This is a genomic window from Allobosea sp. GW821-FHT03A12, assembly GCF_058986765.1.
Genome location: NZ_JBYSVZ010000004.1, coordinates 771271 through 825977, shown reverse-complemented (window position 1 = coordinate 825977; position 54707 = coordinate 771271). Strand labels below are relative to the sequence as shown.

General features: G+C 67.3%; 56 protein-coding genes (2 of these 56 only partly in view). 39 read left to right on the top strand and 17 right to left on the bottom strand.

Translation table 11 applies throughout. The features are described from left to right. On the bottom strand, nucleotides 1-60 hold the beginning of the coding sequence (gene rnr, locus AC3WLC_RS18160; protein ID WP_493685294.1) for a ribonuclease R. 2295 nt of this gene lie to the left of the window's left edge; 60 of the gene's 2355 nt are visible here — the first part of the coding sequence; it begins with the start codon at nucleotides 58-60; its stop codon lies off the left edge, out of view. Between the two features lie 823 nt (nucleotides 61-883). On the opposite strand from rnr, the gene urtA reads away from it, so the two are divergent. From urtA to urtE, 5 genes are all read left to right on the top strand, one after another. Further along, the gene (urtA, locus tag AC3WLC_RS18155; RefSeq protein ID WP_493685407.1) at nucleotides 884-2146 is read left to right on the top strand and encodes an urea ABC transporter substrate-binding protein; all 1263 of its coding nucleotides are present in this window, start codon (nucleotides 884-886) and stop codon (nucleotides 2144-2146) included. A gap of 119 nt (nucleotides 2147-2265) precedes the next feature. After that, nucleotides 2266-3867: an urea ABC transporter permease subunit UrtB gene (gene urtB, locus AC3WLC_RS18150; protein ID WP_493685293.1), complete on the top strand. Its 1602-nt coding sequence runs from the start codon at nucleotides 2266-2268 to the stop codon at nucleotides 3865-3867. Then, entirely contained in the window at nucleotides 3864-5003 is a 1140-nt protein-coding gene (urtC, locus tag AC3WLC_RS18145) for an urea ABC transporter permease subunit UrtC (RefSeq protein ID WP_493685292.1), read from the top strand. Before urtB ends, urtC begins: the two co-directional genes overlap by 4 nt. A 5-nt stretch (nucleotides 5004-5008) precedes the next feature. Further along, the gene (gene urtD, locus AC3WLC_RS18140; protein WP_493685291.1) at nucleotides 5009-5773 is read left to right on the top strand and encodes an urea ABC transporter ATP-binding protein UrtD; all 765 of its coding nucleotides are present in this window, start codon (nucleotides 5009-5011) and stop codon (nucleotides 5771-5773) included. 60 nt (nucleotides 5774-5833) lie between these two features. After that, nucleotides 5834-6529, top strand: a complete 696-nt coding sequence (gene urtE / locus AC3WLC_RS18135; RefSeq protein WP_346359124.1) for an urea ABC transporter ATP-binding subunit UrtE — start codon at nucleotides 5834-5836, stop codon at nucleotides 6527-6529. Between the two features lie 172 nt (nucleotides 6530-6701). On the opposite strand, the gene AC3WLC_RS18130 is transcribed toward urtE, so the two are convergent. The 3 genes from AC3WLC_RS18130 to AC3WLC_RS18120 all read right to left on the bottom strand — a co-directional run bounded on the left by AC3WLC_RS18130 (nucleotide 6702) and on the right by AC3WLC_RS18120 (nucleotide 8034). Then, nucleotides 6702-7106 (bottom strand): carboxymuconolactone decarboxylase family protein, encoded by a 405-nt coding sequence (locus AC3WLC_RS18130; protein WP_493685290.1) that lies wholly within the window; start codon nucleotides 7104-7106, stop codon nucleotides 6702-6704. Next, nucleotides 7042-7470 carry a MerR family transcriptional regulator gene (locus AC3WLC_RS18125; protein ID WP_493685289.1) on the bottom strand — a complete coding sequence of 143 codons (429 nt, stop codon included), beginning with the start codon at nucleotides 7468-7470 and terminating at the stop codon, nucleotides 7042-7044. Before AC3WLC_RS18125 ends, AC3WLC_RS18130 begins: the two co-directional genes overlap by 65 nt. 99 nt (nucleotides 7471-7569) lie before the next feature. Continuing rightward, nucleotides 7570-8034 (bottom strand): Lrp/AsnC family transcriptional regulator, encoded by a 465-nt coding sequence (locus tag AC3WLC_RS18120; protein WP_493685288.1) that lies wholly within the window; start codon nucleotides 8032-8034, stop codon nucleotides 7570-7572. A 156-nt stretch (nucleotides 8035-8190) separates the two neighbouring features. Between AC3WLC_RS18120 and AC3WLC_RS18115 the strand changes: the two genes are divergently transcribed. Together AC3WLC_RS18115 and AC3WLC_RS18110 are read left to right on the top strand one after the other, a co-directional pair. Beyond that, nucleotides 8191-9201 carry a 1-aminocyclopropane-1-carboxylate deaminase gene (locus AC3WLC_RS18115; protein ID WP_493685287.1) on the top strand — a complete coding sequence of 337 codons (1011 nt, stop codon included), beginning with the start codon at nucleotides 8191-8193 and terminating at the stop codon, nucleotides 9199-9201. 5 nt (nucleotides 9202-9206) lie between these two features. Beyond that, the gene (locus AC3WLC_RS18110) at nucleotides 9207-9497 is read left to right on the top strand and encodes a hypothetical protein (protein WP_493685286.1); all 291 of its coding nucleotides are present in this window, start codon (nucleotides 9207-9209) and stop codon (nucleotides 9495-9497) included. A 19-nt stretch (nucleotides 9498-9516) separates the two neighbouring features. Here AC3WLC_RS18110 and AC3WLC_RS18105 read toward each other — a convergent pair whose 3' ends face one another. Beyond that, nucleotides 9517-11328, bottom strand: a complete 1812-nt coding sequence (locus AC3WLC_RS18105; RefSeq protein ID WP_493685285.1) for a monovalent cation:proton antiporter-2 (CPA2) family protein — start codon at nucleotides 11326-11328, stop codon at nucleotides 9517-9519. 212 nt (nucleotides 11329-11540) lie between these two features. Between AC3WLC_RS18105 and gnd the strand changes: the two genes are divergently transcribed. Both gnd and AC3WLC_RS18095 read left to right on the top strand, forming a co-directional pair. Continuing rightward, nucleotides 11541-12527 carry a phosphogluconate dehydrogenase (NAD(+)-dependent, decarboxylating) gene (gene gnd / locus AC3WLC_RS18100; protein ID WP_493685284.1) on the top strand — a complete coding sequence of 329 codons (987 nt, stop codon included), beginning with the start codon at nucleotides 11541-11543 and terminating at the stop codon, nucleotides 12525-12527. 5 nt (nucleotides 12528-12532) lie between these two features. Further along, the gene (locus AC3WLC_RS18095) at nucleotides 12533-13060 is read left to right on the top strand and encodes a gluconokinase (RefSeq protein WP_493685283.1); all 528 of its coding nucleotides are present in this window, start codon (nucleotides 12533-12535) and stop codon (nucleotides 13058-13060) included. Between the two features lie 16 nt (nucleotides 13061-13076). Here the strand turns inward: AC3WLC_RS18095 and AC3WLC_RS18090 are convergent, their stop codons facing one another. Then, nucleotides 13077-13736 (bottom strand): Fe2+-dependent dioxygenase, encoded by a 660-nt coding sequence (locus tag AC3WLC_RS18090; RefSeq protein ID WP_493685282.1) that lies wholly within the window; start codon nucleotides 13734-13736, stop codon nucleotides 13077-13079. Between the two features lie 223 nt (nucleotides 13737-13959). On the opposite strand from AC3WLC_RS18090, the gene AC3WLC_RS18085 reads away from it, so the two are divergent. The 3 genes from AC3WLC_RS18085 to AC3WLC_RS18075 all read left to right on the top strand — a co-directional run bounded on the left by AC3WLC_RS18085 (nucleotide 13960) and on the right by AC3WLC_RS18075 (nucleotide 17846). Beyond that, on the top strand, nucleotides 13960-14829 hold the full coding sequence (locus AC3WLC_RS18085) for a 4-helix bundle domain-containing protein (protein WP_493685281.1): 870 nt from the start codon (nucleotides 13960-13962) through the stop codon (nucleotides 14827-14829). 11 nt (nucleotides 14830-14840) lie between these two features. Further along, a complete protein-coding gene (locus tag AC3WLC_RS18080) occupies nucleotides 14841-16196 on the top strand; it encodes a cytochrome c peroxidase (protein WP_493685280.1) in 1356 nt (451 codons plus the stop codon). Between the two features lie 120 nt (nucleotides 16197-16316). Continuing rightward, entirely contained in the window at nucleotides 16317-17846 is a 1530-nt protein-coding gene (locus AC3WLC_RS18075; RefSeq protein WP_493685279.1) for a UxaA family hydrolase, read from the top strand. A 36-nt stretch (nucleotides 17847-17882) separates the two neighbouring features. Here the strand turns inward: AC3WLC_RS18075 and AC3WLC_RS18070 are convergent, their stop codons facing one another. Then, entirely contained in the window at nucleotides 17883-18494 is a 612-nt protein-coding gene (locus tag AC3WLC_RS18070) for a TetR/AcrR family transcriptional regulator (protein ID WP_493685278.1), read from the bottom strand. A 150-nt stretch (nucleotides 18495-18644) separates the two neighbouring features. Here AC3WLC_RS18070 and AC3WLC_RS18065 point away from each other — a divergent pair, with 150 nt between their 5' ends. Continuing rightward, nucleotides 18645-19406 carry an SDR family NAD(P)-dependent oxidoreductase gene (locus AC3WLC_RS18065; RefSeq protein WP_493685277.1) on the top strand — a complete coding sequence of 254 codons (762 nt, stop codon included), beginning with the start codon at nucleotides 18645-18647 and terminating at the stop codon, nucleotides 19404-19406. A 33-nt stretch (nucleotides 19407-19439) separates the two neighbouring features. Here the strand turns inward: AC3WLC_RS18065 and AC3WLC_RS18060 are convergent, their stop codons facing one another. Together AC3WLC_RS18060 and AC3WLC_RS18055 are read right to left on the bottom strand one after the other, a co-directional pair. Beyond that, nucleotides 19440-20414 (bottom strand): VOC family protein, encoded by a 975-nt coding sequence (locus tag AC3WLC_RS18060; RefSeq protein WP_493685276.1) that lies wholly within the window; start codon nucleotides 20412-20414, stop codon nucleotides 19440-19442. Nucleotides 20415-20538: 124 nt separating this feature from the next. Beyond that, nucleotides 20539-21048 (bottom strand): MarR family winged helix-turn-helix transcriptional regulator, encoded by a 510-nt coding sequence (locus tag AC3WLC_RS18055; protein ID WP_493685275.1) that lies wholly within the window; start codon nucleotides 21046-21048, stop codon nucleotides 20539-20541. Nucleotides 21049-21135: 87 nt separating this feature from the next. Here AC3WLC_RS18055 and AC3WLC_RS18050 point away from each other — a divergent pair, with 87 nt between their 5' ends. Then, nucleotides 21136-22074 carry an alpha/beta fold hydrolase gene (locus AC3WLC_RS18050; protein WP_493685274.1) on the top strand — a complete coding sequence of 313 codons (939 nt, stop codon included), beginning with the start codon at nucleotides 21136-21138 and terminating at the stop codon, nucleotides 22072-22074. Nucleotides 22075-22121: 47 nt separating this feature from the next. After that, on the top strand, nucleotides 22122-23324 hold the full coding sequence (locus AC3WLC_RS18045) for an ABC transporter substrate-binding protein (protein WP_493685273.1): 1203 nt from the start codon (nucleotides 22122-22124) through the stop codon (nucleotides 23322-23324). 164 nt (nucleotides 23325-23488) lie between these two features. On the opposite strand, the gene AC3WLC_RS18040 is transcribed toward AC3WLC_RS18045, so the two are convergent. Continuing rightward, nucleotides 23489-24673 carry an aminotransferase gene (locus tag AC3WLC_RS18040; RefSeq protein WP_493685272.1) on the bottom strand — a complete coding sequence of 395 codons (1185 nt, stop codon included), beginning with the start codon at nucleotides 24671-24673 and terminating at the stop codon, nucleotides 23489-23491. 110 nt (nucleotides 24674-24783) lie between these two features. On the opposite strand from AC3WLC_RS18040, the gene AC3WLC_RS18035 reads away from it, so the two are divergent. Next, complete coding sequence (locus AC3WLC_RS18035) at nucleotides 24784-25539, top strand: SIR2 family NAD-dependent protein deacylase (RefSeq protein ID WP_493685271.1); 756 nt, start codon at nucleotides 24784-24786, stop codon at nucleotides 25537-25539. On the opposite strand, the gene AC3WLC_RS18030 is transcribed toward AC3WLC_RS18035, so the two are convergent. Both AC3WLC_RS18030 and AC3WLC_RS18025 read right to left on the bottom strand, forming a co-directional pair. After that, nucleotides 25540-26172, bottom strand: coding sequence for a LysE family translocator (locus AC3WLC_RS18030; RefSeq protein ID WP_493685270.1), 633 nt, complete (start codon nucleotides 26170-26172; stop codon nucleotides 25540-25542). It lies immediately after the preceding gene. Between the two features lie 11 nt (nucleotides 26173-26183). Next, complete coding sequence (locus AC3WLC_RS18025) at nucleotides 26184-27302, bottom strand: mandelate racemase/muconate lactonizing enzyme family protein (protein ID WP_493685269.1); 1119 nt, start codon at nucleotides 27300-27302, stop codon at nucleotides 26184-26186. Nucleotides 27303-27494: 192 nt separating this feature from the next. On the opposite strand from AC3WLC_RS18025, the gene AC3WLC_RS18020 reads away from it, so the two are divergent. From AC3WLC_RS18020 to AC3WLC_RS18005, 4 genes are all read left to right on the top strand, one after another. Beyond that, on the top strand, nucleotides 27495-28106 hold the full coding sequence (locus tag AC3WLC_RS18020; protein ID WP_493685268.1) for a cold-shock protein: 612 nt from the start codon (nucleotides 27495-27497) through the stop codon (nucleotides 28104-28106). A gap of 217 nt (nucleotides 28107-28323) precedes the next feature. Continuing rightward, a complete protein-coding gene (locus tag AC3WLC_RS18015) occupies nucleotides 28324-29001 on the top strand; it encodes an HPP family protein (protein WP_493685267.1) in 678 nt (225 codons plus the stop codon). Between the two features lie 95 nt (nucleotides 29002-29096). Then, the gene (locus tag AC3WLC_RS18010) at nucleotides 29097-30143 is read left to right on the top strand and encodes an HD-GYP domain-containing protein (protein WP_493685266.1); all 1047 of its coding nucleotides are present in this window, start codon (nucleotides 29097-29099) and stop codon (nucleotides 30141-30143) included. Between the two features lie 159 nt (nucleotides 30144-30302). Beyond that, on the top strand, nucleotides 30303-31892 hold the full coding sequence (locus AC3WLC_RS18005; protein ID WP_493685265.1) for an ABC-F family ATP-binding cassette domain-containing protein: 1590 nt from the start codon (nucleotides 30303-30305) through the stop codon (nucleotides 31890-31892). Nucleotides 31893-31956: 64 nt separating this feature from the next. Here AC3WLC_RS18005 and erpA read toward each other — a convergent pair whose 3' ends face one another. Further along, nucleotides 31957-32307 carry an iron-sulfur cluster insertion protein ErpA gene (gene erpA, locus AC3WLC_RS18000; protein WP_493685264.1) on the bottom strand — a complete coding sequence of 117 codons (351 nt, stop codon included), beginning with the start codon at nucleotides 32305-32307 and terminating at the stop codon, nucleotides 31957-31959. Nucleotides 32308-32393: 86 nt separating this feature from the next. Here erpA and AC3WLC_RS17995 point away from each other — a divergent pair, with 86 nt between their 5' ends. From AC3WLC_RS17995 to AC3WLC_RS17930, 14 genes are all read left to right on the top strand, one after another. Continuing rightward, nucleotides 32394-33635 carry a deoxyguanosinetriphosphate triphosphohydrolase gene (locus AC3WLC_RS17995; RefSeq protein WP_493685263.1) on the top strand — a complete coding sequence of 414 codons (1242 nt, stop codon included), beginning with the start codon at nucleotides 32394-32396 and terminating at the stop codon, nucleotides 33633-33635. 33 nt (nucleotides 33636-33668) lie between these two features. Beyond that, a complete protein-coding gene (gene argS, locus AC3WLC_RS17990) occupies nucleotides 33669-35435 on the top strand; it encodes an arginine--tRNA ligase (protein ID WP_493685262.1) in 1767 nt (588 codons plus the stop codon). A 188-nt stretch (nucleotides 35436-35623) separates the two neighbouring features. Further along, nucleotides 35624-37255: an SPOR domain-containing protein gene (locus AC3WLC_RS17985; RefSeq protein WP_493685261.1), complete on the top strand. Its 1632-nt coding sequence runs from the start codon at nucleotides 35624-35626 to the stop codon at nucleotides 37253-37255. A gap of 137 nt (nucleotides 37256-37392) precedes the next feature. Then, nucleotides 37393-38331, top strand: a complete 939-nt coding sequence (locus AC3WLC_RS17980; RefSeq protein WP_493685260.1) for an arginase family protein — start codon at nucleotides 37393-37395, stop codon at nucleotides 38329-38331. Nucleotides 38332-38463: 132 nt separating this feature from the next. Further along, a complete protein-coding gene (locus tag AC3WLC_RS17975) occupies nucleotides 38464-39555 on the top strand; it encodes a TRAP transporter substrate-binding protein (protein ID WP_493685259.1) in 1092 nt (363 codons plus the stop codon). A gap of 149 nt (nucleotides 39556-39704) precedes the next feature. After that, a complete protein-coding gene (nagZ, locus tag AC3WLC_RS17970; protein WP_493685258.1) occupies nucleotides 39705-40718 on the top strand; it encodes a beta-N-acetylhexosaminidase in 1014 nt (337 codons plus the stop codon). 68 nt (nucleotides 40719-40786) lie between these two features. Further along, entirely contained in the window at nucleotides 40787-41605 is an 819-nt protein-coding gene (locus tag AC3WLC_RS17965) for a segregation and condensation protein A (protein WP_493685257.1), read from the top strand. 7 nt (nucleotides 41606-41612) lie between these two features. Continuing rightward, complete coding sequence (scpB, locus tag AC3WLC_RS17960) at nucleotides 41613-42299, top strand: SMC-Scp complex subunit ScpB (RefSeq protein WP_493685256.1); 687 nt, start codon at nucleotides 41613-41615, stop codon at nucleotides 42297-42299. A 44-nt stretch (nucleotides 42300-42343) separates the two neighbouring features. After that, a complete protein-coding gene (locus tag AC3WLC_RS17955) occupies nucleotides 42344-43456 on the top strand; it encodes an ABC transporter ATP-binding protein (RefSeq protein WP_493685255.1) in 1113 nt (370 codons plus the stop codon). 69 nt (nucleotides 43457-43525) lie between these two features. Next, a complete protein-coding gene (locus tag AC3WLC_RS17950) occupies nucleotides 43526-43768 on the top strand; it encodes a twin-arginine translocase TatA/TatE family subunit (RefSeq protein ID WP_346359160.1) in 243 nt (80 codons plus the stop codon). Between the two features lie 98 nt (nucleotides 43769-43866). Further along, entirely contained in the window at nucleotides 43867-44418 is a 552-nt protein-coding gene (gene tatB / locus AC3WLC_RS17945; protein ID WP_493685254.1) for a Sec-independent protein translocase protein TatB, read from the top strand. Next, a complete protein-coding gene (gene tatC / locus AC3WLC_RS17940) occupies nucleotides 44415-45242 on the top strand; it encodes a twin-arginine translocase subunit TatC (protein ID WP_493685253.1) in 828 nt (275 codons plus the stop codon). The genes tatB and tatC overlap by 4 nt, the downstream gene beginning before the upstream one ends. Before the next feature lie 258 nt (nucleotides 45243-45500). Beyond that, nucleotides 45501-46685: an OpgC family protein gene (locus AC3WLC_RS17935; protein WP_493685252.1), complete on the top strand. Its 1185-nt coding sequence runs from the start codon at nucleotides 45501-45503 to the stop codon at nucleotides 46683-46685. Between the two features lie 65 nt (nucleotides 46686-46750). Next, the gene (locus AC3WLC_RS17930) at nucleotides 46751-47452 is read left to right on the top strand and encodes an SGNH/GDSL hydrolase family protein (RefSeq protein WP_493685251.1); all 702 of its coding nucleotides are present in this window, start codon (nucleotides 46751-46753) and stop codon (nucleotides 47450-47452) included. 107 nt (nucleotides 47453-47559) lie between these two features. On the opposite strand, the gene AC3WLC_RS17925 is transcribed toward AC3WLC_RS17930, so the two are convergent. After that, nucleotides 47560-48495 (bottom strand): RgsD C-terminal domain-containing protein, encoded by a 936-nt coding sequence (locus tag AC3WLC_RS17925; protein WP_493685250.1) that lies wholly within the window; start codon nucleotides 48493-48495, stop codon nucleotides 47560-47562. 116 nt (nucleotides 48496-48611) lie between these two features. Between AC3WLC_RS17925 and AC3WLC_RS17920 the strand changes: the two genes are divergently transcribed. Genes AC3WLC_RS17920 through AC3WLC_RS17910 form a run of 3 tightly spaced genes read left to right on the top strand, consistent with a single transcriptional unit; the run spans nucleotide 48612 to nucleotide 49983 of the window. Then, complete coding sequence (locus AC3WLC_RS17920; RefSeq protein WP_493685249.1) at nucleotides 48612-49181, top strand: nitroreductase family protein; 570 nt, start codon at nucleotides 48612-48614, stop codon at nucleotides 49179-49181. Nucleotides 49182-49186: 5 nt separating this feature from the next. Next, on the top strand, nucleotides 49187-49792 hold the full coding sequence (locus AC3WLC_RS17915) for a flavin reductase family protein (protein WP_493685248.1): 606 nt from the start codon (nucleotides 49187-49189) through the stop codon (nucleotides 49790-49792). A gap of 5 nt (nucleotides 49793-49797) precedes the next feature. Further along, nucleotides 49798-49983, top strand: coding sequence for a hypothetical protein (locus AC3WLC_RS17910; RefSeq protein WP_493685247.1), 186 nt, complete (start codon nucleotides 49798-49800; stop codon nucleotides 49981-49983). A gap of 83 nt (nucleotides 49984-50066) precedes the next feature. Here AC3WLC_RS17910 and AC3WLC_RS17905 read toward each other — a convergent pair whose 3' ends face one another. Further along, complete coding sequence (locus tag AC3WLC_RS17905; protein ID WP_493685246.1) at nucleotides 50067-50975, bottom strand: LysR family transcriptional regulator; 909 nt, start codon at nucleotides 50973-50975, stop codon at nucleotides 50067-50069. A 129-nt stretch (nucleotides 50976-51104) separates the two neighbouring features. Here AC3WLC_RS17905 and AC3WLC_RS17900 point away from each other — a divergent pair, with 129 nt between their 5' ends. Beyond that, nucleotides 51105-52664 (top strand): MFS transporter, encoded by a 1560-nt coding sequence (locus AC3WLC_RS17900; RefSeq protein WP_493685245.1) that lies wholly within the window; start codon nucleotides 51105-51107, stop codon nucleotides 52662-52664. Nucleotides 52665-52672: 8 nt separating this feature from the next. Here the strand turns inward: AC3WLC_RS17900 and AC3WLC_RS17895 are convergent, their stop codons facing one another. Further along, entirely contained in the window at nucleotides 52673-53548 is an 876-nt protein-coding gene (locus AC3WLC_RS17895) for an HpcH/HpaI aldolase/citrate lyase family protein (RefSeq protein WP_493685244.1), read from the bottom strand. Next, the gene (locus tag AC3WLC_RS17890; protein WP_493685243.1) at nucleotides 53548-54039 is read right to left on the bottom strand and encodes a MaoC family dehydratase; all 492 of its coding nucleotides are present in this window, start codon (nucleotides 54037-54039) and stop codon (nucleotides 53548-53550) included. The genes AC3WLC_RS17895 and AC3WLC_RS17890 overlap by 1 nt, the downstream gene beginning before the upstream one ends. 137 nt (nucleotides 54040-54176) lie before the next feature. Between AC3WLC_RS17890 and AC3WLC_RS17885 the strand changes: the two genes are divergently transcribed. Continuing rightward, nucleotides 54177-54707: the 5' portion of a transglycosylase SLT domain-containing protein gene (locus AC3WLC_RS17885; RefSeq protein WP_493685242.1), read on the top strand. Its footprint extends 609 nt past the window's final position; 531 of the gene's 1140 nt are visible here — the first part of the coding sequence; the start codon lies at nucleotides 54177-54179; its stop codon lies off the right edge, out of view.

The window sequence follows — 54707 nt, the reverse complement described above, 5'->3', positions numbered from 1 at the left end:
CAAAGGCTCGGGCCTCGTCAGCAGCGGCTGGGCGCAAAGGACATGCGACGGTTCTGGCATGGCGCGGCCAAGCGCGCCAGAACGGCCTGTGCAGAACTGTTCCGCGAAACGCTAAGGCCGATCGCCAGGGCTGCTCCCTTCCCCCTTGTGGGGAAGGGATGGGGGTGGTGCCACTTGGCGATCCGTTGAAGAAAGAGCTCGGCAGCCGCGGCAGCGCCATGAGCCCCCATCGATCGCTCCGGCTTTACGACCCCCACCCCTGCCCCCTCCCCACAAGGGGGAGGGGTTCGTGTTGAGCCTTTTGCGAGGGGGCCGAAACGGAGAAGGGCTGCCCTTGCGGGCAGCCCTTCCATTGCCGAACCGCAGCCCCGGTAACAGGGCTAAGCGTCACGGAAACTCACGCGCAACCGAACCCCTCATGGGACGAGTCCAGGCCATGCGCCCCCCGCGACAGCGGTTGATGACAATGAGACACTGGATCACCTCCTTTCAGTTGTTACCGACAAGAGGAGGCTAGGGTGATTCCGTCGCCGGCGTAAACGGTAAAGATTCGGCGGATCACAGCTCACGAGACTGCAATAAAATCGGGCATTGCGTGGGCTCGTGATCTCTCTGCCTATTTTCTGGGCTACCGGTCTGCCTAATGCGTGGCCATGTCCGGCCTCGCTGCATCTTCATTGCGTCGAATTGCGGCCCGCCCGCAGGAAATCGCTCCGAAAGCTGCCCTGAGCACGCCTTGTTGCGGTGCCGAGATGGCCTTTCGCCGGGTTGGCACGTCGCTTGCGATCCCTCTGCCAGCCGACAAGGCAACTGCGCCCGGGAGGGGCGCGGTCAACAGGGACCCTCGGGGGACATCGCAGTGAAACTCACTCGTCGCGTGGTCATGGGCGCCGCCTTCGCAGGCGCCACGGTTCTCTCCTCGCTGCTGCCGGCGGCGGCGCAAGAGACCATCAAGGTCGGCATCCTGCACTCGCTCTCCGGCACCATGGCGATCTCGGAGACGACGCTGAAGGACGTCATGCTCATGCTCATCGAGGAGCAGAACAAGAAGGGCGGCGTCCTCGGCAAGAAGCTCGAGGCGGTGGTCGTCGACCCGGCCTCGAACTGGCCGCTCTTCGCCGAGAAGGCACGCGAGCTGATCGTCAAGGACAAGGTCGCGGCCGTGTTCGGCTGCTGGACCTCCGTGTCGCGCAAGTCGGTGCTCCCGGTGTTCAAGGAGCTGAACTCGATCCTGTTCTACCCCGTCCAGTACGAGGGCGAGGAGAGCGAGCGCAACGTCTTCTATACCGGCGCCGCGCCGAACCAGCAGGCGATCCCCGCCGTCGACTATCTCGCCAAGGAAGAGAAGGTTGAGCGCTGGGTGCTCGCCGGCACCGACTATGTCTATCCGCGCACGACCAACAAGATCCTCGAGGCGTACCTGAAGTCCAAGGGCGTGAAGTCCGAGGACATCCTGATCAACTACACGCCGTTCGGCCATTCCGACTGGCAGACCATCGTCTCCGACATCAAGAAGTTCGGCACCGCCGGCAAGAAGACCGCCGTGGTCTCGACCATTAACGGCGACGCCAACGTTCCCTTCTACAAGGAGCTGGGCAACCAGGGCATCAAGGCGACCGACATCCCGGTCGTCGCCTTCTCGGTCGGCGAGGAAGAGCTTGCCGGCATCGACACCAAGCCGCTGGTCGGGCACCTGGCCGCCTGGAACTACTTCCAGTCGGTCAAGACGCCGGAGAATGAGGCCTTCATCAAGCAGTGGAAGGCCTACAAGAAGAACGACAAGGCCGTCACCAATGACCCGATGGAGGCCCATGTCGTCGGCTTCAACATGTGGGTGAAGGCGGTCGAGAAGGCCAAGTCCACCGATCCGGACAAGGTCATCGACGCGCTGCCCGGCATCGAGGCCCCGAACCTGACCGGCGGTGTCTCGAAGATGCTGCCGAACCACCACATCACCAAGCCGGTGCTGATCGGCGAGATCAAGGCCGACGGCCAGTTCGACGTGGTCTCGAAGACCGGCCTCGTCGCTGGCGACGCCTGGTCGAAGGAGCTCGACGGCTCCAAGGACCTAATCGGCGACTGGGTCGAGAAGAAGTGCGGCAACTTCAACGTCAAGACCGGCAAGTGCGCCGGCAGCGGCACCTGAGCTGAAGAGGGGGAAGGGCGGCACGGTCGGAAAGCCCGGCCGCCCTTCGAATTGCCTGAGCCTGCCGCCGGATCGGCCGGCGGCAGGCTCGACAGCCGACCAGCCAATCGAAGCGAGACATGCGGATCCTTCCCAGCCTCCTGCGCATGCTTGCGCTCGCGATGACGCTCGCCTTCGCGCCGGCCGTCGCATTCGCGCAGAGCGCCGACGACGCCTTCGCCCGCCTCAACGCCGACAGCTTCTCGGACACGGTGCGCGCGATCGACATCCTCGTCCAGAGCGCCCATCCGAATGCGGCCGTGATCATCGAGGCGCTAGCCGATGGCCGGCTGCTCGCCGGCGGCGGCGCGGTCGCGGTGAAGACGAAGGAGGGCGGCTATCTCGATGCGAAGACCGGGCAGGTGCTCGCAGCCGCGCCGACCGGGCTGAGCCCCGTCAGGCTCAACAATAATGTGCGGCGGGTAATCCAGGGCGCGCTCGGCGGGCTCGGACTGATCAATCCCGATCCGGCCAGGCGCGTTGCGGCGGCCGAGGCGGTGTTCCGGGCCCGCGACGTCTCGGTGCTGCCGGTGCTCGAAGCCGCCATCGCCAAGGAAACCAACGACAGGGCGCGCCGGGCCTTGCGCGAGGCGCAGGCCGCAATCCTGATCGTCAAGACCGACGCGCCGCCCTTCGACCGCATCGCCGCCGTCGATGTGCTGCGCGAGCGCGGCGACCAGGATGCGCTGGCGACATTGCGCGCCCTGCCGGGCGATGCGACGCCGGGCCTGAAGGAGGCCCAGGCGCGCGCCATTTCCGACATCGAGGGCAAGCTCGCTCTGTGGCGGGCCGGGCAGAACCTCTGGTACGGGCTGTCGCTCGGCTCGGTGCTGCTGCTCGCCGCGATCGGCCTCGCCATCACCTTCGGCGTGATGGGCGTGATCAACATGGCCCATGGCGAGATGGTGATGCTCGGCGCCTACACCACCTTCGTGGTGCAGGAGCTGATCCGGGCGCATGCGCCCTATCTGTTCGACTGGTCGCTGGCGATCGCGCTGCCGGCCGCCTTCATCGTCGCCGGCGCCGTCGGCATCGCGATCGAGCGCGGGGTCATCCGCTTCCTCTATGGCCGGCCGCTGGAGACGCTGCTGGCGACCTGGGGCATCAGCCTGATCCTGCAGCAGGCGGTGCGCACCGCCTTCGGTCCGACCAATCGCGAGGTCGGCGCGCCCAGCTTCATGTCCGGCGCCTTCGAGCTGGGGGGCCTCGCCATCACCTGGAACCGGCTCTGGATCATCGTCTTCGCCGCGCTGGTCTTCCTGACGCTGCTCGCCATCCTGAAGCTGACGCCGATGGGCCTGCAGATGCGCGCCGTCACCCAGAACCGGCGCATGGCCTCGGCGATGGGCATCCGCACCGGCCGGATCGATGCGCTGACCTTCGGGCTCGGCTCGGGCGTTGCGGGCCTTGCCGGCGTCGCGCTCTCGCAGATCGACAATGTCAGCCCCAATCTCGGCCAGAGCTACATCATCGACAGCTTCATGGTCGTGGTCTTCGGCGGCGTCGGCAATCTCTGGGGCACGCTGATCAGCGCGATGAGCCTCGGCGTCGCCAACAAGCTATTGGAGCCTTACGCAGGCGCCGTGCTCGGCAAGATCGCGCTGCTGGTCTTCATCATCCTGTTCATCCAGAAGCGCCCGCGCGGCCTGTTCGCGCTGAAGGGCAGGGCGGTGGAAGCATGATCACCCGCTTCCTCCTCTCGAACATGGACAGGCGGGGCTACGCCTTCCTCGCCATCGTCGCGGCGATCGGCCTGCTGGTGCCGCTGGCGAACCTCTTGATGCCGGCCGGCTCGCCCTTCCATGTCTCGACCGCGACCATGTCGCTCTGGGGCAAATATCTCTGCTACGCGCTGCTGGCGATCTCGCTCGATCTGGTCTGGGGCTATTGCGGCATCCTCTCGCTCGGCCATGGCGCCTTCTTCGCTCTGGGCGGCTATGCGATGGGCATGTACCTGATGCGCCAGATCGGCTCGCGCGGGGTCTACGGCAATCCGGTGCTGCCCGATTTCATGGTCTTCCTGAACTGGGGGGAATTGCCCTGGTACTGGTGGGGCTTCTCGTCCTTCCCCTTCGCCATGCTGATGGTGCTGCTGGTCCCTGGCCTGCTCGCCTTCGTCTTCGGCTGGTTCGCCTTCCGCAGCCGGGTCACCGGCGTCTATCTCTCGATCATCACGCAGGCGCTGACCTATGCGCTGCTGCTCGCCTTCTTCCGCAACGACATGGGCTTCGGCGGCAATAACGGCCTCACCGACTTCAAGGACATCCTCGGCTTCAACGTGCAGGCGCAGGGCACGCGCGCGGCGTTGTTCGCGATGACCTGCACGATGCTGATCTCGGGCTTCCTGATCGCGCGCGGCATCGTCACCTCCAAGCTCGGCAAGGTGGTGATCGCGATCCGCGACGCGGAATCGCGCACGCGCTTCCTCGGTTACCGGGTCGATCGCTTCAAGCTCTTCGTTTTCACCGTCTCGGCCTGCATGGCCGGTGTCGCCGGAGCGCTTTACGTGCCGCAGGTCGGCATCATCAATCCCAGCGAATTCGCACCGGCCAACTCGATCGAGACCGTGATCTGGGTCGCGGTCGGCGGGCGCGGCTCGCTGGTTGGCGCGGCGCTCGGCGCCGTCGTCGTCAACTGGGCCAAGACGGTGTTCACCTCCGGCTTCATGGCGCCGTACTGGCTGTTCGCGCTCGGCGCGCTCTTCGTCTTCGTCACGCTGTTCATGCCCAAGGGCATTCTGGGCACCGTGCAGGGCTGGTGGGAACAGCGCCGCAAGCCTGAAGCGTTGCCAGCAGCCGAACCGGCGCCGGCGGAGTAGCTGATATGAACGCTCCCACACCCGGCGCGCTGACCTCTTCCTTGCTCTATCTCGACGGCGTCAGCGTCTCCTTCGACGGCTTCAAGGCGATCCGCGGCCTGTCGCTGACCATCGAGCCTGGCGAGATGCGCGCCATCATCGGCCCGAACGGTGCCGGCAAGACGACGATGATGGACATCATCACCGGCAAGACCCGGCCGGATGAGGGTACGGTGATGTTCGCCGGCTCGGTCGATCTGACCCGGCTCGACGAGGCGGCGATCGCCAACCTCGGCATCGGCCGCAAGTTCCAGAAGCCGACGGTGTTCGACTTCCACACGATCGAGGACAACATCCTGCTGGCGTTGAAATCGAAGCGCACGGTGCTGAAGACGCTGTTCTGGCAGACGGAAGGGCCGCAGCAGAAGCGGATCGACGAGATCCTCGGCATCATCAAGCTCGCCGACAAGCGCGAGCGGCTCGCCGGCTCGCTCTCGCATGGCCAGAAGCAGTGGCTCGAGATCGGCATGCTGCTGGCGCAGGATCCCAAGCTCCTGCTCGTCGACGAGCCGGCTGCCGGCATGACCGATGGCGAGACGGCGCAGACCGCAGTGCTGCTCAAGGAGATCGCGCGGGATCACTCCGTGATCGTGGTCGAGCACGACATGGGCTTCATCCGCGAGCTCGGCGTGAAGGTGACGGTACTCCACGAGGGTTCGGTGCTGGCCGAAGGCCCCCTCGATCAGGTTAGTGCCAATGAGCGCGTGGTCGAAGTCTATCTGGGGCGCTAGCATGATCGGGAAAAGTAAGAATCGGTTTTCCGATCAGCTCATGCAGCGGGACGACTGCTCATGCTGACTGTGGATGCCATCGATCTCCATTACGGCGCGGCGCAGGCACTCCGGCGTGTCTCGGTCAGCGCCGAGATCGGCAAGGTCACCTGCGTCATGGGTCGCAACGGCGTCGGCAAGACCTCGCTGATGCGCGCCATCGTCGGCCACCAGCCGATCTCGGGTGGGCATATCCGGCTCGACGGCGAGGACATCTCGGCGCTGCGCAGCGAGGACAGGGCCCGTGCCGGCATCGCCTATGTGCCGCAGGGCCGCGAGGTCTTCCCGCTGTTGACGGTGAAGGAAAACCTCGAAACCGGTTTTGCGCCCTTGCCCCGCAAGGAGCGCTTCATCCCGAACGAACTGTTCGACCTATTCCCCGTGCTGAAGTCCATGCTGGGCCGGCGCGGCGGAGACCTCTCGGGTGGCCAGCAGCAGCAGCTCGCGATCGCGCGGGCGCTGGTCACCCGACCCAGGCTGCTGGTGCTGGACGAGCCGACCGAGGGCATCCAGCCCTCGATCATCAAGGATATCGGCCGCGCCATCGACTATCTCCGCCAGAAGGGCGGCATGGCGATCGTGCTGGTCGAGCAGTATTTCGACTTCGCCCGCGACCTCGCCGACACGATGTTCGTGATGGACCGCGGCGAGGTCGTGCTGGCCGGGCCGATGGCGGAGCTCGACGGGGCGCAGGTTCAGAGGTTGATTCAGGTCTAGCGGCCAAGGCGTTGAAGCGGAAACGCCTTCCGTCATGGTCGGGCTTGTCCCGGCCATCCACGTCTTCCTTCGCGCAGCGCTGTGTTCAAGACGTGGATGCTCGCCACTAGGGCGAGCATGACGGAGACCTGCCCCGCTGATCAGGAGTCAGCGGGTCCGATGCAGCCTCTGCTCAAGCAGCGAGGTCGCGCGCGGCGAAGACCTCCTTCGCCGCGAACAGCCCGTTGAGCGCTGCCGGGAAGCCGGCATAGACCGCCATCTGGATCATGACTTCGGTGATCTCCTGGCGCGACAGGCCGACATTCAGCCCGGCCTCGATATGCACCTTGAGCTGCGGCTGGGCGTTGCCCAGCGCGGTCAGCGCCGCGATCGTCGCGATCTCGCGGGAGCGCAGGTCGAGCCCCGGTCGCGAATAGATGTCCCCGAACGAGAATTCGAACACGTAGTTGGCGAAATCGGGTGCGATGTCGGCGAGCGCCGCGATCACCTTGTGTCCGGCCTCGCCGTCGATCTCAGCGAGAGCTCGCCGGCCGCGCTCCAGCCTGCTGGTTTCGGCGTGTGCGTTGATGTGCGTCATGGTCTTCGATCCTCTTCTCGATGTCGGCATAGCCGGCGATCTTGGTGTCGAGGACGAGAAGGCAGGCTTCGAGTTCGGCGACGCGAGCGCGAACCTGCTCGCGGTGCCGTTCCAGCAACGCACGACGATCGGCTTCCGTGCCGGCTCCCTCTTCGCGCAAGGCCGCATAGCGCAGCATCTCGCGGAGCGGCATGCCGGTGGTCTTGAGCCGGCCGAGGAAATCGATCCAGGTCAGGATCGAGGCGTCGTAGTCGCGCTGGCGTGACCGATCCCTGTCGGCATAGGGCAGCAGCCCGATCCGCTCGTAATAGCGGATCGTATGGGCCGACAGTCCCGATCGCCGGGCGAGTTCACCGATCTTCATGGCCGCCTTCTCATCACGACGCCCGGGAAGCTACGAGTTCGAGTGCACTCTAAGTCAATGCGGTCGGCGAAACTTTTTTCGAGGGGCCGAGAATCGGTCTCAAAACTCCAGCGGCGCGTTGTCGATGACCTCCTTCATCACGAAGAAGGTGCGGGTCTGGCGCACGCCGGGCAGCGCCAGCAGCGTCTTGGCGTGCAGCTTGTTGAAATCGGCGAGGTCGCGCACGCGGATCTTGAGGAAATAGTCGAAGTCGCCGGCGACGATGTGGCAGTCGAGCACGACGGGAAGCTGCTTCACCGCCTCCTCGAACAGGCCGAAGCTCTCCGGCGTCGAGCGGTCGAGCACCACGCCTACGATGGCGAGCGTGCCCTTCTCGACCTTGTGCGGATCGATCTGTGCCCTGACGCCGGTGACGTAGCCCTCGGCGAACAGGCGCTGGATGCGGCGATGGCAGGTGGCGGCGCTGGTGTTCACGCGCTTGGCGATCTCGGCATTGCCCATGCGCCCGTCGGCCTGCAGCAAACGCAGGATTCTGAGGTCGGTTTTGTCGAGTTCGGCCTCCATGAACGATTCTTCCGCTTTGCCTGCCACTGATGTTGCCAGAAGCTATCAGATTACGATTCTGACGGAAGCAAAAAGAAAACCAGGAGCGAAGTTCGGGAGCACCTTTCAGGGGCGTTTTGCTAGCGTTTGCGGGTCATTTCGGAAGGGAAACCCGCCATGCTCGCCAAGTTCGAACGCTATCCGCTGACCTTCGGGCCGTCGCCGATCGAGAAGCTCTCGCGCCTGTCCGCCCATCTCGGCGGCGGCGTCGCGCTCTATGCCAAGCGCGAGGACTGCAATTCCGGCCTCGCCTTCGGCGGCAACAAATTGCGCAAGCTCGAATACATCATCCCGGATGCGATCGCGTCCGGCGCCGACACGCTGGTCTCGATCGGCGGCGTGCAGTCGAACCACACCCGCATGGTCGCGGCGACCGCCGCCAAGATCGGCATGAAGTGCCGCCTCGTGCAGGAGAGCTGGGTGCCACATGAGGACGCGGTCTATGACCGGGTCGGCAATATCCTGATGTCGCGGGTGATGGGCGCCCATGTCGAGCTGGTCGACGAGGGCTTCGACATCGGCATCCGCGCGAGCTGGGAAAAGGCGCTGGAGGACGTCAAGGCCAAGGGCGGCAAGCCCTATGCGATCCCGGCCGGCGCCTCTGTGCACAAGTTCGGCGGGCTCGGCTATGTCGGCTTCGCCGAGGAGGTGAGGGCGCAGGAGGAAGAGCTCGGCTTCAAGTTCGATTACATCGTCGTCTGCACCGTCACCGGCTCGACCCATGCCGGCATGGTCGTCGGCTTCGCGAGGGATGGTCGCCAGCGAAACGTCATCGGCATCGATGCCTCGTTCACGCCGGCGCAGACCAGGGCGCAAGTGCTGGACATCGCGCAGAAGACCTCCGAGCTGGTCGGCGGCAAGCAGATCACTGCGGACGATATCGTCCTCAACGAAGACTACGCCTATCCGGTCTATGGCGTGCCCTCGAAGGAGACGATCGAGGCGATCCGCCTGTCGGCCCGGCTCGAAGGGATGATGACCGACCCCGTCTATGAGGGGAAATCGATGCAGGGCATGATCGACCTGGTGAAGAAGGGCTTCTTCCCGGCAGGCTCGAAGGTGCTCTATGCCCATCTCGGCGGCGTGCCGGCGATCAACGGCTACAGCTACACCTTCCGCAATGGTTGAGCGTCATGGAGGCGCTCGTCCTCTGTGAGATCGCGGCGGGGCGCGAGGATCTGCGCGCAGCCCTGCTGGCGCGGATCGGCCGGCTCGGGCTGAACGGGCGGGCGAAGCTCAGCTTCGTCGCCCGCGAGCGAGGCGCGTCCGGCAACACGGTCCTGGCTGTCGGCTTTCCAGAGGCGGCCAGCGCCGAGCGCTTCGCTGCCGAGGCCGTTGGCGACGGGCTTGCTCCAGCCGAAGTCAGGCTGCTCACGGTCGACGCCACCTGGCAGGCCGAGCCATTGCCGCTGATGTTTCCCTGACTGGAGTTGGCGCCGGGTCTCAGGACCTGGCGCCGGCCGCATCCGGCAGGTCGCCAATGACCGTGCCCGCCGCCTTCGGCTTCGTGAGCGGGGCCGGGGTCGGCTGGTTGCCGTGGAGCAGGTCGAGCCCGGCATGGATGTCGCTGGCGACCTGGAGATCGAGGCGCTCGGCGTCGCGGCGGCGGACGTCATCGACGATCTCGGCGGCTTCCTCATCCGGCACGCCCAGCCCGCGCAGGACCTCGCCGCCGAAGACCATGGCGGATTCGAAGGTCTCGCGAATCTGGTAGTCGACGCCGGCGCGGATCAGGTCCATCGAATGGCCGCGGTCGAAGGCGCGCACGAACAGCTTCGCATGCGGGAACTCGGCCTGCGCGACCCGCACGATCGCGTTGGCCGTCTCGCGCTTCTCGACGCAGACCAGGATCGCCTCGGCCTGATGGGCGCCCGAGGCATGCAGGATATCGGCACGAGTACCGTCGCCGTAATAGACCTTGAAGCCGAAGGTCGCGGCGGCCTGGATCATCTCCACATCGGTCTCGATCAGCGAGATGCTGCAGCCGCGGGCGAGCAAAGCCTGGCTCGCGACCTGGCCGAAGCGTCCGAAGCCGACGACGAGGATGCGCCCCTTCAGACCCTCGGCATGCTCGACGCCATCCAGCGATTCCTGTTCGGGCGGCATGAAGCGGTCGATGGCGAGCACGACCAGCGGCGTCAGCGCCATCGACAGGATCACGATGGCGCTGGCGATGGCGTTGATGCGCGCATCGAAAATGCCCGCAGCCGCGGCGGCGCTGTAGAGCACGAAGGCGAACTCGCCGCCCTGCGAGAACAAGGCGACGCGGGTGATCGCATTGCGCGTGCGGGTGCGAAACAACTTGGCGACGATGAAGATGCCGGCCGCCTTGACCAGCATGAAGGCGGCGACGCCGAGCGCCACGACCCGCCATTCCTGGCCGATCAGCTTGAGATCGAGCGACATGCCGACCGCCAGGAAGAACATGCCGAGCAGCAGGCCGCGGAACGGCTCGATATCGGCTTCGAGCTGGTGGCGGAAGGTCGATTCCGAGAGCAGCACGCCGGCGAGGAAGGCGCCCATCGCCATCGATAGCCCACCGAGTTGCATCGCCAGCGCCGAGCCGAGCACGACGAGCAGCGCCGCACCGGTCATGACCTCGCGGGCCTGCGCATTGGCGAGCAGCCGAAACATCGGATTGAGCAGCCATTTGCCGGCGACGACGAGCCCGACGAGCGAGCCGGCGCCGATCAGCAGGGGCATGAGGCCGCCACTCTCGGCAGCCTTCGTCGGTGCCAGCACAGCGACGACCGCAAGCAGCGGCACGATGGCGAGGTCTTCGAGCAAGAGGATCGATACCGCCTGCTGGCCCTGCGGCGTCGAGGCTTCGCCGCGCTCGTTCAGCATCTGCATCACGACTGCGGTCGAGGATAGCACGAAGCCCATGCCGGCGATGAAGGCTGTGGCTGGAGCTAGCCCGGCGAGAATGCCGACGCCGGTCAGCAGCGCGCCGCAGAGCCCGACCTGGGCGACGCCGAGGCCGAAGATCTCGCCGCGCAGGTTCCAGAGTCGCGAGGGCTGCATCTCCAGCCCGATGATGAACAGGAACATGACGACGCCGAATTCGGCGACATGCAGCACGCTTTCCGGATTGGAGAACAGGCCGATGCCGGAGGGGCCGATGACGAGGCCGCCGGCGAAATAGCCGAGCACCGAGCCGAGCTTGAGCTTGCGGAAGATCGGCACCGCGATGACGCCCGCTCCCAGCAGCCCGACGGCCTGAACCAGATCCTGAGAGAAGCCTTCGGCCGCCATGACGCTCCCTTTGCCTGCCTTCGCTGTGGATATCCGTGCCTTCGGAACAGAAGGCGCCAGGGCGGTTTAGGCAAGCTTTCGCTCGGCCGCCAGAGCGCCCGGACAACAGGATGCAGCTGGCGTGCCGGCCGGCCAACGCTTGCCGGCCGGCTTTCATCGGGGCATTTAGCATCGCCAAAGCCGGCTCTCTGCCGGCAGCAGGAGCGTTCGCTATGCAGCTTGGAGTGGTCGGCCTCGGCCGCATGGGAGCCAATATCGTCCGGCGGCTGCACCGCGCCGGGCACAATTGCGTGGTCTATGACCGCGATCCGAAGCCGGGCGAGGCGCTGGCGAAGGACGGCGCCGTCAATGTCGGCGATCTCAAGGAGATGGTGGCGAAGCTCGAGGCGCCGCGCGCCATCTGGATCATGCTGCCGGCCGGCGAGATCACCGAGAAGACGCTCGCAGACCTCGCGGCGATGATGAGCCCCGGCGACACGCTGATCGATGGCGGCAACGCCTTCTGGAAGGACGATGTCCGGCGCGGGCGCGAGCTCGAAGCCAAGGGCCTGCACTATCTCGACATCGGCACCTCCGGCGGCGTGCACGGGCTCGATCGCGGCTATTGCCTGATGATCGGCGGCGACAAGGCGACCTTCGACCGGCTGGAGCCGATCTTCCAGGCGCTGGCGCCGGGCAAGGGCGGGATCGAGCCGACCAGGCATCGCGAGGGCCGCAACCCGACCGCCGAGCAGGGCTATCTGCATTGCGGCTCGGCCGGCGCCGGCCATTTCGTCAAGATGATCCATAACGGCATCGAATACGGGATGATGCAGGCCTTCGCCGAGGGCTTCGACCTCCTGCGCAACGCCTCGGCGAAGGACGGCCTGCCGGAGGAATACGGCTTCGATTTCGACGTCGCCGAGATCGCCGAGGTCTGGCGGCGCGGCTCGGTCGTGACCTCCTGGTTGCTCGACCTCACCGCCGAGGCGCTGGCGGCCGACGAGGAGCTCGGCGCCTATTCCGGCCATGTCTCGGATTCGGGCGAGGGGCGCTGGACGGTGCAGGCGGCGATCGAGACCGCGACGCCGGCCGAGGTGCTGACCTCCTCGCTCTACACCCGCTTCCGCTCGCGCAAGGACCACACCTTCGCCGAAAAAATCCTCTCCGCCATGCGCGCCGGCTTCGGCGGGCACGTCGAGCCGAAGAAGCAGGGCTGACGCGGATGGTTTTCGCCAAGGACGCCGGCGCGCCGGCGGTGATCGTCGTGATGGGCGTGGCGAGTTCGGGCAAGACCTCGCTTGGCGAACGGCTGGCCGAGCGCCTCGGCTGGCCCTTCCGCGATGCCGACTCGTTCCATCCCCCCGCGAACGTCGCGAAGATGTCTTCAGGCACTCCGCTGACCGACGAGGACCGCAAGCCCTGGCTGGCGGCGATCGCGGCCTGGATCGACGAACTGCGCAGTAGCGGCGGCAACGGCATCGTCACCTGCTCGGCGCTGAAGAAGGCCTATCGCGAGGTGATCGTGGGGGATCGGCCCGATGTCGCGCTGGTCTATCTCAGGGGCTCGCGCGAGCTGATTGGCCAGCGCATGGCGGCGCGCCAACACCATTTCATGCCGCCGGCCCTGCTCGACAGCCAGTTCGCGACGCTGGAGGAGCCGGGCGCGGACGAGAACCCGCTCGTCGTCCAGGTCGAGGCGAGCAAGGAGGCGATCGTCGAGCAGGTCGTGCGGGAGCTGCGGCTCGGCTGAGCCGGCTGCCGGGACCTCAATCCTCCGCCCACATCCGGATCAGGTTGGCGAGCGATTTCGACAAGAGGTCGAACTCGGCGGTCTTGCCGTCGCGCGTGAACAAGGCCCGCCGGGCCCGGTCGAGATCGAACAGGATCTCGCGCTGGCCGCCATCGCGGATGAAGCTGCGGGCCCAGCCGACGGCGGCGAGACGCTCGCCCGCCGTCACCGGCGCGACATGGTGGAGGCTCGTCGAGGGATAGGCGATCAGCGAGCCGGCAGGCAGCTTGATCCGCTCATCGCCGGAGGTGCCTTCGATCACCAGTTCGCCGCCCTCATAGCTCTCGGGCGTGGCGAGGAAGAGGGTGAAGGAGACGTCGGTGCGCAGGCCGCCCATCAGGGCATCGTCGACGTGGCTGCCATAGGCGTGGCCGGGCTCGTAGCGGCTGAACAGCAGCGGCGTCAGCGCCTTCGGCCGAACGGCGGCGGCGAAGACCTCGTTGGCGAGGATGCGCTCGGCGAGCTTTTGCCTGAGCGCTTCGCTGCGCGTACCGGGGGCGGCCTGCCGGTTGTTCTTGACCAGCTTCGCGTTCCAGCCGGCGGTGCTGCGCCCATCCTCGAAGCGGATCGCGGCGAGTTCGGTGCGGGCCTCGTCGACTTCGGCAGGGCTGAGGACGTTGCCGATCGGCAGGATCATGACGGGACCTTCCTGGGAGGGCGGTCATCATGCGGCGACGGCGCGGGCGCTGTCCACCGCGAGCACCTTCGGAGTTCGGCCTAAGTCTCTTTAGAATAACTATAATCAAGCTTTCGGCCGAGCCTCTTTCCTTGACTGCCCGAGCATTCGGGCTCATGCCGCTGCTATGACTTGGAGGCTCTTGGCGGGCCAAGTCCAACCGACCCGACGACAGGAGGCCGTGATGAAGACCACCAGCAAACTCTGGCTCGGCCTCGGTACTGTGATCGCCGCCGGCACCGGCCTGGCAGGCGCCGATCTCAGCCAGGTCGCGGCGGCTCCCGGCCTGCGCCACGCCGATGGCATCCAGCTCGCGCAGCATGCGGCCGGTAGCCATGGCGCGCCGGCGACGCCCGCCAAGGGGCAGGGTGGCGAAGGCGGAGAGGGCGGCGAAGGCGGCAAGGCCGATGGGCTCGCTCCGAACCTGAAGTTTGCCCGCTCCATCGCTCTGATCCGCGGCCATCTGCTGGTCGGCGACGAATTGGTGCGCCAGGGTCGCTTCGGCGAGGCGCTGCCGCATTTCCTGCACCCGGCCGAAGAGATCTACGGCGGCATCAAGGGTGACCTCGCCACTTACAAGGTTCGGCCCTTCGAGGCGGCGCTGAAGGCGCTGGTGCAGACGGTCAAGGCCAAGAAAAAAGAGGCCTATGACGGCGCGCTCAAGCAGGTGCAGGAGCGGCTCGCCGAGGCCGATGTCGGCCTGCGGGCGGCCGAACAGAACTGGCCGCGCTTCTCGGTCGAGACCGCGCTGGAGACGCTGAAGGTCGCGGCCGACGAATACGGCAATGCGATCGAGAAAGGCCGTATCGCCAAGGCGGTCGAGTACCAGGACTCGCGCGGCTTCGTCTGGCATGCCGACGCGATGATCGAGGCTGTGGCAAGCGATCTCCAGGCCAAGGATGCCGAGGCGCTCAAGGAAATCCGCGGCGCGCTCGCGAACCTCAAGAAGGCCTGGCCGGCGGCCGTCGCGCCGAAGAAGCCGGTCAAGGACGCCAGCGACGTCCTCTCCGACATCGCCCGCGTCGAGCTGCAGGCCGGGAACTTCCTGCGCTGAGGCGAAAAGCCTTGGCCGCCGTCACCCCGATCGAGACGAAGCCAGCGCCATCGCTGCCCAAGGCGTTCCTCGCCGGAATGCTGGCGGCGGCGATCGTGCTGACCGGTGGCTCGCAGGCGCAGGAACAGGCGCCAGGAGCGGGTGAGGCCGCCCTGGCGGGCTTCCGAGCGCTCTACCGCCGTCTGGATGGCGTGCCGTTTCCCGAGGCCAACCCGCCGACGTCGGCCAAGCTCGCGCTCGGCAAGAAGCTGTTCTCCGATCCTGCTTTGTCGGTGAACGGCGCGGTTGCCTGCACGAGCTGCCATGATCCGGCGCTCGGTTTCACGGATGGCGTGCCGATCGGCCGCGGCGTCGCGAAGAAGCTGCTTGTGCGGCACACCCCGCATCTGTGGAATCTCGCCTGGGGCGCCGCCTTTTTCTGGGACGGAAGGGCGCGCACGCTCGAGCAGCAGGTGCGCGGGCCGATCGAGGACCGACTCGAAATGGGCGAGAGCCTGCCTCGTCTCGCCGGCAAGCTCGGGCGTGACCGCTCCTATCGCAAGGCTTTCGCCGAAGCGTTTCCGGAGCATCCGCAGATCGGGCCGGACCAGATCGCTGCGGCGCTCGCTACTCATGTGCGCAGCCTGGTCTCGCCGAAAACGCGTTTCGACGCCTGGGCGGAGGGGGACGAGACCGCGCTAAATGCCGAGGAGAAGGCCGGTTTCGGGCTCTTCAATGGTCGGGCCGGGTGCAGCAACTGCCATTCCGGCTGGGCCTTCACCGACCGGGCCTTCCACGATATCGGCTTAGCCAGCAATGACCTAGGACGCGGCAAGGTCATCGGCCTGCCGGCCGCCGACCATGCCTTCCAGACGCCGTCGCTGCGCGAGCTCGCCTGGACTGCCCCCTATATGCATGACGGTTCGCTGGCGACCCTCGATGCGGTGCTCGACCATTACGACCATGGCGTCATCCAGCGCCCCAGCCTGTCGCCTGATCTGAAGCGGGTGACCCTGACGCAGCCCGAGCGGGCGGCGCTGCTCGCTTTCCTGGCGACGCTGTCTAGCGAGAATCCACCGGTGCCGGCGCCTCTGGTCGCGGCCGGGCCGGCCGCTCCTCCGGCGGCGCGCGAAGGCACGGTGATCTCGCAGAAGGACAAGCTGTTCCAGCCCTCTGCGGTGCGGGTGCATGCCGGGCAGAGCCTGACGATCGTCAACGACGATGTCCGCACCCATAATGTCCGCCTCGATACCGGGCCGCGGCCGTTCAATTCCGGCGCGCAGGAGCCCGGCCAGTCGGTGACGCTGCCTTTTGCGCGGCCGGGGCGCTACGAACTCTATTGCGGCATCCATCCGGCGATGCGGCTCGACGTCTCGGTCGAGCGCTAGCCGCTTTGCGCGCCCGGCGCCGGCCGCAACTCAGCTGCTAGTTTCAACCGATTGAAAAAAGGCCGCAATCAGAGCATTGCTTAGGGGAGGCGGGGGAGCCGCCGGTCCCAAGGTATCATCATGCTCGACAAAGTCGTTCCGCCGCGCACGCTCAAGCTCAATGCCGCCGACAATGTCGCGGTCGCCGTCGATCCGATCGATGTGGGGGTGAGCGCTGCCGGGGTCACCGCGCTGAAGCGGATTCCGCGCGGCCACAAGATCGCGCTGACCGGGATCGCCAAGGACGAGCCGATCCGCAAGTTCGGCCAGATCATCGGCTTCGCCACGCTCGACATCCCGCCGGGCGAATGGGTGCACGAGCACAATACCGGCTTCCACGCCTTCGAACGCGACTATGCCTATGCCGCCGAGGCCAAGCAGGAACTGATCCTGCCGGTCGAGCAGCAGGCGACCTTCCAGGGTTTCCGCCGCAAGGACGGGCGCGCCGGCACGCGCAATTATGTCGGCATCCTGACCTCGGTGAACTGCTCAGCCTCGGCCGCGCGCTTCATGGCCGAGGAGGTCAAGCGCTCGGGCATCCTCGCCGATTATCCCAATGTCGACGGTGTGATCGCGCTGACGCACGGCACCGGCTGCGGCATCGACTACAATGGCGAGAGCTTCGAGGTGCTGAAGCGCACCACCTGGGGCTATGCCTGCAACCCGAACATGGCGGCGGTGCTGGTCGTCGGCCTCGGCTGCGAGGGCTTCCAGATCAAGCGGATGAAGGAAGCCTATGGCGTCGAGGAGAGCGACATCTTCCGCACCATGACGATCCAGGAGACCGGCGGCACGAAGAAGTCGGTTGCCGCCGGCGTCGAGGCGCTGAAGACGATGCTGCCGATCGCCAACCGGGTGTCGCGCGAGACGGTGCCGGCTTCCGAACTGATGCTGGCGCTGCAGTGTGGCGGCTCGGATGGCTATTCCGGCATCACCGCCAATCCGGCGCTGGGCGCTGCCGTCGACATCTTGGTCGAGCATGGCGGCACCGCGATCCTCTCGGAGACGCCGGAGATCTATGGCGCCGAGCACCTGCTCACCCGCCGCGCCGCCACCCGCGAGGTCGGCGAGAAGCTCGTCGGCATCATCAAGTGGTGGGAGGACTACACCGAGCGCGCCCGGATGAGCATGAACAACAACCCCTCGCCGGGTAACAAGGCGGGCGGCTTGACCACCATCCTGGAGAAGTCGCTCGGCGCGGCCGCCAAGGGCGGCACCAAGACGCTCTCGGCGGTCTACCACTATGCCGAGCCGGTGCGCGACAAGGGCTTCGTCTACATGGACACGCCCGGCTACGACCCCGTCGCGGCGACCGGCCAGGTCGCTGGCGGTGCCAACATCCTCGCCTTCACCACCGGCCGCGGCTCGGCCTATGGCTGCAAGCCGACGCCCTCGGTCAAGCTCGCCACCAACACGCCGATCTACGAGAAGATGATCGACGACATGGACATCAATTGCGGCGACGTGCTCGACGGCGTGACACTCGAAGAGAAGGGCCGCGAGATCTTCGAGACGCTGCTGAAGATTGCCTCCGGCGAGCGCTCCAAATCCGAGCAGCTGGGTTATGGCGACGCCGAGTTCGTGCCCTGGCAGATCGGCGCGACGATGTGAGGCGAGGGCGGCAGCGAGGTGCTTTGCAGCCTCGCTCTAGCCTGACGCCTTGGAGGGGGCCGAGCCGCCGGTCGGCCATGTCGACAGCGCCTGCTCGGCGACCGCCCGCAGTACATCGCGGCTGAAGCCAGCCTTGGCCTGCACCGCCATGCCGTGAACCACGGCCAGGACGAAGGCCGCGAGCGTGTCGGGCCTCGCTGTCGCCGGCAGGTCGCCCTCGGCCTTCGCCCGCTCGAAGCGCTCGCGAAGCTGCGCCTCGCCGGCCGCGCGCGCTTCGATCAACACCTGCCGCACCGGCTCAGCCTCGTCCGACCCGGCCAGGACACCCTGGATGCCAAGGCATCCAGTATGGTCGGGGTAGCGCGTATTGACGTCGATGGCGCCGTACATGATGCCTGCGGCGACCTCGCGTGCCGTCGGCAGCAGCAGCGCCTTCGGGAAATGGTCGAGATAGCGCTCGTAATAGCGGTTCAAGGCCAGGCCGAAGAGCGCTTCCTTGTTGCCGAAGGCCGAATACAGGGCGGGCCGCTCGACGCCGATCGCCTGCGTCAGGTCGGCATAGGACGCCCCTTCGTAGCCCTTGCGCCAGAAGACGCAGAGCGCCGCGTCGAGCGCCTTCTCGACGTCGAACTCGCGATGGCGCCCCATCAGAGTGATCCCTTTTTCATAACGACCGTTATTAAACCGCTTGACGGCTCTTGTCCATATTTCATACTAATCGTTATAGTAACGATCGTTATGAAAACGAAACTGCCGCTCGCCAACGTCTGACGCGGCACACCTATGGAGAGATTTCCCATGTCGAAGACATTGCAGGGCAAGGTGGCCCTCGTGACCGGCGGCTCGCGCGGACTCGGCGCCGTCATGGCCGAGGCGCTGGCCGAGCAGGGCGCGGACGTCGCGATCAGCTATGTCGCCTCGGCGCAGAAGGCGCAGGCCGTGGTCGAAAGGCTGAAGGCGAAGGGAGTCCGTGCGCTGGCGATCCAAAGCGACCAGGCCGAGATGGCGGCGGCCAAACCACTCGTCGACAAGGTCATTGCGCATTTCGGCAAGCTCGACATCCTCGTCAACAACGCGGCGGTCGTCGTGACCGGCCAGGTGGTCGATGATCCCGCGCTCGATGCGGCCAGGCTCGACCGGCTCTGGCAGATCAACGTCATGGGCGCGGTGGCGACGACGCGCGCGGCGGCGCCGGTGCTGAGCGATGGCGGTCGCATCATCTTCATCGGCTCGCTCAACGGCTCGCATGCCATCTTCCCCGGCGTCGCCGACTATGCCGGCAGCAAGGCGGCCCTCAACGGCTATGCGAGGGGCGTGGCGCGCGATCTCGGCAAGCGCAACATTACCGCCAATGTCGTCCAGCCCGGCGCCATGCCGACCGACATGATGGTCGAAGCCCTGGGCAGCACCGATGCGCCCGATGCCTTCCTCGACACGCACCCGATCCGCCGTCTCGCGAGGCTGGAGGAGGTGGCGTCGGTCGTCGTTTTCCTCGCTGGTCCTAACGCCGGCTACATGACTGGCGGCACGATCGATGTCGCCGGCGGCCTTGGCGTCTGAGGGACTGAGCGGGCCAACGTGCCAAATTATGGCTCAGGCGCCGACAAGTCTGAGCCGCGTCCCCCAAGGATCGGTGCTCTCGAAGCCGCGTGCCACGGTGGTCGGCGCATAGCCGGCTTTCGCCATGCGCTCGCGCTGCGTCGCCAGCAGAGCGGGATCGGCGACTTCCAGCGAGAACCAGTCGAGGCCGGTTTGCGCTCTGTCCCGCCGCCCAGCACCGGCGCTGTTCCAGGTGTTGAGCGCGACATGGTGATGATAGCGGCCTGAGGAGAGGAAGCTCGCCGTGTCGCGGCGCGAGGTCAAATCGAGGCCGATCGCGTCGCGGTAGAAGCCCTCGGATTGCGCGATGTCGCCGACACGCAGATGCATGTGGCCGATGCGCAGCCCGGTGGGGGCCTCGCGATAGTCGCTGTGGCTGGTGTCCGTCAGGGCGAGGATGCCGTCGACGTCGAGCCGGTGCGTGCCCATGACGACGCGCTCGCCCTCCCAGCGCCAAAGCCGCGGGTCGCGGTCGGTATAGACCTCGATGCCGTTGCCCTCGGGATCGTCGAGATAGACGGCCTCGCTGACGCTGTGGTCGGCGAAACCGGTGAGCGGCGTCTGGTTGCGCGCGACATGGACGAGCCAGCGGGCGAGATCGTGCCGCGACGGCATCAGGAAGGCGGTGTGGAACAGGCCAGCCGCGTTGCGCGGCTCGTACCCGGCCTGCGGCCGCGGCTCCATCCAGACCAGCGGCACGCCACCGGCGCCGAGGATAACGCCATCGGCGCTGGCCGAGATCACGCCGAGGCCGAGCACGGATTGGTAATAGCGGCTCATCCGGTCGAGATCGCGCACGCGCAGGCCGATCGCGCCGCAGCGGATCGGCGTGCTGAGGGCAAAGCCCGGTGCCAAGCCCGTGCCGGCTGCTACCGGTCCCTCCGCCAGCGCCGCCGCGGCGGCGGCCATGGCGAGCGAGGTGGTGCCGGCGAGCCGCAGCAGGGTTCGCCTCGTCAATGCGATCGTCATCGTCGTTCGGTCCGGTCGCGGCTCATCGCCGCTGCGGCCGTGCAGAGCATTCTTCGCGGCGGCATGCATGTCACAAGCGCGCGAGGGGCAAAGCCCGCTCGCTGTGGCCCAATGCAGCTGCGGTTCACAACTCCGAGGCAAAACCCCATTGCGGGACATGGGCGGCGAGCTTATCGAGCAGCCGCCCGAGCTGGGCGCGCTCGTCGCCTGACAGGCAACCGAGCATCGCCGCCTCCCTGGCCTTGAGCGCCGGGATATAGCGCTCGTAGAGGGCGCGGCCGTCCGGCGTCAGGAAGAGGAGCTGGCGGCGGCTGTCGGCCTTGTCGGGCTCGCGCCGGATCAGCTTCTTCTTCTCGAGCAGGATCACCGCGCGGCTGACGCTCGCCTTGAGATGGCCGGAGAACTCGCAGAACTCGCTGGCGCTCGCGCCGTCGCGCACGGTCAGGAAGATCAGGATGACGATCTCCGGCCGGGTCAGCCCGAACTCCATCTCGATCGCCCGGAAGGACGGCTCGCGATAGAAGTTCAGGATGTAGCCGATCTTGTAGGCGGTCGGGATCGCGGTGCCGTCGAGGATGACGCGCCGTTGCTCGGCGTCGATCTCGCCCGCATCAGGTTGCGGAATTAGTCTCATATTAGACTTTTTTGTTGCGCGCGCCATGAGCCGGTCCTAGCATCCCGGATAAGGAATGGCACGGTTTTGCCGTGCCGGGAGGAGACGATGGACCAGGCTGGTGCCACAAGGCGGCAGGCGCTTTCGCGCGCGCCGGAGCGGCAATGCTTCTATTCGGGCACCGAGGCCCATCCGATCTATGTCGACCAGTTCGGGACGGCAGGGGCGGGCCGTATGCCGATCGTTCTCGTCCATGGCGGCGGCCATACCGGCGCCTGCTATCTGACCACGCCGGATGGCCGGCCTGGCTGGGCGTCTGTCTTCGCCGCTTCCGGCCGCGCGGTCTTCGTGCCGGATTGGCCGGGCCATGGCCGCTCGCCGATGCGGCCGGATTTCGCGACACTGTCGAGCGTCGAGATCGCGACCAGCCTGCAGCGCCTGCTGGAAGAGATCGGCCCGGCAGTGCTCTTGGTGCATTCGGCGAGCGGGCCGATGGCCTGGTGGATCGCCGAGCAGAGCCCCAAGGCAGTCGCAGCGATCGTCGGAATCGCGCCGGGGGGGCCGGCGAACCTGCTTCCCGTGCTACCCGACGATGCCGAGGCGGTGGCCAAGCTCAAGGACGATGAGAGCCTGGGCTGCCCGGTCCGGGTCGAGGAAGACAAGCCGCTCTTCATCCCACCCGAGTTCATGCGGGCCTATTGGGCCAATTCCGAGCGCTTCCCGAAAGAGGCCTTCGAGGCCTATCGCCGCTCGATCGTGCCCGAGAGCGCGCGGCTGATGAACGAGCGCTTCAATATCGGCGGCAAGGGCCTGCGCATCGCCGATCCGGCGAACCTTTCCAAGCTGCCGATCCTGATCGTCACCGGCGACAGCGACCCGCGCCATCCGCGCGCGGTCGACGAGGCGACGGCGCAATACCTCGGTGCCGAGTTCGCCTGGCTGCCGGAATGCGGCATCGCCGGCAACGGCCATATGCCGATGTGCGAGGACAACAGCGACGAGATCGCGGCCCTGATCGTCGCCTGGCTGGAGGCAAAGGGTCTTTGAAGCTCGAACCGGCGGCACTGCCGGACGATAGCTCGGGAGGAAGTTTCATGCGGTCGCTTCTCGCAGGCGGGGCCCTTATGGCGCTTGCCAGCCTGCCGGCGCTGGCCCAGGTCAGCGACGATGTCGTCAAGATCGGCGTGCTCACCGATATGGCCGGCGTCACCGCCGACATCGGCGGCAAGGGCTCGGTGATCGCAGCCGAGCTCGCGGTGAAGGAGTTCGGTGCGACCGTGCTTGGCAAGCCGATCCAGATCGTCGCCGCCGACCACCAGCACAAGGCCGATCTCGGCACCTCGATCGCCCGGCAATGGTTCGACATCGACAAGGTCGACGCCGTCGTCGACATCCCCAATTCCGCGGTGGCGCTGGCGCTGCAGTCGCTCGCCCGCGAGAAGAAGCGGATCGTGATGTATTCCGGCGCCGGCTCCACGGCGCTGACCAATGAGCAGTGCTCGCCCTATGGCTTCCACTGGACCTACGACACCTATGGCGTAGCGCGCGGCACCGCCTCGGCCGTGGTCAAGGCCGGCGGCACCTCCTGGTTCATGCTGGCCTCCGACTACGCCTTCGGCCACCAGCTGCAGAAGGATGCGACCGATGTGGTCGAAGCCAATGGCGGCAAGGTCGTTGGCGCGGTGCGCCACCCCCTGAACAATGCCGATTTCTCCTCCTTCCTGCTGCGGGCGCAATCGTCCGGCGCCAAGGTGATCGGCATCGCCAATGCCGGCAACGACACGGTCAACGCGATCAAGCAGGCCGGCGAGTTCGGGCTGGCCGAGCAGGGCCAGAACCTCGCGGCGCTGATCTTCTTCCTGCAGGACGTGCACAGCCTCGGCCTCAAGGCGACGCAGGGCACCTACCTGACCACCGCCTCCTATTGGGATCTCGACGAGCCCTCGCGCGCCTGGTCGAAGCAGTTCCTGGAGAAGGCCGGGATGATGCCGTCCATGCTGCATGCCGGCGTCTACGGCTCGGTGCTGCATTACCTCAAGGCGATCAAGCAGGCCGGCACCGACGATCCAGACAAGGTGGCGGCCGCGATGCGCGCCATGCCGATCAACGACGCCTTCACAAAGGATGCGACGATCCGGGCCGACGGGCGGGTGCTACGCGAGATGTATCTCGCCCGCGTCAAGAAGCCGGCGGATTCGAAGGGGCCGTGGGACTATTTCGAGATCGTGCGCAAGATCGCGCCGGAGGAGACGGTCTGGCCGCTGAGCGAGAGCAAATGCCCGGCGGCGAAGGGTTGAAGGGCCGCTCTACCTATTCACAGCCCTCATCCTGAGGAGCGCCCGTAGGGCGCGTCTCGAAGGATGTTCCAGTCCCCCCGGAGCCTCCTGAAGTATCCTTCGAGACACCATTCCCAACGGAATGGCTCCTCAGGATGAGGGCTCAGGGGGAGAAAGCTGAGAAGCTAGAGCGCAAAGCCCTTCAGCCGCTCGCCCAGCGCCGCGATGCGCTCGGCCGCGACATTGGCGATGGCGATGCGTAAATGCTGTTCCTGGCCGGGGCCGAAATAGGGGCCGGGCAAAGCGAGCACGCCGCGCTCCTGCACCAGCCGGCGGACGACTTCCGCGGCCGGCACGCCCTCGAACGGGTGGGCGACATAGGCGAAATAAGCGCCGGCGGCGAGCACGGTCCAGCCGTTCAGCGGCGCGATCGCCTGGCGGAAGAGCGCGGCGCGGGAGTTCATCTCGGCGCGGTTGGCTTGCCGCCAAGACCGAATGCCGTCGATGCCCCAGGCGACGGCGCTCTGGCCGGCTCGGACCGGGCTGATCTGGACGCAGTCGAGCACCTTGCCGATCTGGGCCAGCGCCGCTTCGCCGGCGGTGATGGCGCCGAGGCGCCAGCCGGGCACGGCATAGGCCTTCGAGAAGCTGTAGAGGCCGATCAGCGAATCCTGCCAGTCGCTTGCGGAAAAGAGCTCATGCGGGCGGTCGGCGCCCTCGGGCAGGAAGTCGCGATAGGTCTCGTCGAGGACCAGCCAGATCTTTCGCTTGCGGCAGAGTTCGGCGAAGGCGGCGATGGTGGCGGGCGGATAGACAGCGCCGGTCGGGTTGTTCGGCGTCACCAGCACGATGGCGCGGGTGCGCTCATCGATCAGCGCCTCGGCGGTTGCGGCATCCGGCACGAAGCCGGCTTGCGGATCGCAAGGCAGCGGGCGCGGCTCGACGCCTAGCATGTTCAGCGTCATCTCGTGGTTGAAGTACCAAGGCGCCGGCAGCAGCACATTGTCGCCGGCGCCGGCCAGCGCCATAGCCACGGTGACGAAGGCCTGGTTGCAGCCGGCGGTGATCGCGACCTCCTGCGGCCGGATCGTGCCGCCATAGAAGGCGCTGCTTTCGGCGGCATAGGCCTCGCGCAAAACATCGTCGCCGGTGATCGGCCCGTAGCGCGTGCTCTCGGGTAGCGCCGCCACCTCGGCGAGGCGCTCGAGCAAAGCGTTAGGGGGCGGCGAGCCCGGCACTGCCTGCGACAGGTCGATCAGCGGGCCATTGCCACCGGCATAGCCGCGGGCCCAGGCCTTGGCCTCGGGGATCGGCGGCGTCGCGGTGTCGATGAGATCGGGATTGAGCGGGGCGGAAGAGGACGCAGGCATGGCTGAGCTTTGCGGCGCGTTTCTCGCGGCGTCAACGGCCTCGCCAGCAGGGCTGGAGCGCAGCGCTCGTCCACCCCATATTCGAACCGGAACAAGGTGAGGCTGACGGCATGGACGACGAGACACAGGACGCGATCGAGGAACTGCACGCCATGCTCGACCGCGCCGGGGTGATCGTGCCGTTCACCGGGGCGGGCATCTCGACCGAATCGGGCGTGCCGGATTTCCGCTCGCCCGGCTCGCCGTGGATGCAGAACAAGCCGATCCCATTCGAGGCCTTCCTCGCCAGCCGCGAGGCGCGGATCGAGGCCTGGCGGCGCAAATTCGCGATGGACGACCATTATCGTGATGCCAGGCCCAATCGCGGCCACCGGGCGTTGGCGACTTTGGTGGCGGAAGGGCGTTCGCCCGGGGTGATCACCCAGAACATCGACGGCCTGCACCAGGCTTCCGGCATCGCCGAGGACGGCGTGATCGAGCTGCACGGCAACGGCACCTATGCGACATGCCTGACCTGCGGCTGGCGGCATGAGCTCGCGGCGATCCGGGTGGAGTTCGAGGCGAGCGGCGAGCCGGCCACCTGCATGATCTGCGCCGGCATCGTGAAGACCGCGACGATCTCCTTCGGCCAGCAGATGCCGCAGCAGCCGATGCTGCGGGCGCATGAACTGACGATGTCGGCCGATCTCTATCTCGTCGCCGGCTCTTCGCTCGTGGTCTTCCCGGCCGCGACCTTCCCAGTGATCGCCAAGCGCAACGGCGCCAAGCTCGTCATCCTCAACCGCGAGCCGACCGATCTCGATGCGATCGCCGATCTCGTCGTGCGCAGCGAGATCGGCCCGGTGCTGGCGCGACTGGCGAACTGATCAATCGCGTGAGGCGAGGGCGAGACGCAGCGCCAGCCCGCCGAAGACGGCGCCGAGGATGCGCTGCGGCCAGACCGCCAGATGCGGGCGGCTGGCGATGGCGCGGCCGAGGCGGCTCGCCGTCAGGATGACGACGCCGTTCGCGATCAGCCCCATGAGGTTGAGGATCGACGCCAGCACCACGACCTGCAGCAGCAGCGAGCCGGCCTCCGGTTTCAGGAACTGCGGCAGCAGCGCCAGCATGAACAGCGCCATCTTCGGATTGAGCAGATTGGTCAGCAGGCCCTGCAGGAAGATCTGGCGCAGCGGGAAGCGTGCAGCGTCGGCCGTCGGAGCGAAGAGCGTTGCGGGCGAGCGCAAGGTCTTCCAGGCGAGATAAACCAGATAGGCGGCGCCGGCCCAGCGCAGCGCGTCATAGGCGGTGGGCACGAGCAGGAAGAGCTGCGACAAGCCGTAGGCGGCGGCGAGTGCCTGGAGATAGCTGCCGGTTGCGATGCCGGCATAGGTCATGAAACCGGCGGCGCGGCCCTGGCTCATGCTGCGCGAGGCGGTCAGCAGCATGTCGGGGCCGGGCGTCGCGGTCAGCACGGCGCAGGCGGCGGTGAACAGAGCGAGCGTGGTGACGTCGAGCATGGCGGTGTCCTTCAGGCCAGCGGCTTGGCGAAGCGGGCGAAGGCGTCCTTCGTCGGCGTGGTGCCGGCGCCGGGCTGCTGCGGGCGCAGGAAGCAGCCATCGGCGACATTGGCGGGCTCGACGAAGGCGTCCTTGATCCAGGGGATGTATTCGAGCACCGGCGTCGCCGGGTGCCAGTAGGCGAGGTGGACATGGACCTGGCTCATCTCGCCGGCATGGGGCGCGACCGGCAGGCGATGGGCCAGCGCCAGCTCCGCCACCTGGATGTATTCGGTGATGCCGCCGAGGCGGGTGACGTCGGGCTGGACATAGTGGATCGCGCCGGCCTGGACGAAGGCGCGGAAGGCGTCGAGCGTATAGAGCTGCTCGCCGAGTGCGACCGGGATGGAGGTTGAACGGGCGAGCTCTGCATGCGAGCCGATGTCGTCGTACCAGAGCGGCTCCTCGAACCAGAACAGGTCGAGCGCCTCGGCGCGGGCGCAGAAGCGCTTGCAGGTCGGCAGGTCCCATTTGCCGTTGCCGTCGACCGCGATGGTGACATGGTCGCCGACGGCGCGGCGCACCGCCTCCAGGCGGCCGATATCGGTGATCGGATCGGCATGGCCAACCTTGAGCTTGATGCGGTGGAAGCCGTCGCGCTCGACCGCCATGCGCGCGCCCTCGACCAGCTCGTCCTTTGGGATCGAGAGCCAGCCGATATCGGTGTTGTAGGCTTCGAGCTTCGTCTTGCTGGCGCCGCCGAGCAGATGCCAGAGCGGCACGCCCACCTTTTTCGCCTTGAGATCCCAGAGCGCGACGTCGACGGCCGCCAGCGCCAGCTGGGTGATGCCGGCGCGGCCGACCCATTGCAAGGCGGGGTGGCGGGCGAGCTTGAGCCAGAGCCGCGAATGCTCGGAGGCATCCTCGCCGACGAGCAGCGGCGCGTAGCAGTCGCGCATGCAGGACGTGATCAGCCGGTCGGAAGCAAGGTCGGCATGGGTGCCGGTGAAGCCATAGCCGGTGAGGCCGTCCTCGCTGACGATCTTCGTGCCGACCACGCCCCAATGGCTGATCCGGTGGGTCGAGTCGGCGATCGAGCCGCCGGTGACCGGGATGTGGAGGATGAAGGGCTCGATGCGGGCGATGCGCATGTCGGTCTCCGAGTGCTGTCGGCGGGATCATCGACCTGATGCGCGGGGGCGACAAGGCGCAGCTTTCATCGGTCTCTCCCGCACTTTGCGCATGCTGATCATGTGGATGAGCCGGATGCGGCTGTTTCCCGACTCCGCCGGGGTGCTATCGTCACGTCACGAATCACGTTTCGCGGCGGAGATGAGCGGGACATGTCCGACGAATACGGCGACGGAGGCAGGCCACCGGTCGGCCCGCTGCAATCGCTCAACCGGATCGTGCGTCTGGACGGGCCTGAGGCGATCAGTGAGCAGGTGGTCGAGATCATCGGCCACGTCAAATGGTTCGATGTGAGCAAGGGCTACGGCTTCGTCGTGCCGCAGGATGGCGGCAGCGATGTCCTCGTCCACGTCACCACCCTGAAGCGCGACGGCTTCCACGCCATCGCCGAGGGCGCGCGCATCGTGCTTGAGGCGGTCGCCAAGGCGCGCGGTCGCCAGGCCACCCGGGTGCTCTCGATCGATACCTCCGCGGCGCGCCATCCGGCCGAGATGCCGATGCCGCGCACCAACGCGACGGTGACGCCGACCAGCGGGCTCGAGCGCATGGTGGTGAAGTGGTTCAACCGGCTGCGCGGCTTCGGCTTCGTCTCGGCCGGCGAGGGCGCTCCGGACATCTTCGTCCATATGGAGACGCTGCGCCGCTACGGCATCGTCGAGCTGATTCCGGGGCAGGTCGTGCTGGTGCGCTATGGGCCGGGGCCGAAGGGGCTGATGGCGGCCGAGGTTCGGCTGGAGCAGGGCGGGACCCCCGTCTCCCACTGAGAAGAACGATCTCCGAAAGGGCGCCTCCGGGCGCCTTTTTTATTGTGCGCCGGGTGCTTGCGGAGAATGGTTCAATTAATTCACGGATACTGGTGTGGATTTACTGCTTTGCCGTTGAATTGTGCGTAATGCCCATGATAGAGGCAGCTCGTGATTGATATTGGAGCGCGGCTCGCTTGGCTGGATGGCCGGTGGGACGGGTTCCGGAGAGCCTGCCGTGAAGCTGTTCCACCCGATCCTCGCTGGTGCGACGCTGGCCGAGCGCGCTGTCGCCTGTGCCGGTGTCTTCGCAGCGATCGCGCTCACGGCGGCGGCCGGTTTCGTGTTTCCGACCCAGTCGCCGCTGGTGGTAGCGCCGATCGGCGCCTCGGCCGTGCTGGTCTTCGTCGTGCCGGCGAGCCCGTTGGCGCAGCCCTGGCCGGTGATCGGCGGCAATGTCATTTCGGCCATGGTCGGGCTCGCGGTCGGTTGGGCGGTGCCGGATCTGACCACCGCTGCGGCGCTCGCCGTCGCGCTCGCGATCGCGATCATGTCGTTGACGCGCTCGCTGCACCCGCCGGGCGGCGCGGTCGCGCTCACGGTGGTGCTCGGCGGCCCCGCCGTGATGAAATGGGGACTGCTGTTTCCCTTCGTGCCGATCGGCCTGTGCTCGCTGACGCTGGTTGCGCTCGGCGTCGCCTTCCATGGGCTGACCTGGCGCAGCTATCCGCATCGGCCGCCGGTGGCCGGCAATGCCGCCCCGCAGGCCGCGGCGCCGGCGATGTTCAGCGCCCCCGATATCGACGAGGCGCTGGCGCAGATGGGCGAATCCTTCGACATCGCGCGCGAGGATCTCGACCGGCTGCTGCAATATGCCGAGGCGAGCGCGTTGCGGCGGCAAGCCCGGAGTTCGTGACTTCCGCCGTTCCTGAACGGAAACGGCGAATTTGAGCGAATCGATTTCACCTGACCTCAATGGACCTTCGGCTAGGCTGACCTCGTTATGAGGACATGCCGATTGCCGTGCTGCTGATCACCGACCGTCCGGAGCAGAGCGTAAAGCTCGAGCGGCTGCTGTCGCTGTGGGGGCCGTGCGACGTCGTCGACCTGAGTCGCCCGATGCGTGGCGGCCAGGCGCCGAAGCGGCTGCTCGTCAGCGATGTCGATCTGTCAAATCGCAGTGCGGTAGAGGCTGTCCGCACACAGATCGCGGATAGTCGGCGCAAGGGAACGCCCTGCCTCTGCTTGCTGCGCGATCAGTCCCCGCGCCTGACGATCCAGGCGAACGCGATCGGCGCGAGCGCGATCCTGTCCGCCGACCTGCCGACCAAGGCACTGCTCGACGAGATCGGCCGGATTCTCGCCCCGCAAGGTGTGGCGCCGATGCAGCGCCGGTTCGTGGCTGCTTCGGCGGGGATGGCCGACATGCTCTCGGCCGCCGCCGAAGGCAAAGCTCTGCCGGTCGCCGCGATAGAGGGCAGCGTCGAGGCGATCAACCGCGCAGCTGACGACCGCGATCTCGACGCCTGGCTCGACCTGGTCTGGAGCCATGACGACGCGACCTATCAGCACTGCCTGCTGGTCGCGGGCCTTGCCGCCGCCTTCGCCCATGCGCTCGGCTTCCCCGAACGAGCGCGCAAGCTCGTCACCAGCGCCGCCGTCCTGCACGACATCGGCAAGGCGCGCGTGCCGCTCGCGATCCTGCACAAATCCGGCAAGCTGACGGCGGAGGAGGTCGTGATCGTGCGCGAGCATCCGCAGATCGGCTATGAGATGCTGCTGCGGCAGGGCGCCTTCGCACGCGAGGTCGTCGAGGCCACGCGCAGTCATCACGAATATCTCGACGGCACGGGCTATCCGCAGGGGCTGAAGGCGCACGAGATCCCGGACGTCGTCCGGATGATCACGATCTGCGACATCTATGCCGCGTTGATCGAGCGGCGCTCCTACAAGGCGCCGATGGCGCCTCAGGAAGCCTATGCCGTGCTGGTCGGCATGGGTGCCAAGCTCGACGCCGACCTGCTGCGCGCCTTCGGGCCGGTGGTGCTGCCGGGCTGAGGGGATCGAAGCCGTCAAGGCATCGGCCGGCCCGTCGACTTGAATATGCCACATCCCCGGTATACCCGGATGCTCCCACGCCGGACAGGATGAACGCAGACATGGATTTCCACCCGACCGCAACGCCGCTTCGCCTTGCCGCCGGGGACTTCCGTATCCATGCCTGCTTCGATCACCCTGTCCAAATTGAGCTGGTCCACGCCTGACGGGCGCAACCTCTTCTCCGATATCGATCTATCCTTCGGGCCGGAGCGCACCGGTCTCGTCGGCCGCAACGGCGTCGGCAAGACCACGCTGTTCAAGCTGATCGCGGGCGAAGTGCCGCCCGCGTCAGGGAGCGTCGCAACGAGCGGCAAGCTTGCGGTCCTGACCCAGTCGTCAACACAGGTCTCCGCCGAGACCGTGGCCGATCTGTTCGGCGCTACACCGGCCTTGGCCGTGCTGGAGCGGGCTGAGCGCGGAGATGCGACGGCCAGCGAGATCGCCGAGGCCGATTGGACCCTGGAGGCGCGTCTCGCTACGGCGCTTGCTCGCTTCCGGCTGGACATGCCGGCGGCGACGCCTCTCGCCTCGCTGTCGGGCGGGCAGCGGACGCGGGTGGGCCTGGCCGCACTTCTCTTCGCCGAGCCCGATTTCCTGCTCCTCGACGAGCCGACCAATAATCTCGACGGCGACGGCCGCGATGCCGTGATCGACATGCTCGCGGGCTGGCGCGCCGGGGCGATCGTGATCAGCCATGACCGAGACCTGCTCGAAACCATGGATGCCATCGTGGAGCTCAGCACGCTCGGCGCGGCGCGTTATGGCGGCAACTGGTCCCATTACCGGGAGCAGAAGGCGCTCGGCCTGGCTGCCGCCCGGCAAGATCTGGCGACGGCCGAGCAGCGTCTCGCCGATGTGACGCGCGGCAGTCAGGCCGCGACCGAGCGCCAGGCCCGCAGGGACGGGGTGGGCAAGCGCAAGCGCGCCAAGGGCGACATGCCGCGCATCCTGATGGGGATGATGAAGAATCGCAGCGAGAACAGCGGCGGCAAGGCCGCGCTTCTGGCCGAGCGGCAACAGACGCAGGCGCAGGCGGCGATCGCAGCGGCACGCAGCCGCATCGAGATCCTTCAGCCGCTTTCGGTCGCGGTTCCCGCGTCCGGGCTCGCAGTCGGCAGGACGGTGGTGCGGGTCGAAGGCCTGCATGGCGGGCATGCGCCCGGCCGTCCGATCATCCGGGATCTGTCGTTCGCGATGACCGGGCCCGAGCGTGTCGCGGTGACCGGCCCGAACGGCTCGGGCAAGACGACGCTGCTTCGGCTGCTGACTGGCGAGCTCGCGCCATCGGCAGGGGAGGTCCGGCTCGATGTGGATTGGGCCTTGCTCGACCAGAGCGTCGGCATCCTCGAGGCGTCAGCCTCGATCAGGGACAATTTCCGGCGTCTCAATCCCGGCAGCGACGAGAACGCCTGCCGGGCCGCGCTCGCCCGCTTCAAGTTCCGGGCCGACGCTGCGTTGCAGGAGGTCGCGACGCTGAGCGGTGGCGAACTGATGCGTGCGGGCCTGGCCTGCGTGCTTGGTGGGAGCAATCCGCCGAGCCTGCTGATTTTGGACGAGCCGACGAACCATCTCGACATCGACTCGATCGAAATCATCGAGGCCGGCTTGCGCGCCTATGACGGAGCGCTGCTCGTCGTCAGCCACGATAGACGCTTTCTGGAGGAGATCGCGATATCGCGCCTGATAGAGCTGGCACCGGAGGATTGATCGGGGCCGGCGCGACTAAACGGACGGGCAGGGCGCTCCTGTAAGGGAGCGCCGAGCGTTTTGTTCAGAGCGCGAAGGACGTGCCGCAGCCGCAGGAGCTGGTCGCGTTCGGATTGGTGATCCGGAAGGACTGGCCGACGAGGTCGTCGACGAAATCGATGGTCGAGCCGTCGAGCAGTTCGAGCGAGGTCTCGTCGATCAGGACGGTCGCGCCGTCTCGCTCGATCACGATATCGTCCGGCGCCTTCTGCCGGTCGATGTCGAAGACGTACTGGAATCCCGAGCAGCCGCCGCCGGCGACGCTGACGCGCAGCATCGCGCCGGGAGCCTCGCTCGCCATCACCGCGAGGATGCGACTCGCGGCCTTGTCGGTCAGCGAGATCGCGTGCGGCTTGGCTTCGATCGCCATGGTCATGCGCAGAACATCCTTGCTCCTGCCTCGTGCACAAAGGTAATGGCCGCACAGCGGGCCTTCAAGCCACGCCTGCCCGAGGGGCTGCCATGCCGCACGCACACGATACCGCCCCCGCCATGGCTCCGGAGCCAGGCGAACGCTGGCGCGCCGCTTACGCCTGCCGTTCGACCACGAGCCGCGGCCGGCTGGTCGAGGAGCCGGGCTCGGCGACACGCAACCAGTTCCAGCGTGATCGCGACCGCATCATCCACTCCACCGCCTTCCGCCGGCTGAAGCATAAGACCCAGGTCTTCGTCTCGCATGAGGGCGACCACTTCCGCACCCGCCTGACCCATACGATCGAGGTGGCGCAGATCGCTCGCGCCTTGGCTCGCGCGCTCGGGCTCGACGAGGATCTGGCCGAGGCGCTGGCACTGGCGCATGATCTCGGCCACACACCCTTCGGCCATACCGGCGAGGACGCGCTCGACGAATGCATGGCTGGCTTCGGCGGCTTCGACCACAACGCCCAGACGCTGCGGATCGTCACCCGGCTGGAGCGGCGCTATGCCGGCTTTGACGGGCTCAACCTGACCTGGGAAACACTTGAAGGGCTGGTCAAGCACAATGGTCCGCTGCTGGGCGCCGATGGAAAACCGACCGAGCGTTACGCCAAGACGGGCATTCCGGTGGCGATTCTCGAATACCAGGAGAAGCAGGACCTCTGGCTCGACAGCCATGCCTCGGCCGAGGCGCAGGTCGCGGCGCTCGCCGACGATATCGCCTACAACGCCCATGACATCGATGACGGCCTGCGCGCCGGGCTGTTCGATCTCTCCGAATTGCGCGCGGTGCCCTTCCTCGCCGGGCTTCTCGATGAGATCGATGCGTTGCATCCCGGGCTGGAGCGGCCCCGCGCGATCAACGAAATGGTGCGGCGGGTGATCACCTGCTTCGTCGAGGACGTGATCGCCGAGTCCGAGGGGCGGATCGCTGCGCTGGCGCCAGAGGATGCCGACGCGATCAGGCGAGCGGGGGCGCCGGTCGTCGCTTTCTCGTCGGCGATGGTCGCGGCCGACAAGGCGATCAAGGGCTTCCTCTATCCGAACATGTACCGGCATCCGCGCATCGGCGTGATCCGCAAGGAGGCGGCCGACATCGTCCGCGACCTGTTCGTGCGCTTCCAGGCGCAGCCGCAGGCCATGCCGGCGGAGTGGGCTGCCGGCTGCGAAGAGCTCGACGAGGCGCGCCTGGCGCGCCGGGTTTCCGACTACATCGCCGGCATGACCGATTCCTACGCGCTCGACGAGCACCGGCGCCTGTTTGACGCCACCCCGTCGCTGCGATAGGGCCGGGCGCTTCCTTACGCATCTCTGGTCGCCATGAACATTTTCGAGACTTTCTCCGCACGCCTTGCCACTGTCCTGACCGGGCTGGCTGAAACCGGCCGCATTCCGGCCGGGCTGTCGCTGGCGCGCGTCGTGGTCGAGCCGACCAAGGACCCGGCCCATGGCGATCTCGCCATCAACGCCGCCATGGTGCTGGCCAAGGAAGCTGGCATGGCGCCGCGCGCGCTGGCCGAGCTGATCGTCGCCGAGCTGGCCAAGGACAGCGATGTCCTCAAGGCCGAGATCGCCGGGCCCGGCTTCATCAACCTGACGCTGCAACCTGCTGTTTTCACAGAGGTTCTGAAGGCGGCGGTTCTGGCCGGCTCCGAGCATGGCCGCGGCGCGGCCAAGCGTGAACCCAGGATCAATGTCGAATACGTCTCGGCCAATCCGACCGGGCCGATGCATGTCGGCCATGGCCGCGGCGCTGTGTTCGGCGATGCGCTGGCGAGCCTGCTCGCCTTCGCTGGCCACGACGTCACCCGCGAATACTACATCAACGACGCCGGCGCCCAGGTCGACGTGCTCGCCCGCTCCGCCTTCCTGCGCTATCGCGAGGCGCTCGGCGAGGATATCGGCGCGATCCCGGAAGGGCTCTATCCCGGCGACTACCTGGTCTCGGTCGGGCAGGCGCTTGCCGAGCAGTATGGGCCGTCGCTGCGCGACAAGCCCGAATGGGACTGGCTGCCGCTGGTGCGCCAGGCGGCGATCGACGGCATGATGGCGATGATCCGCGACGACCTCGCCGCGCTCGGCGTCGTCCATGACCTGTTCTTCTCCGAGCGTTCGCTGCAGGGGCGGGACGGCAATTCCAACGCCGTGCACCAGACGATCGAGGATCTGCGGGCTCGCGACCTCGTCTATGAGGGCCGGCTGCCGCCGCCAAAGGGCCAGAAGGACGAGGATTGGGAGGATCGCGAGCAGACGCTGTTCCGCGCCACCAAGTTCGGCGACGACGTCGACCGCCCGTTGCTGAAGTCTGATGGCAGCTACACCTATTTCGCCAACGACATCGCCTATCACCGCTCGAAGTTCACCCGCGGCTTCGCCGAGATGATCGACGTCTGGGGCGCCGACCATGGCGGTTACGTCAAGCGCATGCAGGCGGCTGTGAAGGCGGTGACGAACGGAGAGGGCGCGCTCGACGTCAAGCTCTGCCAGCTCGTCCGCCTGCTGCGCAATGGTGAGCAGGTCCGGATGTCGAAGCGCTCCGGCGACTTCGTCACGCTGCGCGAAGTCATCGACGAGGTCGGCCGCGATGCGGTGCGCTTCATGATGATCTTCCGCAAGAACGACGCGACGCTCGACTTCGACCTCGCCAAGGTGGTCGAGCAGTCGAAGGACAACCCGGTCTTCTACGTCCAGTATGCGCATGCGCGCTGCGCTTCGATCTTCCGGCAGGCGGCCGAGGCCTTCCCCGATCTCGACCTCACGCCGCAGGCGCTGGCGCAGGCCGACCTTGGCCTGCTGACCGATGAGTCGGAGATCGGCATCGTCAAGATGATTGCCGCTTATCCGAGGATGATTGACGCCGCGGCTTCGTCACACGAGCCCCATCGTGTCGCCTTCTTCGTGCACGATCTGGCAAGCGCCTTCCACTCGCTGTGGAACAAGGGCAAAGACTCGCCGCAATTACGGTTCGTTAATCAAACTGATCGAAAGTCGACCTCGGCAAGATTGGCGTTCGTGCATGCGGTACGCAGCGTCCTTGCTTCCGGTCTGGCGGTCGTTGGGGTGACGGCGCCGGAGGAGATGCGCTGACGGGATCCATCCCGGCGCATCGGGTGCTTTGCGGATCAGAACGATCCGGCCAGCGCCCGCCGGGTCCGATACGAAGGCGGCGTTGGCCGGCATGCCGGAAGGCGGGTCGGCTAAGGCTTTCGTCAGATTGACCGCGCTGTGGCGGCGTCCTTTGATGGATGGCGGCATGCGCTGGAATGGATCATGTCATGAGCGAGCCAGCTAGAAACCGTTTCGCCCTCGATCTCGACGATCTGGAGCGTCAGCTGCGCGGAGCGGCCCAGCCGCAGAAGCCCGGCGCGGCTTCCGATCCGCTGATGGAACTGACCCGCCTCGTCGGTCAGGACGATCCGCTGAAGGAGCTCTTCGCCGGTCGCCCCGCCGAACAGGCGCGTCCCGCGGCTCCGCCTGCGCCGCAGCCCGCTTCCTGGTCCGGCCACCGGACCGAGCCGAGCTTCCAGCCGACGCTGGTTACTGCGCCGCCGGTGCAGTCTGCCCCGCCGCCGGCCGATGTGCGCGGCGCGCTTGACGAGTTCGAGGCGCTGCTGCGCCGGACCGAGCCGGTGCGCACTGCGTCGCCGCAACCCGTCGCGAAGGCGCCTGCGGCCCCGGTGCATGACTATGACGAACCGGAGCCGCTTCCGACGCGCGCGCAGCCCTATGCGATGCAGCAGGACGGGCCGCACGCCTATGTCCCCGAGCAGCCGCGCGACCTCGACGAGGCGGCCGGGCAGGTCTACGCCCAGCCGCAGGCCTATGCTCCCCAGCCTGCGCCGGACTATCATCAGGCTGCGCCGGACTATGACGCGCAGCATCAGGATGCCGAGGACGAGCCTCGCAACTTCCGGCGCTCGCGGTCGCGCAAGGGCATGCTGACGGCGGCGGCACTGGTCATCGTCGCGGTCGGCGGCGTCGGAGCCGCCATGGTCTTCCGCAACGGGAAACCGGCCGGCATCAACGGCCAGCCGCCGGTGATCGCGGCCGATACCGGCCCGTCCAAGGTCGCTCCCGTCAATCCGGGCGGCGCCGAGATTCCGAACCAGAACAAGCAGATCTACGAGCGCAGCGGCGACGCCAGCGCCGACAAGACCAAGGTGGTCAGCCGCGAGGAGCAGCCGGTCGACGTGCAGCAGGCGGCGCGCTCCATGGCGCCGCGTCCGACGCAGGCCTCGAACGGCGCGATCACACCGACCGATACCGCCGCCGCAGGTCTCGCTTCCACGGAACCCGGCCTGGTGCCGATCCCGGCCGTGCCGGGGCTCGGTGAGCCGCGCAAGGTCCGCACCGTCGCGATCCGTCCCGACGGCACACCGGCGCCGGCGAATGCCGCTGCGACGAACGGCGTTGGACAGGGCATCGTGACCGGCTCGGCTCCGTCGAATCGCCCGGCCTCGGCGACCCCGGCCCAGACCGCCCAGGTGGCTGCGCGCTCGCAGCAGCCGGGCGCGACGCCGGCCATGGCGCCGAAGACGCAGGAGCGCGCCGCCGCCCCGGCGACCCCGCCGGCTGCGCAGACACCGCCTGCCGCCACCCGCACAGCCGCGCTCGCACCGCAGCAGGCCGAGCCGGCGGCGACCGCGCCGCGGGCCGACCCGAATGGCGGCTTTGTTGTGCAGCTCGGCGCACCGGGCAGCGAGGCCGAGGCACGTGCCACCTTCGCAGCCTTGCAGCGCAAATACCCCGGCCAGCTCAGCGACCAGAGCCCGATCGTGCGCAAGACCGAACTCAACGGCAAGACGGTCTACCGCCTGCGCGTCGGCCCGTACTCCCGCGAGGATGCGAGCTCGATGTGCTCGGCGCTGCAGGCCGCCGGCGGGCAGTGCTTCATCGCCAAGAACTGAGCGGGCGCAAGCGGAGCCGCAGGCCCCGCCGCCGATAGAACCCAGGCCGGCCGCGATCGTCGCGGCCGGCTTTTGCTTGCGCTGGGCTTTCCCGGCGGGGCAGGCTGGACTGACTCTCCAGCTATGCAGGCCGCCCGATGTCTCCCGATCCGATTTCCAGCCGCGCCGCCGACCTGCGCTTCCTCGATTGCGAGGGCTCGGCGCCAGAGGCCGTGCCACAGGGGGCGGTCGCGGTCATCGGCATTCCAGCTGCGACGCCCTATGCGTCCGGCCGCGCCCATAGCGAGTCGGCGCCGGCCGCGATCCGCAGCGCCAGCGCGGCTCAGGTCGGCAAGCTGACGCATTACGATTTCGATCTCGGCGGGCCGCTGCTGCCTGACGGAGGGCGGCTGGTCGATTGCGGCGATCTTGCCTTCGACCCCGACGACCTGCCCGGCAATCGCGCGCGAATCGCGGATGCCTATCGGACATTGTTGGCGCGTGGCGCCACACCATTGCTGCTCGGTGGCGACGACAGCGTCCAGATCCCGGTGCTCGCTGTCTTCGCCGAACGAGGCGAGATCACCATCCTGCAGGTCGACGCCCATATCGACTGGCGCGAGGAGGTCGAGGGCGAGCGCTTCGGCCTGTCGAGCACGATGCGGCGGGCGTCCGAGCTCGACGGCGTCAGGATGATCGTCCAGGTCGGCGCCCGCGGCACCGGCAGCGCCCGGCCCTCGGACGTGGCGGAGGCGAAGGCTGCCGGGGCGCAACTGATCGACATGAGCATCCTGCGGGCGAAGGGGATGGCGCCGGCAATCGAAGCCGTTCCGCCCGGTCGGCCGGTGGTGGTCTGCTTCGATGTCGACGGTTTCGATCCCGCCGTCGTGCCCGCGGTGCTCGGCCGCACGCCCGGCGGGCTTGCCTTCGGCGATGTCGTCACGCTGCTGAACGGCGTGGCGGAGCGGGCGCCGATCATCGGCTTCAACATCGTCGAATTCGTGCCGGAGGCCGATATCGACGGCCTCGGCACGCGCACGGTCTGCCGGCTCGCCATGCTGGGCGCCGGGCTGCTGGCTCGCGGCGCCGCGCGCTGAAGCGCCCTGTCCCCGGCGCATGCCGCTCCTCCGGCGGCGCCGTTTTGCCGCTGCGGCAGGCGAGGTAGCGTCGCGCTACCCAGACGAGCCGCGCCGCAGGGCGCCGAGCACTCGCCCGATGAGAGGAACACCATGGACCGCCGCAAGCTGATCAAGACGACCGCCGCCGGGGCCGCCGCCGCGACCATCGCCGCGCCGGCGATCGCGCAGACCAATCCGAAGATCAGCTGGCGCCTGACCTCGAGCTATCCGAAGAGCCTCGACACGCTGTTCGGCATCTCGACCCATGTCGCCAAGCGCGTCGCCGAGGCGACCGACGGCAATTTCCAGATCCAAACCTTCGCCGCCGGCGAGATCGTGCCGGCGCTGCAGGCGCTCGACGCCGTCCAGAACGGCACGGTCGAGTGCAGCCACACGCTGGCGAGCTTCTATATCGGCAAGGACACCGCCTTCGCCTTCGAGACCTCGCTGCCCTTCGGCCTCAACACCCGCCAGCAGAACGCCTGGCTCTACCAGGGCGGTGGGCTCGAGCTCTGCCGCGACCTGATGAAGAAGTTCGGCGTGCACACGATTCCCTCGGGCAACACCGGCGCGCAGATGGGCGGCTGGTTCCGCAAGGAGATCAAGAGCGCCGCGGATCTCCAGGGGCTGAAGTTCCGCATCGCCGGCCTCGGCGGCCAGATCATGGCCAAGCTCGGCGTTGTCCCACAGACGCTCGGCGGTGGTGACATCTATCCGGCGCTGGAGCGCGGCACGATCGATGCGGCCGAGTTCTCCGGCCCCTATGACGACGAGAAGCTCGGCTTCGTGAAGGTGGCGAAGTACTATTACTATCCCGGCTTCTGGGAAGGCTGCGCCAATGTCAGCTTCATCGCCAACAGCGAGAAGTGGAACGGGCTGCCGGCGCATTACCGCGCTATCGTCGAGGCGGCCTGCGCCGAGGCGAATGCGCTGTGCGTGGCGAAGTACGACCATGGCAACCCGGATGCGCTGCTGCGCCTGATCGCGGCCGGTGCCGAACTGCGCGCGTTCCCGCAGGACGTGATGCAGGCCGCCTTCAAGGAAGCTTTCACGCTCTATGCCGACCAGGCGGCGAAGAACCCGAACTTCAAGACGCTGTGGGATTCCTTCCTGCCGTACTGGAAGAAGGAGCAGCTCTGGTTCCGCGTCGCCGAGTTGCCGTTCGACGCGTTCAACGCGCAGGCGTCGCAGTCACTGCGGTAAATGTCGTCATGCTCGGGCTTGACCCGAGCATCTCAGGCCGGAGGAGGCTGCGTCTGGTGCCTTCTCGTCCTGAGATTCTCGGGTCTGCGCTGCGCTTCGCCCGAGAATGACGCGATGCAGCGTCCCTTCGAATCGGCGATAACGGCGCCATGACCTCGCGCGCCTTCATCGCCGGCTGCCTCGGCACGAGCCTCACCCCCGACGAGCGGGCCTTCTTCCGCGATGCCCGGCCCTGGGGCTTCATCCTGTTCAAGCGGAATACGCAGGATCCGGCGCAAGTGGCTGCGCTGACGGCGCAGATGCGCGATTGCGTCGGCTGGCAGGCGCCGATCCTGATCGACCAGGAAGGCGGGCGGGTGCAGCGGATGGGGCCGCCGCACTGGCCGCCCTATCCGCCGGCGCTGGCCTTCCTCGCGATCAACGATCCCGTCCAGCAGCGCGAGGTCGTCCGGCTCTCGGCGCGGCTGATGGCGCATGACCTGAAGAGCGTCGGCATCGATGTCGACTGCCTGCCGGTGCTCGATGTGCCGATCGCCGGCAGCCATGACGTGATCGGCAACCGCGCCTATGCGCGGGATCCTGCCATCGTGGCGACGCTTGGCCGCGCGGCCGCCGAGGGGCTTTTGGCCGGCGGCGTGCTGCCGGTGGTCAAGCACATGCCGGGCCATGGCCGGGCCAAGGCCGACAGCCATCACGATCTGCCGGTGGTCGAGGCCAGTCTCGACGAGTTGCGCGCCCATGACTTCCGGCCGTTCCGGCATCTCGCCGACATGCCGCTGGCGATGACGGCGCATGTCGTCTTCACCGCGCTCGACAAGCGCCGGCCAGCGACGGTCTCGCGCAAGATCGTCCGAGAGATCATGCGCGGCGAGCTCGGCTATGACGGTCTGATCATGACCGACGATATCTCGATGAAGGCGCTGTCGGGCAGCTTCGAAGAGAAGGCGAGGGCGGCGATTCGGGCCGGCGTCGACGTGGTGCTGCACTGCCATGGCATCATGGATGAGATGGTCGCAGTCGCCGGCGCCGTTCCGGATATGACCGGACAGCGCGCCCGCCGCGCCGCGATGGCGCTGGCGCGCATCCGGCACGAGCCGGAACCGCTCGATGTGGACAGCACCCGCGCCCACCTTGCCAGCGCCCTTGCTTTGAGCGGCGGTTAGGCTGATTCTCTCCCCGGGGTTGTTGCTCCGCCGGATTGGCGGGGCAGGACATGGGGAACAGGCCATCGATGGCCGCTGAGCTGCCATTCCAGGAGGACGGCACGCCGGAACGCGCGTCCGGCGAACCCTCGTTCGTGATCGATGTCGACGGCTATGAAGGGCCGCTCGACCTGCTGCTCGATCTTGCCCGCCGCCAGAAGGTCGATCTCGCCCGTATCTCGATCCTGGCGCTGGCCGAGCAGTACCTCTCCTTCATCGAGACGGCGCGGGCGCTGCGATTGGAGCTCGCCGCCGACTATCTCGTGATGGCGGCCTGGCTCGCCTACCTCAAGTCGCGCATGCTGCTGCCGGAGCCGCCCAAGGGCGAGGAGCCGAGCGCGGCCGATCTCGCGACCGCCCTGGCGCTGCGCCTGAAGCGGCTGGAGACGATCCGTGCGGCGGCGCAGCGGCTCGCGACCCGTGAGCGGCTCGGCCGCGACGTCTTCGCCCGCGGTGCGCCGGAAGTGATCGCCTCGTCCGGCCGGCCGACCTGGGAAGCGGAGCTCTACGACCTGCTCGCCGCCTATGCGCAGCAGCGCCAGAAGCGCATCCGCCAGCCGATGAGCGTCGGCCATCGCCAGGTGCTGTCGCTGGTCGAGGCGCGCGAGGCGCTGGCGCGGCTGGTCGGCGAGGCCGGCGAGTGGACCGCGATCGACGGCTATCTCACCCGCTATATGAGCAGCCATGGCCTGCCGGTCGAGACGATGACCGCGACGGTGCGGGCCTCCTCGCTCTCGGCAATGCTGGAGATGGTGCGCGAAGGCCTGCTCGACCTGCGCCAGGACGGCGCCTTCTCGCCGCTCTATGTCCGTCGCCGCTCGGAGCGGCCGCCGACGCTCGGCCTGTGAGGCGCTGATGGCCGTGGCTGAAGCCGAACGCGAGGACGAGGACGACTGGGATGCCGACGAGGCGCTGGCGCGCGCCTGCCGCATCGTCGAGGCCCTGCTGTTCGCCTCGGTGCAGCCGCTCCCGGCCGAGGAACTGGCGAAATCGGTACCGGCCAATGTGCCGATCGAGCGGGTGATCGCCGAATTGCAGCAGACCTACGCCCTGCGCGGGGTGACCCTGCACCGTGTCGCCGGCGGCTATGCCTTCCGCACCGCGCCGGATCTCGCCTATCTGCTCGCGCCCGAGGCCGAGCCGCCGCGCAAGCTCTCGCGCGCCGCGCTGGAGACGCTCGCCATCATCGCCTACCACCAGCCGGTGACGCGGGCCGAGATCGAGGAGATCCGCGGCGTCGCCACCGCCAAGGGCACGCTCGACATCCTGCTCGAAGCCGGCTGGGTGCGCCTGCGCGGCCGGCGGCGCTCGCCGGGGCGGCCGGTGACCTTCGGGACCACGCCCGCCTTCCTCGACCATTTCGGGCTGGACCGCATCGACGACCTGCCGGGGCTGGAGGAACTGAAGGGCGCCGGCTTCATCGAAGGGCGCCTCGCCAAGGACCTCACCGTGCCGGTGCCCGACGACGATCCGTCCTTACGCGACGACGAGGACCCGCTCGGCGACCTGTTCACGCCGCTTGACGACGGCGACGCCAGCTAGCACAGCGCAGGCGATCGCGCCCGGCGGGCCGGCAGGAGAACGACTTGGCTCGGACCGAAAGCAAGATGCGCTGGCTGGGGTGGGGACGGCGCGGCACGGCCGGCGCCGCGATCCCGATGGCGCTTGGCTTCGACGGGGTAACTCAGCGATTCGGCGCGGTGACGGCATTGGACGATGTCTCGCTCAGCGTCGCGCCCGGCGAGATCGTCGCGCTGCTCGGCCATTCCGGCTGCGGCAAGACGACGCTGCTGCGGCTCGCCGCCGGGGTGGAGCGTCCGAGTTCGGGTCGCGTTTTGCTCGAAGGCCGCGACGTCTCCTCGCCCGCTCATTTCGTCGAGCCGGAGGCGAGAGGGGTCGGCCTGGTCTTCCAGGACTACGCGCTCTTTCCGCATCTTTCGGTGCGCGAGAACGTCCGCTTCGGCCTGCGCGGCTATGGCAATGCCGAGGCCGATGCGACGGCCCTGCGCGCCATCGCCCGCGTCGGCCTCGCCGACCTTGCCGAGGCCTATCCGCACATGTTGTCGGGCGGCGAGCAGCAGCGCGTGGCGCTCGCCCGCGCCGTGGCGCCGCGGCCCGGCGTGCTGCTGATGGACGAGCCCTTCTCCAATCTCGACCGGCGCCTGCGCGATGTCGTGCGCGACGAGACCATGGCGCTGCTGCAGGAGATCGGCGCGACCTCGATCATCGTCACCCATGACCCTGAGGACGCGATGCGCGTCGCCGACCGGATCGTGCTGATGCAGCAGGGCCGGATCGTCCAGAGCGGCACTGCCGAAGAGCTCTATCGCCGGCCCGCCAGCCTCTTTGCCGCCCGATTTTTCTGCGATCTTACCGAGATCGAGGCCGTCGCGCAGGACGGCGCCGTCGATACCCCGCTCGGGCGGTTCCCGGCGCCCGGTTTGGTGGATGGCGCTCCGGCTGTCGTCGGCATCCGCCCTCAGGCGATCCGGCTGGTGCCGAAAGGGTTCTGCCTGCAGGCGCGGGTGGTGACGCGGCGCTTCCTCGGCGAGGTCGACCATGTCGAGCTTGCGGTCGATGGTCTCGACAAGCCCCTGGTGGCGCGGCTGCCACTGCGCGGTTCGGTCGCCGAGGGCGAGGATGTAGGCATCGACATTGCGATGGACGAAGTCCTTGTGTTCCCTGTAGGGGACACCTAGTTTCCGGCACAAGCATCTGGCCCCTCGAAACAAGTCGGGCCGCGCGTTCAAATTCGGAGGAGTACCGCCATGGGTGGCGTCAGCATCTGGCACTGGATCGTCGTCGGCGTCATCGTCATGCTGCTGTTCGGCCGCGGCAAGGTGTCCGAACTGATGGGCGATGTTGCCAAAGGCATCAAGTCGTTCAAGAAGGGCATGGCCGAGGACGACACGCCGCCGCCGGCCGCGCAGCAGCCTGCGGATCCCAAGGTGATCGACCAGACGGCCCAGACCGCGAGCCCGCAGCCGGCCAAGGCCGAGACCAAGGCCTGATCTCGTAGGAGCGGACCTGCCGATCAGGTGAATCCTGATCGGTTTCGATTCCGGCGCCTTCCCGGCGCCCTACAAGATTTCCAGAGGACCGGCCGTCGATGTTCGACATCGCCTGGAGCGAAATGCTGCTGATCGGGGGTGTCGCGCTCGTCGTGATCGGCCCCAAGGAACTGCCGGGCGCACTGCGCACGGCCGGGCAGGCGATCGGCAAGATCCGGCGCATGGCGGCCGAATTCCAGGGCCAGTTCAACGACGCGATGCGCGAGGCCGAGCTTCACGACCTGAAGAAGCAGGTCGACGACATCGGCAACTCGATCCAGGCCTCGACCAATTTCGATCCGATCGAGCCGATGAAGGATTTCGGTGCTGCCGACGCCTCGAAGCCAGCTGCGGCCGAGGACAAGGCGATGAAGGACGCCGAGGCGACGCTCGCTGCGCTGCCAGCGCCTGAGTTGCCGGCGCCCGTCAGTATCGAGCCGGCCCCTGTCGCCGAACCCGTGCCGGAAGAGAAGCCCAAGCGCCGCCGCAAGACAGTTGCGACCGAGGAGCCGGCCGTGCCGGCCGAGGTCGCGGCTGAAGAGCCGCCGGCCAAGCCTGCCCGCAAGCGCAAAGCCAAGGCCGCCGAGGCCGAGGGCGGAGAGACGGCATGAGCGTCGTCGAGACGAATACCGAGGCGAAGCGCGATGGCGAGGACGAGATCGAGGCCTCGCGCGCGCCGCTGATCGACCATCTGATCGAATTGCGCTCGCGGCTGATCAAGTCGCTGATCGCCTTCCTGATCATGTTCTTCGTCTGCTTCGCCTTCTCGACGCAGATCTACAACACGCTCGTGCTGCCCTATGTCTGGGCGGCAGGATCGAGCGCCAATGCGCAGCTGATCTATACCGGCCCGCTCGAGCTGCTCTTCACGCACATCAAGGTCGCGGCCTTCGGCGCCGGCTTCTTCGCCTTTCCGGTGATCGCGACGCAGATCTACAAATTCGTCGCGCCCGGCCTCTACAAGAACGAGCGTCAGGCTTTCGCGCCTTATCTGGCGGCGACGCCGATCTTCTTCGTGCTCGGCGCGGCGCTGGTGTTCTTCTTCGCGATGCCGGTGCTGATGAAGTTCTCGATCGGCATGCAGCAGGCGGCGACCGAGAACCAGGCAGGCATCGCGCTGCTGCCCAAGGTCAGCGAGTACCTCTCGCTGATCATGACGCTGATCTTCGCCTTCGGCATTTCCTTCCAGCTGCCGGTGATCCTGACCCTGCTCGGGCAGGCGGGGATCATCGATTCGCAGTTCCTGAAGGACAAGCGCCGCTACGCCATTGTCTTCGTCTTCGTGATCGCGGCCGTGCTGACCCCGCCCGACGTGATCTCGCAGTTGATGCTCGCGGTGCCGATGCTGCTGCTCTACGAGCTCTCGGTGTTCTCGGTGCGCCGTGTCGAGAAGAAGCGCGATGCGACGAAGGCGGCCGAGGACGCAGACGCCTAGCGCAGCTCGGCTACCCATCCAGCTCATGTGATCACTCGTTCAATAACGACGCGATCCGCCACAGGCCGTTGAAGCCGCTGGCGGATCGCGGCGCTGCGCCCGCCCGCCACTGCCGAACCAACGCTTCCCCGTCACGTTGATGCACAGGCTTGTGATCCGCGACCGCGGAGCCTTGCTCGCAACACAATGTTAAGATGAACGGCAGATGAACGAACGTGCGGCCGCCTCACAGGCCGTGCAGGTGGATGCGGTGGTGACGTGAGCGGATTCTGGCGCCTGATGCTGTTCGGAAAAGGGCCGCGCGATGCGGCCTCGCCCGGCCGCGACCTGCGCATCGACGTGATCCGCGGCCTGATCCTGCTCGTCATCTTCGTCAACCACATGCCGGGCAACATCGTCTCGGCCGCGATGCCGCACAATTACGGCTTCTCCGATGCCGCCGACATCTTCGTGCTGCTCGCCGGCGTCTCGGCCGCCTTCGCCTATGGAAGGCTGATCGACCAACGCGGGCTGCTCGTCGGCTCGCTCAAGGTCGGCGCCCGGATCTGGACGCTCTACATCGCGCACCTCGCGCTGTTCGTGCTGGTCTGCGGCATCGTCGCGACCGCGGTGGTGCGCACCCAGAACGCGCTCTATGTCGAGGCGATCAATATCCAGCCCTTCTTCAGCGACACGCCGGCGGCGATCGTCAATGCGCTGGGCCTTGTCTACCAGCCCTATTATCTCGACATCCTGCCGCTCTATATCGTGCTGCTGGCGGCGTTCCCGTTGATCTACGTCACCGCGCGGACGAGCCCGCTGGCGGCGCTCGCGGTCTCCGTCGCAATCTGGCAGGGCGCTACCCATGCCGGCCTCAACCTGCCGAACCATCCGGGCGATGGCGGCTGGTTCTTCAATCCCTTCGCCTGGCAGATGTTGTTCTCGTTCGGTGTCGTCATCGGCCGGCTCGGACTGGTCGGGGCCGGCGTGCCGAAGCTGCGCCTGCTCGATTTCGCGGCTGTCGTCGTCCTCGTCTTCGCCGGGATGGTGAAGCTGTCTTCGGGCAATCCGTTCGGCATCGCGCTCATGAACGATTGGATCGACAGCCTGCAGATCGGCATCGACAAGACCAATCTCGCCTGGCCGCGCGTCGCGCATCTGGCGGCGTTGGCCTGGCTGGTGCTGCGCTTCGTGCGGCCCGATGCCGGTATCCTGACCGGGCTGGCCGGCCGGCGGCTGGCCGCACTCGGGCGGCATTCCCTGGAAGTCTTCTGTGCCGGGATCGTGCTGGCGATCGCCGGGCAGATCATCCTTGCGGAGACCTCCTTCACCCTTTGGGTCCAGTTGCTCGTGACGCTGGGCGGGATTACCATCCTGCTCGGGCTAGGAACGTTTCTGTCGTGGTACAAGACGCTTACGGCACGCGCCGCCAGCGCCCCGCGCGAGCAGGCCGCTACGGCCTGAGCGCTCTCCTTCTGCTCCTGGCGTCGGCTTTGCCGGCATTCGCCGGGCCTAAGCCGCTCGCTCAAATGGTGGATGGGCGCTGCCGGGCTGGTGCGGCCCAGCACCCGTTCAAGCCGATCCTGGCGGCCTCCAAGCGCAATCTGGCGGAGACCAACCGGCTCAGCATCGTCGCGCTGGGCTCGTCGACCACGGCCGGGACCGGTACCAGCGACGCCGATCGCAGCTATCCCGCCGTGCTTGAAGCCGAGTTGCGCCGGCGCCTGCCCGGGCGCGAGATCAAGGTGCTCAATCTCGGCGTCGGCGGCCAGTCGGCCTATGAGATGTATCTGCGGCTCGAGGCCGAGGTCATTCCCGAGAAGCCGTCCCTGGTGATCTGGCAGACGGCGGTGAACGACGCCATTCGCGATATCGGCGAGGAGAAGCTCGCCAAGATCCTGCGCAAGGGTGCCCACAAGCTGCAGGAGGCCGGGATCGACCTCGTGCTGATGGACATGCCCTGGCTGCCGCGCGAGGGCCGCTATCCGAAATATGACGATTACCGCGCCGTGCTGGCGAAGACGGCGAGCGAGAGCGGCGTCCCGGTCTTCCCGCGCTATGCGATGATGAAGAACTGGTCGGGCTCGAAGCAGTTCAGCGAGGAGGAGATCGTCGGCATGGACGGGCTGCAGGTGGTCGAGGCCGGCTATCGCTGCCTCGCCATCCGCCTTGCCGACGGCATCGTCGCCGAGCTGGGCGAGGGCGGCGGGCCGGGCAAGCCTACGAATTGAGCTTTCTCGTCATTGCGAGGAGGCTTCAGCCGACGAAGCAATCCAGGGCAACGTGGAGCTCTGCCGCTCCTGGATTGCTTCGCTTACGCTCGCAATGACGGCAACCCTCAGCGTGCGATCACCTCGATGTCGCGGTCGCGGCCGGCCTCGACCTTGAAGTCGCGCGAGAAGACCTGACCCTCCTGCCGGGCGATCAGCACATAGTCGCCCTCGGCCAGGATCACCTGCGGGAAGGCGCCGATCGCCTCGCGGATGACGTCGCCGCCGGGGGTGAGCACGCTGAAGGCGGTGCCGGCAAAGGCCTCGCCGCCGGGACCGGCGACCAGCTTCAAGGTGACCTGCGCGGCGCGGTGATGCAGCGTCGCCTGAGTGACCTGGCCGGATTCGACCCGGACGTCGGAGCGCTGGATTGCGTTCGAATCGCCATAGGTCGAGACGATGTGATAGGTGCCCTCGGGCAGGCGGATCAGCTCGCCGGACTTGACGTTGGACGCCACCAGGCGGCCTTCCGAATTGCCCTGCAGCGGCACGAATACCGAGAAGTTCAGCAGGTTCGGCGCGATCGGCGTCTCGCCGATCGAGCCGGCAAGCGAGAGCCCGCCGGCGCTGATGCTGAGCCGGTCGGTCAGGCCCTGGGCGCCGACCGTGACGCGCTTGGTCGCGCTGGCGAAACCATAGGCGGCATGGAGCAGATAGACGCCGGGATCGAGTGGGAAGCTGGGCTCGGCCGCGCTGGAGCGGGCGATGATCTTGGGCGGCGAGCCGTCGGCGGATTCGCTCAGCACGCGCCAGACCAGCCCGGAGCGGACCGGCTTGCGGTTGCCGGAGAATTGGGCGCTGAGGCTGAGCATCGCCTGGCCGGGGCGGATGGCGGGGGCGGTATCCGGCGGAGGCGAGCCGGGCGTCGTGGCCGAGGGAGTCGCGCCCGGAGTCTGGGCGAGGGCGGGGAGAGCGGCGATCACCGACAGCAACAGCACAGCGATGGCCGCACACGCCGCCTTCATGGGAACCGCCACCGTCTGGAACTCGTCGCGTTGAAACATGCGCTGTGCCGTCATCGTCCTTGCACCGGGGAAGGAGCAGGCTCGCTTGTCCTCATCATGGCGAAACCTTAACTGGGAACATCATCCCCGCGGCCGCGCCATCTTCCGGATCGTTCATGACCGACACGCTCTCCCTGCTCAAGCTCCGTCGCTCGGTGCCACCGCAATTTCTCTCCGCTCCCGGGCCGGACGAGGCGCAACTGCGTGAGATCCTGACCGTGGCGGCGCGCGTGCCCGATCATGGCAAGCTCGCGCCCTGGCGCTTCATCGTCTTCGCCGGGGCCGCCAAGGAGAGGGCGGCGGAGATCGTCGCTGATGTCTTCAAGGAGCGGAATCCGCAGGCCGACGATGACAAGGTCGCGTTCGAGCGCAAGCGCCTGCTCCACGCGCCGGTGGTGATCGCCGTGGTCTCGCGCGCCCGCAAGCATGAGAAGATCCCGGAATGGGAGCAGGAGCTCTCGGCCGGCGCGGTCTGCATGAACATGCTGATCGCCGCCGAGGCGCTCGGCTTCAACGGCTCCTGGCTGACCAACTGGTTTTCCTTCGACCGCAAGGTGCTCGACGCCTTCGGACTAGAAGCGGACGAGCGCATCGCCGGCTTCGTCCACCTCGGCAAGGCCGACGGCCGTCCGGCCGACCGCGAGCGGCCCGACCTTGCCGCCATCGTCAGCCGGTTCGGGGCGTGAGAGCGATGTACTACACCGATCACGGGCGCGATCTCGACTTCCGGCACGATCCGTTCAAGGCGATCGTGACGCCGCGGCCGATCGGCTGGATCAGCGCGGTGAACGTCAAGGGCGAAGTCAATCTCTCGCCCTACAGCTTCTTCAACGCGATCTCATCGCGGCCGAACATCGTGATGTTCTCCTCGGAGAACAAGAAGGATGCGGTCGCCTTCATCGAGGAGACCGGCGAGTTCACCTGCAGCCTGGTGAGCAAGGCGCTCGACCAGCAGATGAACCTGACCTCGGCGCCGCTGCCACGGGGGACAAGCGAATACGCCCATGCCGGGCTGGAGATGGCGCCCTCGCGGATCGTCAAGCCGCCGCGGGTGGCGGCGAGCCCTGCGGCGCTCGAATGCAAGCTGCTCTCGATCCAGCAGCTCAAGGATATCGACGGCAACGACGTGCCGCGCTGGATGGTGCTCGGCCAGGTCGTCGCGGCCTATGTCGGCGAGGCCTTCGTCCATGACGGCCGCTTCGACACGGCCAAGGCCAACCCGATCGCGCGCTGCGGCTACAGCGACTATGCTGAGGTCACGGAGTTGTTCTCGATCACCCGTCCGGCCGGAGGCTGAGCGCCATGGTCCGGCGCCAGGATGAGGAGCCGGATGAGCAATGGCGCATGACCGTCAATCTGCTCGCGATCATCGCCATGCTGGTGATGATCGGGGCGGGGTTCTGGCTGCTGCGCGAGCTCAACGCCGCCAAGAAGGCGCAGGAGTGCCTGGCGAGCGCAGCGCGGAATCACTGCCGGCAGATCAGGTGAGTACGCACCGCTCCTGAAACCGGGCGTCGCTTCCCGTCAGAAGCGGGAAAACCCGAATCAGTCGAATCGGTTGGCGCCTTCGGCTAAGCCGGCGTGTCAGCGAGCGTCCTGCGCTGCGCTGGTCGGTTCAGCACGGGGCCACCGAGACGTCTTGCGGCGTCGGCGATCAGCCGGCCGAGTTCGCGGGAGCAGGGCATCTTGCCGTTGGCGGACCAGATCAGCGCGAATTCCAGGTCAGGCAGCGGCGGCAGACCATAGCTCGGCGCGAGAACTTTCATGCCCGGCTCAAGCTCGTCATGAGCGATGATCGAAGCGCCGAGCCCAGCCAGCATCGCTGCCCGCAGTCCATGCAGATTGGCCGAGGTGAAGCCGATATGCCATTCGACGCCGGAGCCGGCCAGGGCCTCGATGGCGACGGTTCGGCACAGGCAGGGCGGGTTCGACAGCGCGAGCGGCAGCGACGAGCCGGCCGGAACCATGAAATCCTCGGCCGCGGCCCAGACATAGTGCGACCGGCGCAGCACCGTTCCGCCGGGTTCGCCGGCCCGGCGCATCGCCACCGCGAGGTCGAGCTCGCCGCTCTCGATCCTGGCGCTGAAGTCCTGGCAGAGGCTGACCGAGGCTTCCAGGCGCACGGCCGGGAAGGTGCGGGCGAAGCGGCTAAGCAGATGCGGCAGCTCATCGCCCAGAAAGTTCTCCGGCACGCCGAACCGGATCGCGCCGGCGAGGGTGGACGCCTGGAAGCGCTGGCTCAAGGCGGCGTGCGCCTGCAGGATCTGCCTGGCATGGCGCAGGAACTCTTCGCCATCCTCGGTCAGCGCCAGCTTGCGCGTGGTCCGGATGAAGAGCGGCGCGCCGATCTGCTCCTCCAGCCTGCGGATCTGGTGGCTGACCGCCGATTGCGTCAGGTGCAGGCGTTCTGCCGCACGGGTGAACCCGCCGGCCTCGGCGACGGCGACGAGCGCGCGCAACAGTTCGGGAGCAAAATCCATGACCGAGATTTATTATCACAGATACTGAAAACTGCGAAATTAAATCATTTCTATCATGCCGAAGCTGCCCCTAGACGAGAGGCCTTCCTCGATCCCGAACGATGCGGATCGAACCCGAAAGGTCTCGTCATGGCGATATCTCCATCCTCACGAAATGCCTTGGCCCTGGCCGGCGCCTGCCTCGCGACGCTGATGTTCGGCCTCGAAATCTCCAGCGTGCCGGTCATCCTGCCGACGCTGGAAGCGGTGCTGCCGGCCGATTTCAAGGCCCTGCAATGGATCATGAACGCCTACACCATCGCCTGCACGGCGGTGCTGATGGCGACGGGCACGCTCGCCGACCGCTATGGCCGCAAGCGGCTCTTCATCGCGACGACCGCGGCCTTCGGCGTGACGTCGCTGATCTGCGGGCTGGCGCCGAGCGCCACGATCCTGATCGCCGGCCGGTTCCTGCAGGGCATGGCCGGCGGCGCCATGCTCACCTGCGCCGTTGCCATCATCTCGCACCAGTTTCCGGACGGGCGCGAGCGGGGCAGGGCCTTCACCATCTGGGGCGTCGTCACCGGCGTCGGGCTCGGCTTCGGCCCGGTGATCGGCGGCATGATCGCGAGCCTGGCCGGCTGGCAATGGGTCTTCCTGATCCATGTCCCGCTGACCGCGCTGGCGCTGGCGCCTGCAGCGATCGGTATCCGCGAATCGCGTGATCCGGAGGCGAAGACGCTCGACGTCGCCGGCATCGTCACGCTGACCCTGGCGGTCTTCGGCTTCGCCTATGTCATCACGCAGGGCGCTGACCTCAGCACAGCTGCGGCGCTCGGCCTCGCCGGCCTGGCTCTTGCCAGCTTCCTTGCCTTTCTGGTGGTGGAACGGCGCGCGGCGCAGCCGATGTTCGACTTCTCGGTGTTTCGGATCCGCGCGTTCAGCGGCGCGATCATCGGCTGCATCGGCATGAACTTCAGCTACTGGCCGTTCATCATCTACCTGCCGATCTACTTCCAGAGCGGGCTCGGCCTCGGGAGCGAGGCCGCCGGGCTCCTGCTGCTGGCCTACACCGTGCCCTTCATGCTGATGCCGCCCGTCTCCGACCATTTGCTGCGGCGTCATGGCCCGCAGCTCGTCATTCCCCTGGGGATGCTCACGATGGGCGCCGGTTTCATCGCGATGTGGTTCGGCAGGGCCGTTGTCCAGGCGAGCTGGCTGACCCTGCTGCCCGGAGCTCTGCTGGCCGGCATCGGTCTCGGCCTGACCAATCCGGCCGTGACCAATACGACCACCGGCTCGGTGCCGAGCGACCGCGCGGGCATGGCGTCAGGCATCGACATCAGCGCGCGGCTGATCGCGCTCGCGATCAACATCGCAGTGATGGGGCTGATCCTGGTCGAGGGCATCAGGCGCTCGCTGCCGGATGCCGTGTCGACCGCCTTCGATCGCTCGCAGCTGCAGGCGCTGGCGTCGTCGATCGCCGCCGGCAATCTCGGTGCGCTGCGTGAAGCCTATCCGGCGCTGGCGCTGCACGACCCGTCCGGTGCCGGCGTGCATGCGGCGCTGGTCCAGGGCTTTGGTTGGGTGATGCTCTATGGCGGCATCGGCGCCGGCGCCCTGGCCGCGATCAGCGTCCTGATCTTCGGTCCCGCCAGACGCCCGGCGCAGACCGGCGCAGCAATCGCCTGCGCCGAGTCCGATGCCTGAGGCCGTGGTCAGCCCAGCTTTTGCGCGCGTGCCTTCAAGCGGCGGGCGCGCAGCAAATGCGGCCGGTCGAGCATCTCGCCGTCGAGCCCAACTACGCCAAGACCGGGATTGTCGTCGAAGAGCTTGATGATCGCCTCGGCCCGGGCAAGCGATTCGGGCGAGGGCGAGAAGACCTCGTTGATCACAGGCACCTGCGCCGGGTGGATCGCCATCTTGCCGGTGAAGCCGTCGCGGCGCGCGGCGATGCATTCGGCGCGCAAGGCCGCCTCATCGCGGAAGGCGGTGAAGACGGTATCGATCGCGTCGACCTGTGCGGCTGAAGCCGCGAAGAGCAGGAGCGAGCGGGCGATCCGGTAGGGATCGGCATAGCTGCCGTCCTCGAGCCGGTTGGTCTCGGCACCGAGATCGGCCGAGAGATCCTCCGCCCCCCATGTCAAGCCGGCGAGGCGGTGGCTGGCGCCGGCATAGCTGCCGAGGCCGAAGATGCCCTTGCCGGTCTCGGTGGCGATCGCAATGATCTTGGTCCCGCCGTCAGGCAGGTCGTATTCGGCCTCGCGTACCGCGACATGGGCGGCGAGATGGCTGAGATCGGGCCCGCCTTCCGCCTTCGGCAGCATGATCGCGTCCGGGCTGCCCTGCATGACGACATCGAGATCGGCCTCGGTCATGCCCGTCGTCAGCGCGTTGACGCGCACGATCAGGCGCGGGCGCTTTGCCCGGGCATTCACCTCCTTGAGGAAGTCGCGGGTGAGTTCGCGCGCAGCCGGCTTGGCGTCGAGCGCGACGGAATCCTCAAGGTCGAGGATCAACGCGTCGGCGCCGCTGTCCAGGCCCTTCTGCAGCTTCTTCTGGTTGTCAGCGGGGACGAAGAGGAGCGAGCGCATCAGGCCTGTCCTTCCACGGGGCGCTTCTTCATGAAGGCCTGGCGGCGGCACTGCGCCACCAAGGTACCGTCCTGCTTGTAGGCGCGGTGGTGGAAGTCGACGATGCCGGCATCCGGCCGCGACTTCGATTCGCGCTTGGCGACGATCTCGGTGACGCAGTTCACCGTATCGCCCTCGAAGAGCGGAGCCGGGAAGGTCACATCGGTCATGCCGAGATTGCCGATGGTGGTGCCGACCGTGGTGTCGTTGACCGAGATGCCGATCATCAGCCCGAGCGTGAACAGCGAGTTCATCAGCGGCTTGCCCCATTCGGTCTCGGTCGCGCAGAAATGCGCGTCGATGTGCAAGGGCTGCGGATTCAGCGTCATGTTGGAGAACAGCATGTTGTCCATCTGCGTGACCGTCCGGGTCAGCCGATGCTCGATCGAGGCGCCGATCTCGAAGTCCTCGAAATAGAGCCCGCCCCGCTTGTGCCGCGCCGCTTCCGCCATCGTCTTGCTCCTGTGGCTCTTTTTCGGTTCCGGGCCGGGGCCGGCAAACGGCCGTTTTAACGGTTCGCTTACCATAATCGGTCCAGTCTCTGCGGGTGCTCCGGTCCGCCTGGAACGGCAGCGGCCCGAGTGACCCAATGTTCCTTTTCAGCACGCCGAGCACCCGTGAGACAACGCCCGCCAATCCTGTCGTCAGCGCGATCAAGCAGGGCGCGGACAAGACCGGCGTCGGCTTCGACTATCTGCTGAAGACGGCGCAACGCGAATCCTCGCTGGAGCCGGATGCGAAGGCGCGCACCTCGAGCGCGACCGGCCTGTTCCAGTTCATCGAGCAGACCTGGCTGTCGATCATGCGCCAGGAAGGGCCGAAGCAGGGCATGGCGAATTATGCCGGCGCGATCAGCGAGGACGGCAGCGGCCGCCTGACCGTGTCGGATCCGGCATTGCGCGAGAAGATCCTGCAATTGCGCACCGATCCGCATGTCGCGACGGTGATGGCGGGCGCGCTGACGCAGAAGAATGCCGAGCAGCTCGGCCAGGCACTGGGGCGCCAGCCGCAGGCCGGCGAGCTCTATATGGCGCATGTGCTGGGCGCCCGTGGCGCATCCGATCTGATCCGCACGGCCGGAAGCGATCCGACCCGCGCCGCCGCTCGCGATTTCCCAGAA

Bases quoted from the DNA above. Each gene is read 5' to 3' on its own strand.
- AC3WLC_RS18025 (WP_493685269.1), bottom strand. From the start codon at position 27,302: ATGCGCATCGCCCGCATCGAGCCCTTCATCCTCCACATCCCGGTCACC.
- urtE (WP_346359124.1), top strand. From the start codon at position 5,834: ATGCTGACTGTGGATGCCATCGATCTCCATTACGGCGCGGCGCAGGCA.
- AC3WLC_RS18045 (WP_493685273.1), top strand. From the start codon at position 22,122: ATGCGGTCGCTTCTCGCAGGCGGGGCCCTTATGGCGCTTGCCAGCCTG.
- AC3WLC_RS18035 (WP_493685271.1), top strand. From the start codon at position 24,784: ATGGACGACGAGACACAGGACGCGATCGAGGAACTGCACGCCATGCTC.
- AC3WLC_RS18065 (WP_493685277.1), top strand. From the start codon at position 18,645: ATGTCGAAGACATTGCAGGGCAAGGTGGCCCTCGTGACCGGCGGCTCG.
- AC3WLC_RS18115 (WP_493685287.1), top strand. From the start codon at position 8,191: ATGCTCGCCAAGTTCGAACGCTATCCGCTGACCTTCGGGCCGTCGCCG.
- nagZ (WP_493685258.1), top strand. From the start codon at position 39,705: ATGACCTCGCGCGCCTTCATCGCCGGCTGCCTCGGCACGAGCCTCACC.
- AC3WLC_RS17895 (WP_493685244.1), bottom strand. From the start codon at position 53,548: ATGCGCTCGCTCCTCTTCGTCCCCGCTGACAACCAGAAGAAGCTGCAG.
- tatC (WP_493685253.1), top strand. From the start codon at position 44,415: ATGAGCGTCGTCGAGACGAATACCGAGGCGAAGCGCGATGGCGAGGAC.
- AC3WLC_RS17965 (WP_493685257.1), top strand. From the start codon at position 40,787: ATGGCCGCTGAGCTGCCATTCCAGGAGGACGGCACGCCGGAACGCGCG.
- gnd (WP_493685284.1), top strand. From the start codon at position 11,541: ATGCAGCTTGGAGTGGTCGGCCTCGGCCGCATGGGAGCCAATATCGTC.
- AC3WLC_RS18040 (WP_493685272.1), bottom strand. From the start codon at position 24,673: ATGCCTGCGTCCTCTTCCGCCCCGCTCAATCCCGATCTCATCGACACC.
- AC3WLC_RS18095 (WP_493685283.1), top strand. From the start codon at position 12,533: ATGGTTTTCGCCAAGGACGCCGGCGCGCCGGCGGTGATCGTCGTGATG.
- AC3WLC_RS18060 (WP_493685276.1), bottom strand. From the start codon at position 20,414: ATGACGATCGCATTGACGAGGCGAACCCTGCTGCGGCTCGCCGGCACC.
- AC3WLC_RS17980 (WP_493685260.1), top strand. From the start codon at position 37,393: ATGTCTCCCGATCCGATTTCCAGCCGCGCCGCCGACCTGCGCTTCCTC.
- AC3WLC_RS18130 (WP_493685290.1), bottom strand. From the start codon at position 7,106: ATGACGCACATCAACGCACACGCCGAAACCAGCAGGCTGGAGCGCGGC.
- AC3WLC_RS18090 (WP_493685282.1), bottom strand. From the start codon at position 13,736: ATGATCCTGCCGATCGGCAACGTCCTCAGCCCTGCCGAAGTCGACGAG.
- AC3WLC_RS18125 (WP_493685289.1), bottom strand. From the start codon at position 7,470: ATGAAGATCGGTGAACTCGCCCGGCGATCGGGACTGTCGGCCCATACG.
- AC3WLC_RS17920 (WP_493685249.1), top strand. From the start codon at position 48,612: ATGACCGACACGCTCTCCCTGCTCAAGCTCCGTCGCTCGGTGCCACCG.
- urtD (WP_493685291.1), top strand. From the start codon at position 5,009: ATGAACGCTCCCACACCCGGCGCGCTGACCTCTTCCTTGCTCTATCTC.
- scpB (WP_493685256.1), top strand. From the start codon at position 41,613: ATGGCCGTGGCTGAAGCCGAACGCGAGGACGAGGACGACTGGGATGCC.
- erpA (WP_493685264.1), bottom strand. From the start codon at position 32,307: ATGACCATGGCGATCGAAGCCAAGCCGCACGCGATCTCGCTGACCGAC.
- AC3WLC_RS18075 (WP_493685279.1), top strand. From the start codon at position 16,317: ATGCTCGACAAAGTCGTTCCGCCGCGCACGCTCAAGCTCAATGCCGCC.
- AC3WLC_RS18005 (WP_493685265.1), top strand. From the start codon at position 30,303: ATGCCTGCTTCGATCACCCTGTCCAAATTGAGCTGGTCCACGCCTGAC.
- AC3WLC_RS18110 (WP_493685286.1), top strand. From the start codon at position 9,207: ATGGAGGCGCTCGTCCTCTGTGAGATCGCGGCGGGGCGCGAGGATCTG.
- AC3WLC_RS18120 (WP_493685288.1), bottom strand. From the start codon at position 8,034: ATGGAGGCCGAACTCGACAAAACCGACCTCAGAATCCTGCGTTTGCTG.
- AC3WLC_RS18055 (WP_493685275.1), bottom strand. From the start codon at position 21,048: ATGAGACTAATTCCGCAACCTGATGCGGGCGAGATCGACGCCGAGCAA.
- AC3WLC_RS17975 (WP_493685259.1), top strand. From the start codon at position 38,464: ATGGACCGCCGCAAGCTGATCAAGACGACCGCCGCCGGGGCCGCCGCC.
- AC3WLC_RS18030 (WP_493685270.1), bottom strand. From the start codon at position 26,172: ATGCTCGACGTCACCACGCTCGCTCTGTTCACCGCCGCCTGCGCCGTG.
- AC3WLC_RS18050 (WP_493685274.1), top strand. From the start codon at position 21,136: ATGGACCAGGCTGGTGCCACAAGGCGGCAGGCGCTTTCGCGCGCGCCG.
- argS (WP_493685262.1), top strand. From the start codon at position 33,669: ATGAACATTTTCGAGACTTTCTCCGCACGCCTTGCCACTGTCCTGACC.
- AC3WLC_RS17985 (WP_493685261.1), top strand. From the start codon at position 35,624: ATGAGCGAGCCAGCTAGAAACCGTTTCGCCCTCGATCTCGACGATCTG.
- AC3WLC_RS17925 (WP_493685250.1), bottom strand. From the start codon at position 48,495: ATGTTTCAACGCGACGAGTTCCAGACGGTGGCGGTTCCCATGAAGGCG.
- AC3WLC_RS18070 (WP_493685278.1), bottom strand. From the start codon at position 18,494: ATGGGGCGCCATCGCGAGTTCGACGTCGAGAAGGCGCTCGACGCGGCG.
- tatB (WP_493685254.1), top strand. From the start codon at position 43,867: ATGTTCGACATCGCCTGGAGCGAAATGCTGCTGATCGGGGGTGTCGCG.
- AC3WLC_RS18105 (WP_493685285.1), bottom strand. From the start codon at position 11,328: ATGGCGGCCGAAGGCTTCTCTCAGGATCTGGTTCAGGCCGTCGGGCTG.
- AC3WLC_RS17950 (WP_346359160.1), top strand. From the start codon at position 43,526: ATGGGTGGCGTCAGCATCTGGCACTGGATCGTCGTCGGCGTCATCGTC.
- urtA (WP_493685407.1), top strand. From the start codon at position 884: ATGGGCGCCGCCTTCGCAGGCGCCACGGTTCTCTCCTCGCTGCTGCCG.
- AC3WLC_RS17995 (WP_493685263.1), top strand. From the start codon at position 32,394: ATGCCGCACGCACACGATACCGCCCCCGCCATGGCTCCGGAGCCAGGC.
- AC3WLC_RS17930 (WP_493685251.1), top strand. From the start codon at position 46,751: ATGGTGGATGGGCGCTGCCGGGCTGGTGCGGCCCAGCACCCGTTCAAG.
- AC3WLC_RS17915 (WP_493685248.1), top strand. From the start codon at position 49,187: ATGTACTACACCGATCACGGGCGCGATCTCGACTTCCGGCACGATCCG.
- AC3WLC_RS18010 (WP_493685266.1), top strand. From the start codon at position 29,097: ATGCCGATTGCCGTGCTGCTGATCACCGACCGTCCGGAGCAGAGCGTA.
- urtC (WP_493685292.1), top strand. From the start codon at position 3,864: ATGATCACCCGCTTCCTCCTCTCGAACATGGACAGGCGGGGCTACGCC.
- AC3WLC_RS17910 (WP_493685247.1), top strand. From the start codon at position 49,798: ATGGTCCGGCGCCAGGATGAGGAGCCGGATGAGCAATGGCGCATGACC.
- urtB (WP_493685293.1), top strand. From the start codon at position 2,266: ATGCGGATCCTTCCCAGCCTCCTGCGCATGCTTGCGCTCGCGATGACG.
- AC3WLC_RS17905 (WP_493685246.1), bottom strand. From the start codon at position 50,975: ATGGATTTTGCTCCCGAACTGTTGCGCGCGCTCGTCGCCGTCGCCGAG.
- AC3WLC_RS17900 (WP_493685245.1), top strand. From the start codon at position 51,105: ATGGCGATATCTCCATCCTCACGAAATGCCTTGGCCCTGGCCGGCGCC.
- AC3WLC_RS17890 (WP_493685243.1), bottom strand. From the start codon at position 54,039: ATGGCGGAAGCGGCGCGGCACAAGCGGGGCGGGCTCTATTTCGAGGAC.
- AC3WLC_RS18085 (WP_493685281.1), top strand. From the start codon at position 13,960: ATGAAGACCACCAGCAAACTCTGGCTCGGCCTCGGTACTGTGATCGCC.
- AC3WLC_RS18020 (WP_493685268.1), top strand. From the start codon at position 27,495: ATGTCCGACGAATACGGCGACGGAGGCAGGCCACCGGTCGGCCCGCTG.